54 protein-coding genes and 3 tRNA genes (1 of these 57 running past the window's edge) are annotated in these 56,699 nt (G+C 68.3%); 42 read left to right on the top strand and 15 right to left on the bottom strand.

Features of this window, described 5'->3' with window-relative positions; genetic code table 11:
- Positions 1-87: 87 nt before the first annotated feature.
- On the bottom strand, positions 88-687 hold the full coding sequence (locus QWU11_RS43425; RefSeq protein WP_290120444.1) for an aldo/keto reductase: 600 nt from the start codon (positions 685-687) through the stop codon (positions 88-90).
- Positions 688-800: 113 nt separating this feature from the next.
- On the opposite strand from QWU11_RS43425, the gene QWU11_RS43430 reads away from it, so the two are divergent.
- Both QWU11_RS43430 and QWU11_RS43435 read left to right on the top strand, forming a co-directional pair.
- A complete protein-coding gene (locus QWU11_RS43430) occupies positions 801-1,352 on the top strand; it encodes a TetR/AcrR family transcriptional regulator (RefSeq protein WP_290120445.1) in 552 nt (183 codons plus the stop codon).
- A 512-nt stretch (positions 1,353-1,864) separates the two neighbouring features.
- Positions 1,865-2,764, top strand: coding sequence for a hypothetical protein (locus QWU11_RS43435; protein WP_290120446.1), 900 nt, complete (start codon positions 1,865-1,867; stop codon positions 2,762-2,764).
- Between the two features lie 91 nt (positions 2,765-2,855).
- Here QWU11_RS43435 and QWU11_RS43440 read toward each other — a convergent pair whose 3' ends face one another.
- A complete protein-coding gene (locus QWU11_RS43440; RefSeq protein ID WP_290120447.1) occupies positions 2,856-3,605 on the bottom strand; it encodes a glucose 1-dehydrogenase in 750 nt (249 codons plus the stop codon).
- Between the two features lie 251 nt (positions 3,606-3,856).
- On the opposite strand from QWU11_RS43440, the gene QWU11_RS43445 reads away from it, so the two are divergent.
- Positions 3,857-4,522 (top strand): TetR/AcrR family transcriptional regulator, encoded by a 666-nt coding sequence (locus QWU11_RS43445; RefSeq protein WP_290120448.1) that lies wholly within the window; start codon positions 3,857-3,859, stop codon positions 4,520-4,522.
- A gap of 321 nt (positions 4,523-4,843) precedes the next feature.
- Here QWU11_RS43445 and QWU11_RS43450 read toward each other — a convergent pair whose 3' ends face one another.
- On the bottom strand, positions 4,844-6,262 hold the full coding sequence (locus tag QWU11_RS43450; protein WP_290120449.1) for an FAD-dependent monooxygenase: 1,419 nt from the start codon (positions 6,260-6,262) through the stop codon (positions 4,844-4,846).
- A gap of 72 nt (positions 6,263-6,334) precedes the next feature.
- Between QWU11_RS43450 and QWU11_RS43455 the strand changes: the two genes are divergently transcribed.
- Positions 6,335-6,916, top strand: a complete 582-nt coding sequence (locus QWU11_RS43455; protein ID WP_290120450.1) for a TetR/AcrR family transcriptional regulator — start codon at positions 6,335-6,337, stop codon at positions 6,914-6,916.
- Positions 6,917-6,921: 5 nt separating this feature from the next.
- Here QWU11_RS43455 and QWU11_RS47575 read toward each other — a convergent pair whose 3' ends face one another.
- The gene (locus QWU11_RS47575; RefSeq protein ID WP_354670950.1) at positions 6,922-7,668 is read right to left on the bottom strand and encodes a cell division protein SepF; all 747 of its coding nucleotides are present in this window, start codon (positions 7,666-7,668) and stop codon (positions 6,922-6,924) included.
- Between QWU11_RS47575 and QWU11_RS43465 the strand changes: the two genes are divergently transcribed.
- Positions 7,594-8,307, top strand: a complete 714-nt coding sequence (locus QWU11_RS43465) for a hypothetical protein (protein WP_290120451.1) — start codon at positions 7,594-7,596, stop codon at positions 8,305-8,307. The genes QWU11_RS47575 and QWU11_RS43465 overlap by 75 nt on opposite strands.
- A 127-nt stretch (positions 8,308-8,434) precedes the next feature.
- On the opposite strand, the gene QWU11_RS43470 is transcribed toward QWU11_RS43465, so the two are convergent.
- The 3 genes from QWU11_RS43470 to QWU11_RS43480 all read right to left on the bottom strand — a co-directional run bounded on the left by QWU11_RS43470 (position 8,435) and on the right by QWU11_RS43480 (position 10,853).
- Positions 8,435-8,875 carry a hypothetical protein gene (locus QWU11_RS43470; protein WP_290120452.1) on the bottom strand — a complete coding sequence of 147 codons (441 nt, stop codon included), beginning with the start codon at positions 8,873-8,875 and terminating at the stop codon, positions 8,435-8,437.
- Between the two features lie 44 nt (positions 8,876-8,919).
- Entirely contained in the window at positions 8,920-9,492 is a 573-nt protein-coding gene (locus QWU11_RS43475; RefSeq protein ID WP_290120453.1) for a hypothetical protein, read from the bottom strand.
- Between the two features lie 464 nt (positions 9,493-9,956).
- Positions 9,957-10,853 (bottom strand): amidohydrolase family protein, encoded by an 897-nt coding sequence (locus QWU11_RS43480; protein WP_290120454.1) that lies wholly within the window; start codon positions 10,851-10,853, stop codon positions 9,957-9,959.
- 68 nt (positions 10,854-10,921) lie between these two features.
- Between QWU11_RS43480 and QWU11_RS43485 the strand changes: the two genes are divergently transcribed.
- Positions 10,922-11,614, top strand: coding sequence for a Clp protease N-terminal domain-containing protein (locus tag QWU11_RS43485; protein WP_290120455.1), 693 nt, complete (start codon positions 10,922-10,924; stop codon positions 11,612-11,614).
- Here the strand turns inward: QWU11_RS43485 and QWU11_RS43490 are convergent.
- Positions 11,611-11,991, bottom strand: coding sequence for a VOC family protein (locus QWU11_RS43490; RefSeq protein WP_290120456.1), 381 nt, complete (start codon positions 11,989-11,991; stop codon positions 11,611-11,613). The genes QWU11_RS43485 and QWU11_RS43490 overlap by 4 nt on opposite strands.
- Positions 11,992-12,047: 56 nt before the next feature.
- Here QWU11_RS43490 and QWU11_RS43495 point away from each other — a divergent pair, with 56 nt between their 5' ends.
- The 8 genes from QWU11_RS43495 to QWU11_RS43530 all read left to right on the top strand — a co-directional run bounded on the left by QWU11_RS43495 (position 12,048) and on the right by QWU11_RS43530 (position 16,378).
- On the top strand, positions 12,048-13,175 hold the full coding sequence (locus QWU11_RS43495; RefSeq protein WP_290120457.1) for an acyl-CoA dehydrogenase family protein: 1,128 nt from the start codon (positions 12,048-12,050) through the stop codon (positions 13,173-13,175).
- Positions 13,176-13,254: 79 nt separating this feature from the next.
- Positions 13,255-13,330: transfer RNA gene (locus QWU11_RS43500), tRNA-Thr, on the top strand.
- A gap of 95 nt (positions 13,331-13,425) precedes the next feature.
- Positions 13,426-13,499: transfer RNA gene (locus QWU11_RS43505), tRNA-Met, on the top strand.
- 79 nt (positions 13,500-13,578) lie between these two features.
- On the top strand, positions 13,579-13,743 hold the full coding sequence (gene rpmG / locus QWU11_RS43510; protein WP_285582773.1) for a 50S ribosomal protein L33: 165 nt from the start codon (positions 13,579-13,581) through the stop codon (positions 13,741-13,743).
- A 131-nt stretch (positions 13,744-13,874) separates the two neighbouring features.
- Complete coding sequence (locus QWU11_RS43515; protein ID WP_290120458.1) at positions 13,875-14,312, top strand: MaoC family dehydratase N-terminal domain-containing protein; 438 nt, start codon at positions 13,875-13,877, stop codon at positions 14,310-14,312.
- Between the two features lie 2 nt (positions 14,313-14,314).
- The gene (locus QWU11_RS43520) at positions 14,315-14,740 is read left to right on the top strand and encodes a MaoC family dehydratase (RefSeq protein ID WP_290120459.1); all 426 of its coding nucleotides are present in this window, start codon (positions 14,315-14,317) and stop codon (positions 14,738-14,740) included.
- Entirely contained in the window at positions 14,740-15,807 is a 1,068-nt protein-coding gene (locus QWU11_RS43525) for a UDP-N-acetylmuramate dehydrogenase (RefSeq protein WP_290120460.1), read from the top strand. The genes QWU11_RS43520 and QWU11_RS43525 overlap by 1 nt, the downstream gene beginning before the upstream one ends.
- Before the next feature lie 76 nt (positions 15,808-15,883).
- On the top strand, positions 15,884-16,378 hold the full coding sequence (locus QWU11_RS43530; RefSeq protein WP_290120461.1) for a VOC family protein: 495 nt from the start codon (positions 15,884-15,886) through the stop codon (positions 16,376-16,378).
- Here QWU11_RS43530 and QWU11_RS43535 read toward each other — a convergent pair.
- Together QWU11_RS43535 and QWU11_RS43540 are read right to left on the bottom strand one after the other, a co-directional pair.
- Positions 16,347-17,288 (bottom strand): GNAT family N-acetyltransferase, encoded by a 942-nt coding sequence (locus QWU11_RS43535; RefSeq protein ID WP_290120462.1) that lies wholly within the window; start codon positions 17,286-17,288, stop codon positions 16,347-16,349. The genes QWU11_RS43530 and QWU11_RS43535 overlap by 32 nt on opposite strands.
- Positions 17,289-17,310: 22 nt before the next feature.
- Entirely contained in the window at positions 17,311-18,333 is a 1,023-nt protein-coding gene (locus QWU11_RS43540) for an adenosine deaminase (protein ID WP_290120463.1), read from the bottom strand.
- Positions 18,334-18,507: 174 nt separating this feature from the next.
- Here QWU11_RS43540 and QWU11_RS43545 point away from each other — a divergent pair, with 174 nt between their 5' ends.
- The 3 genes from QWU11_RS43545 (at position 18,508) to QWU11_RS43555 (ending at position 20,729) form a co-directional block, all read left to right on the top strand.
- Positions 18,508-19,404 carry a hypothetical protein gene (locus QWU11_RS43545; RefSeq protein WP_290120464.1) on the top strand — a complete coding sequence of 299 codons (897 nt, stop codon included), beginning with the start codon at positions 18,508-18,510 and terminating at the stop codon, positions 19,402-19,404.
- Between the two features lie 77 nt (positions 19,405-19,481).
- Positions 19,482-19,997: a SigE family RNA polymerase sigma factor gene (locus QWU11_RS43550; RefSeq protein ID WP_290120465.1), complete on the top strand. Its 516-nt coding sequence runs from the start codon at positions 19,482-19,484 to the stop codon at positions 19,995-19,997.
- Between the two features lie 3 nt (positions 19,998-20,000).
- A complete protein-coding gene (locus QWU11_RS43555; protein ID WP_290120466.1) occupies positions 20,001-20,729 on the top strand; it encodes a hypothetical protein in 729 nt (242 codons plus the stop codon).
- A gap of 124 nt (positions 20,730-20,853) precedes the next feature.
- Here QWU11_RS43555 and QWU11_RS43560 read toward each other — a convergent pair whose 3' ends face one another.
- A complete protein-coding gene (locus QWU11_RS43560) occupies positions 20,854-22,056 on the bottom strand; it encodes a pyridoxal phosphate-dependent aminotransferase (protein ID WP_290120467.1) in 1,203 nt (400 codons plus the stop codon).
- A gap of 177 nt (positions 22,057-22,233) precedes the next feature.
- On the opposite strand from QWU11_RS43560, the gene QWU11_RS43565 reads away from it, so the two are divergent.
- The 11 genes from QWU11_RS43565 to rplL all read left to right on the top strand — a co-directional run bounded on the left by QWU11_RS43565 (position 22,234) and on the right by rplL (position 29,320).
- Positions 22,234-22,307 (top strand) — tRNA-Trp (locus QWU11_RS43565).
- Positions 22,308-22,420: 113 nt separating this feature from the next.
- Positions 22,421-22,663, top strand: a complete 243-nt coding sequence (gene secE, locus QWU11_RS43570) for a preprotein translocase subunit SecE (protein WP_290120468.1) — start codon at positions 22,421-22,423, stop codon at positions 22,661-22,663.
- A 52-nt stretch (positions 22,664-22,715) separates the two neighbouring features.
- Positions 22,716-23,483, top strand: coding sequence for a transcription termination/antitermination protein NusG (gene nusG, locus QWU11_RS43575; protein ID WP_290120469.1), 768 nt, complete (start codon positions 22,716-22,718; stop codon positions 23,481-23,483).
- Positions 23,484-23,608: 125 nt separating this feature from the next.
- Complete coding sequence (gene rplK, locus QWU11_RS43580; protein WP_290120470.1) at positions 23,609-24,043, top strand: 50S ribosomal protein L11; 435 nt, start codon at positions 23,609-23,611, stop codon at positions 24,041-24,043.
- Between the two features lie 62 nt (positions 24,044-24,105).
- On the top strand, positions 24,106-24,822 hold the full coding sequence (gene rplA, locus QWU11_RS43585) for a 50S ribosomal protein L1 (RefSeq protein WP_290120471.1): 717 nt from the start codon (positions 24,106-24,108) through the stop codon (positions 24,820-24,822).
- Between the two features lie 194 nt (positions 24,823-25,016).
- A complete protein-coding gene (locus tag QWU11_RS43590; protein WP_290120472.1) occupies positions 25,017-25,847 on the top strand; it encodes a helix-turn-helix transcriptional regulator in 831 nt (276 codons plus the stop codon).
- Positions 25,844-26,014 carry a DUF397 domain-containing protein gene (locus tag QWU11_RS43595; RefSeq protein ID WP_290120473.1) on the top strand — a complete coding sequence of 57 codons (171 nt, stop codon included), beginning with the start codon at positions 25,844-25,846 and terminating at the stop codon, positions 26,012-26,014. Before QWU11_RS43590 ends, QWU11_RS43595 begins: the two co-directional genes overlap by 4 nt.
- A gap of 148 nt (positions 26,015-26,162) precedes the next feature.
- Entirely contained in the window at positions 26,163-26,999 is an 837-nt protein-coding gene (locus QWU11_RS43600; RefSeq protein ID WP_290120474.1) for an LppX_LprAFG lipoprotein, read from the top strand.
- 185 nt (positions 27,000-27,184) lie between these two features.
- Positions 27,185-28,045: a hypothetical protein gene (locus QWU11_RS43605; protein WP_290120475.1), complete on the top strand. Its 861-nt coding sequence runs from the start codon at positions 27,185-27,187 to the stop codon at positions 28,043-28,045.
- Between the two features lie 250 nt (positions 28,046-28,295).
- Positions 28,296-28,865, top strand: coding sequence for a 50S ribosomal protein L10 (gene rplJ, locus QWU11_RS43610; protein WP_290120476.1), 570 nt, complete (start codon positions 28,296-28,298; stop codon positions 28,863-28,865).
- Positions 28,866-28,933: 68 nt separating this feature from the next.
- A complete protein-coding gene (gene rplL, locus QWU11_RS43615) occupies positions 28,934-29,320 on the top strand; it encodes a 50S ribosomal protein L7/L12 (protein ID WP_290120477.1) in 387 nt (128 codons plus the stop codon).
- Positions 29,321-29,337: 17 nt separating this feature from the next.
- Here rplL and QWU11_RS43620 read toward each other — a convergent pair whose 3' ends face one another.
- Positions 29,338-29,520, bottom strand: a complete 183-nt coding sequence (locus QWU11_RS43620; protein WP_290120478.1) for a hypothetical protein — start codon at positions 29,518-29,520, stop codon at positions 29,338-29,340.
- A 464-nt stretch (positions 29,521-29,984) separates the two neighbouring features.
- Between QWU11_RS43620 and QWU11_RS43625 the strand changes: the two genes are divergently transcribed.
- The 12 genes from QWU11_RS43625 (at position 29,985) to QWU11_RS43680 (ending at position 47,937) form a co-directional block, all read left to right on the top strand.
- Positions 29,985-31,004, top strand: a complete 1,020-nt coding sequence (locus tag QWU11_RS43625; RefSeq protein ID WP_290120479.1) for an ABC transporter ATP-binding protein — start codon at positions 29,985-29,987, stop codon at positions 31,002-31,004.
- A 113-nt stretch (positions 31,005-31,117) separates the two neighbouring features.
- A complete protein-coding gene (locus QWU11_RS43630; protein ID WP_354670951.1) occupies positions 31,118-31,840 on the top strand; it encodes an ABC transporter permease in 723 nt (240 codons plus the stop codon).
- 65 nt (positions 31,841-31,905) lie between these two features.
- Positions 31,906-32,700, top strand: a complete 795-nt coding sequence (locus QWU11_RS43635; RefSeq protein ID WP_354670952.1) for an ABC transporter permease — start codon at positions 31,906-31,908, stop codon at positions 32,698-32,700.
- 12 nt (positions 32,701-32,712) lie between these two features.
- Positions 32,713-34,017 carry an MCE family protein gene (locus tag QWU11_RS43640; RefSeq protein WP_290120482.1) on the top strand — a complete coding sequence of 435 codons (1,305 nt, stop codon included), beginning with the start codon at positions 32,713-32,715 and terminating at the stop codon, positions 34,015-34,017.
- On the top strand, positions 34,014-35,033 hold the full coding sequence (locus QWU11_RS43645; protein WP_290120483.1) for an MlaD family protein: 1,020 nt from the start codon (positions 34,014-34,016) through the stop codon (positions 35,031-35,033). Before QWU11_RS43640 ends, QWU11_RS43645 begins: the two co-directional genes overlap by 4 nt.
- A gap of 33 nt (positions 35,034-35,066) precedes the next feature.
- Positions 35,067-36,107 (top strand): MCE family protein, encoded by a 1,041-nt coding sequence (locus QWU11_RS43650; protein ID WP_290120484.1) that lies wholly within the window; start codon positions 35,067-35,069, stop codon positions 36,105-36,107.
- A gap of 91 nt (positions 36,108-36,198) precedes the next feature.
- Positions 36,199-37,449, top strand: a complete 1,251-nt coding sequence (locus QWU11_RS43655) for an MCE family protein (RefSeq protein WP_290120485.1) — start codon at positions 36,199-36,201, stop codon at positions 37,447-37,449.
- Entirely contained in the window at positions 37,446-38,882 is a 1,437-nt protein-coding gene (locus QWU11_RS43660) for an MlaD family protein (protein ID WP_290120486.1), read from the top strand. The genes QWU11_RS43655 and QWU11_RS43660 overlap by 4 nt, the downstream gene beginning before the upstream one ends.
- Positions 38,846-39,418, top strand: coding sequence for a hypothetical protein (locus tag QWU11_RS43665; RefSeq protein ID WP_290120487.1), 573 nt, complete (start codon positions 38,846-38,848; stop codon positions 39,416-39,418). Before QWU11_RS43660 ends, QWU11_RS43665 begins: the two co-directional genes overlap by 37 nt.
- On the top strand, positions 39,415-40,119 hold the full coding sequence (locus QWU11_RS43670; RefSeq protein WP_290120488.1) for a hypothetical protein: 705 nt from the start codon (positions 39,415-39,417) through the stop codon (positions 40,117-40,119). Before QWU11_RS43665 ends, QWU11_RS43670 begins: the two co-directional genes overlap by 4 nt.
- A gap of 382 nt (positions 40,120-40,501) precedes the next feature.
- A complete protein-coding gene (gene rpoB / locus QWU11_RS43675; protein WP_290120489.1) occupies positions 40,502-43,972 on the top strand; it encodes a DNA-directed RNA polymerase subunit beta in 3,471 nt (1,156 codons plus the stop codon).
- An 89-nt stretch (positions 43,973-44,061) separates the two neighbouring features.
- Positions 44,062-47,937 (top strand): DNA-directed RNA polymerase subunit beta', encoded by a 3,876-nt coding sequence (locus tag QWU11_RS43680; protein WP_290120490.1) that lies wholly within the window; start codon positions 44,062-44,064, stop codon positions 47,935-47,937.
- A gap of 424 nt (positions 47,938-48,361) precedes the next feature.
- On the opposite strand, the gene QWU11_RS43685 is transcribed toward QWU11_RS43680, so the two are convergent.
- The 3 genes from QWU11_RS43685 to QWU11_RS43695 form a co-directional block, all read right to left on the bottom strand.
- A complete protein-coding gene (locus QWU11_RS43685) occupies positions 48,362-49,339 on the bottom strand; it encodes a pentapeptide repeat-containing protein (protein WP_290120491.1) in 978 nt (325 codons plus the stop codon).
- 350 nt (positions 49,340-49,689) lie between these two features.
- Positions 49,690-52,233 carry a hypothetical protein gene (locus QWU11_RS43690; protein ID WP_290120492.1) on the bottom strand — a complete coding sequence of 848 codons (2,544 nt, stop codon included), beginning with the start codon at positions 52,231-52,233 and terminating at the stop codon, positions 49,690-49,692.
- A 329-nt stretch (positions 52,234-52,562) separates the two neighbouring features.
- Positions 52,563-53,462, bottom strand: coding sequence for a class I SAM-dependent methyltransferase (locus QWU11_RS43695; protein ID WP_290120493.1), 900 nt, complete (start codon positions 53,460-53,462; stop codon positions 52,563-52,565).
- Positions 53,463-53,774: 312 nt separating this feature from the next.
- Between QWU11_RS43695 and QWU11_RS43700 the strand changes: the two genes are divergently transcribed.
- The gene (locus QWU11_RS43700) at positions 53,775-55,940 is read left to right on the top strand and encodes a hypothetical protein (protein ID WP_290120494.1); all 2,166 of its coding nucleotides are present in this window, start codon (positions 53,775-53,777) and stop codon (positions 55,938-55,940) included.
- A 465-nt stretch (positions 55,941-56,405) separates the two neighbouring features.
- Positions 56,406-56,699, top strand: the 5' portion of a protein-coding gene (rpsL, locus tag QWU11_RS43705) for a 30S ribosomal protein S12 (RefSeq protein ID WP_019632621.1). The gene runs 81 nt beyond the window's last position; only the first 294 of its 375 coding nucleotides appear in the window; the start codon lies at positions 56,406-56,408; its stop codon lies beyond the right edge, outside the window.

Below are 56,699 nucleotides of genomic sequence, written 5' to 3' on the forward strand. Positions count from 1 at the left end.
CATCCATGATTACCCAGTCAAGATCGGAACCCAAACCATAAAAACGATCTTCGGGGCGAGTGTCACTCTCAGTGATCTATGCGACTCTCAGTTGGAGTTGCATGAAGTGAAGTACTTGTTGTAGTGGTCCTGCATGGTGACGAACCGGGCCCAGCCGTGGCGCTCCTGGAGGTGAAGAGCCTTGGCGAACTCCCAGGCGTGCATCGAGGAGGCGCCGAGATAGCGAGCCTTGCCGGACTTCACCACGTCATGCAGGGCCTCCAGGGTCTCCTCCAGCGGGGTGCCGCCGTCGAGGCGGTGGATCATGTAGACGTCGACGTGGTCGGTGCCGAGGCGGCGCAGGCTGCCCTCGATCTCGGTCATGATCGCCTTGCGGGACAGGCCGCCGCCGTTCGGGGCGCCGGGGCGCATGGCGTGGCGGATCTTGGTGGTGATGACGACGTCGTCGCGGTTCGCGAAGTCCTTCAGCGCGCGGCCGAGGATCTCCTCGCTGGAGCCGTACGAGTAGAGGTTGGCGGTGTCGAAGAAGTTGATGCCGGCTTCGAGGGCGTGCCGGATCAGGGGGCGGCTGGCCTTCTCGTCGAGGGACCAGACGGGGTGGCCGCGGTCGGGTTCGCCGTAGGTCATGGCGCCGATGGCGACGGGGGAGACGTCGAGGCCGGTACGGCCGAGCTTGATGTAACGCACGGGGGCTCCTAGAGTGGGATGACGTTAAACGGAGAACTATCCGCTTGACTCGTACGAAATTAACGGAGAACTCTCCGTTTGGCAACCGGGCGACCGCCCGCCAGGAGGAACCCGTGCCCGACGCCGCGCCGCAGCGCTCCGACGCGCTGAAGAACCGGGAGGCGATCCTCCAGGTCGCCCACGATGCGCTGGCCGAGTCCGCGGACGCCTCGCTCAACTCGATCGCCAAGCGCGCGGGCGTCGGCGCCGGGACGCTTTACCGGCACTTTCCGACCCGCGAGGCGCTGATCCTGGAGGTCTACCGGCACGACATCGGCCGCCTCGTGGACTCCGTACCGGACGTCCTCGCCGCCCACGCTCCGCTGGACGCGCTGCGGCGCTGGTTCACCACCCTCGCCGTCTACGTACGCCTCAAGCACGGCCTCGGCGAAGCGCTCCACACCGCCGCCGCGAAAGAGGTCGTCAGTGCCTCCTGGCCTCCGGTCACCGCCGCGGTCGGCCGGCTCCTCGACGCATGCGAACGCGCTGGCGAGGTACGGCCCGGCATCGACCCCGTCGACGTCATCATGCTCATGAGCTGCCTATGGCGTACCCCCGACAATTCCGACGGCGCCGCCCAAGCCGACCGCCTGCTCGAACTGGCCATCGACGGCTTCCGACCGTAGGACGTCTCCAGGGCCGGTATGCCCCCGCCCGGGGGCCCATGGCTCCACCGAATCCACCCGCCGTCGCCGGGTCGCGGGTTGGTGAGGGGGCCCCTCACCAGGCCGCGGGACGGCGACACGGTCAAGGTCCATGGACACGCTGAGCCGTCCTTGAACGGCCGGTCGTACCGTGAGGCCGGTCGGCGCGAAGGGGCATTACGAGGGCGCCCGAACACCGCAGCACGAATCGGGCACGCGACAGCCCGGCGGCGCGGGCGGGTCGACGACGGTCAGCTCCTCGAAGTACCGCGCGTCGGCCAGATCCCTGCGTGCTGTGCAGTTTCCTTTCTTATGGGGAAAAGCATGGGCTCGCGACTGAAAGAGTTTGTAAAGGCTGGTCAACAATGCCAAACAAGCGACGTGCGCATGGGCGGGATGCCTTAGTGGCGTGATCTCCTTATCGGCGGTGGAGTAGCGGCGAGGTCCTCAAGGTCTGCGCTGGCAAATGCTCTTTTACGCTTGGGAGAAACCTCATGAGGCGAAGTCCGATGATTTCGGGCGGCCTGGTCGCCGTCGCGTTCGCTGGGGTCGTGATGGTGGCTGCGGCGCCGGTGGCCGAGGCACAGACGATCATCGTGCCGTGCAGTACGCCCGCGCTCGTCAGTGCCATCAGCGCGGCCAACGCGAGCGGCAACGCCACCTTGAGGCTCTCCGCGAACTGCACGTACAACATCACCACACCCGCGACCGCCATAGACGGGCTGCCGGTGATCACCAGAACCACCACGATCGTCGGCGGGCCCGGAACGACCATCAGGCGTGACCCCACGGTCGCGACGGTCTTCCGCATCTTCGAGGTCGCCGCGGGCGCCCGGCTCAACGTGGCGGGGATCTCCATCCTGAACGGAGACGCCGGCGCGGCCAGCAGCGGCGGCGGAATCCTGACCAACACCAACAGCATCCTCGCACTGGACCGCGTCACCATGTCGGGCAATACCGCGAGCGCGGGCGGTGCGGTCGCCGTCGTGGCCGGCCGGGCGACCATCTCGCGGTCGGCCTTCACCGCGAATTCGGCCATCAATTTCGCCGGAGGTGCGATTTTCCTTATCGGACCCAGCTTCCTGGACCTGGCCACGAGTCGCGTGAATGCGAACATCGCACCCGGCGACGGAGGCGGCCTCAACGTCCAGCCGGGCGCAACGGCGAACATCACCCGGACCACATTCAGCACCAACCGTTCCGGGGGCGCCGGTGGCGGGATCGCCGGCCTCGGCCGCATCACACTCACCCGTACGCTCGTGGAGCGCAATCAGGCCACCGTCGGCGGCGGCATCGCCGGGAACTCCAGAACGACCCTGATCAAGTCGATCATCCGCGGCAACACCCCGGACAACTGCGCCCCACTGAACACGATCCCCGGATGCGTCAACTGACCCGGACTCGCCGTGCCCGGAAGAGGTGACGCGCCCGCTCATCACCTCTTCCGGGCCGGCCGGACCTTCACCGGATGGCGGCAGAGACGCGTCAGACCTGTGCGACGCCGCCGTCGACGCTGAGTTCGATGCCGGCGACGAAGCTGCTCTCGTCGGAGGCGAGGAAGACGGCGGCTGCGGCGACTTCGTCGGGCCGACCCATGCGCTTGAGCGGGATCATGGACGCGAAGCCGGCGCGGATGGCGTCGGCGGCCTCCTTCGAGTCGGCCTGGCTGTCGATGATGGGGGTGTCGACCGGGCCGGGGCTGAGGGTGTTCACACGGATACCGCGGTCAGCGAACTCCCGCGTCCAGGTACGGGCGTAGGAACGCAGCGCGGCCTTCGTGGCGCTGTAGGTGGTGTAGCCGGGAAGGCCCATGTAGCCGGCCACAGAGCCGAGAAGCACGATGGAGCCCCCGTCGGTCATCAGCCGGACCGCCTTCTGCGCGGTGAAGAGGCTGCCACGTGCGTTGAGGTCGAAGGTCCTGTCGAAGTGATCCTCAGTGACCTTCTCGAACTCGACCGGTTCGACGAGACCGGAGCTTGCGACGAGGATGTCCAGCTTGCCCTTCTCGTCGCGGACCGTCTCGAAGAGCTGCTCGAGGTCCGCGGCCTTGGTGACGTCTCCCGGTACGGCCCTCACGTTCTTCCCGATCAAGCCGACGGCCTTGTCGAGCTCGGCCCGGCGTCGGCCGGTGATGAAGACGTAGGCGCCTTCCTCGACGAACCGCTTCGCCGTCGCAAGGCCGATACCGCTGTTGCCGCCGGTGACAACCGCGATCTTGCCACTTAGTCGAGACATGTCAGACCTTCCAGGTTCTGTTCGGTGAAGCAGCTTTGGGGATCTTGGAAGCCCCTCCTGATTGGGATGCTCGTCCCACTGTGGTGGACAAAATTTGGGTTGTCTAATCCAAAAATTTGGGATGCCGCGACTCGTGAACATCGTCACTGACCGGCTTGAACGGCTATAACGTGGTCCGCAGCGGGAGGAAAGATCAAGGTTATTAGGGGACGTTCGAGCCATATTTTTGGACTGGATGCTACGGTTCGACCATGAGCACCGACAACGACTCCATGGCGCGCCCGGTGCGTGTGTTCACGGCCAAGGGCCTGGCGACCCGGGCCCGCATCATCGCCGCGGCGGCCGAGATCGTCTCCGAGCAGGGAGTCGCCGCCACGGCCATCGAGGACGTCCGGAAGGAGGCCGGCGTGTCGGGCTCTCAGCTGTACCACTACTTCAACGACAAGCGGGAGCTCATTCAGGCCGTCGTCGCCTACCAGGCACAGGCCGCGGTCGAGCTCCAGGCGCCGCTGGGTCGGCTGGACAGCATCGAAGCCTTCCGTGCCTGGGCCGACTTCCACATAGAGCTCCAAGAACAGCGCCAGTGTGCAGGGGGCTGCCGACTGGGATCGCTGGTCCCTCAGGTCGCCGAGGCCGACTCCCAGGCCCGAGCCGTCCTCGGCGCCGGTTTCACCTCTTGGGAACAACCCCTGATCGACGGCCTTCGCGCCATGCAGAACCGGGGAGAACTCCAGCCGCACGCCGACCCCGAACAACTCGGGACGGCCCTCCTGGCCGCTCTCCAAGGAGGCCTGCTCCTCACCCAGGCCCAGCGCTCGGTCGCACCACTCAAGATGGCCCTTGGTGCCGCCATCGACCACCTACGCTGCCTCGTTCCGTCCGGGGCATCGGCGAGGCGCGCTCCGAAACAACACTGACCCGCCACACATCGGCAGCAGGGCCGTGGGCATGCGCCTCGGCTCACCCGTGCCCGAGCCACCGGCTCCCCGTCGGAGGTGTTCGTCAGAACTCCGAGCCGGGCGGGGCGAGCCGTTCTCGCGCGGCGTCGAGTCGCTCGCCGTAGTCAGGACGGAAGATGGCGACGGATCGGGTCTCCAGACGCCGTGGAGTGCCCCCACGGCGACACGCTCGGCCGGCACCCGGTTCCAGCGAGCGCGTGGTGAGGGCCGCGATGTGCCGGTGGCCATCACCGGGCAGCGTTGTTCCTGCGGGCCCTCGCCGCGCTCTGGGGCAGTGAGTCACGCGGCGCCGAACCACGTCCGCAACGGCCCGGTGACGTCCTCGCCGGGAGCGGTCCAGCACACGTAGCCGTCCGGTCTGACCAGTACCGCCTCCACATTCTTCCAAGGCAGCGCGTCCACCAGCGTGGATGCGATCCGGTCGCGGTACGGCGGGGCGAGAGCCAGGTGCTTCTCGTCCGTGGCCAGCAGGACGCCGCGGCCGGCACGGAACAGTTCGCTCGCCCAGCCCTTCCCGATCTGGAAATCGGGAAGGCGGGTGCCCACGTGACCGGGGCCGCCGTAGTCGATGTCCAGGCCGCTGATCATGCCGGCCGCGACGCGGTTGGCGTCGGGGGCGGCGAGCAGTGTGGTCACGATGTCGTGCAACGCGCTGTGACCTGGGTCGGGGCCCCGTACGGCGGACTGTGCGAGGACGTTGGCCAGTACGCGCGCACCGACGGGGTGGCGTTCGGTCTCGTAGGTGTCGAGCAGGGCGTCGGGCGCCCGGCCGGTGAGGGCGGCGGCCAGTTTCCAGCCCAGGTTGAACGCGTCCTGGACGCCGGTGTTCAGCCCCTGACCGCCGACCGGCAGGTGGATGTGCGCGGCGTCGCCGGCCAGGAACACGCGGCCCACGCGGTACTTCTCGGCCTGGCGCGCGGCGTTGCTGAAGCGCGAGGCGTACGGGATGTCCAGCAACGTGTACTCATCGCCATAGAACAGACGGAACCGGTCGGCCACCTCAGCGCTCGTGGGCTCGTCGGCCTCCCCGCCGGAGTAGACGAACCGGTACAGGCCCGGCCGGCCGATGGGTACGACGCTGGCGAAGGTGCCGTCCGGCCGGCGGCGGCGCGCCTGGCCCATCGACGTCCATCCGGTCGGCGGCTGTGCCGTACCCGCGCCGAGGACGACATCGGCGACGGTGTTCCACCGCGTCGCCTCGGTGCCCGGGAAATCGACTCCGAGCAGCTTCCGTACGGTGCTGCGCCCGCCGTCGCATCCCACCAGACAGCGCGCCCGCAGCGTCTCGGGGCCCTGGACGGTGACGCCCTCGTCGTCCTGCTCGAATCCGGTCAACCGCCAGTCTCGGCGCATGTCGCCGCCGAGTTCGGCGAACCGGTTTTCCAGGATTTCCTCGACGCGTGCCTGGAGGACGCCCGCTTGGTACGGGTACCGGGTGTCGAGCGCGGAGTAGTCCAGGGAGATACCGGCGAAGTGACCTCCGTCGATCCGGCCGATCGCCTGTTCGCCGGCGTCCGCCAGCAGGCCGCGTAGATCGAGGAGCTCGGCGGTACGCGGCTGCAGGTTCATCGCCTTGCTCTGCCCGCTGCGCACCGTGAGCGCCTCAAGAACGATCGCCCGTACGCCGGCCAGGGCCAGCTCGGTCGCCACTGCGAGGCCTGTCGACCCGGCGCCGACGACGATCACATCCGTGTCCATGGAGCTCCTTCGATCGGCAAGACTGGTACCGTATCAATTATGGTACGGTACCACGAATGCTAATCTCGACTCATGGACGTGGCGCAGGGCCCCGTGGGCCGCCGGGAGCGGAAGAAGGCGGCGACTCGCGCGCATCTCGCGGATACCGCGCTGGCCCTGTTCCTGGAGAAGGGGTACGAGAACGTGACGGTCCGTGATGTCGCGGCCGCCGCCGACGTGTCTCCTACGACTCTGCTGAACCACTTCTCGACGAAAGAGGCCCTCGTCGTCGATCTCGGCGACGAGCTCGCGGAGGAGCTGAGAAGAGTCGTCGTGGACCGCGAAACGCGCATCCTCGACGCCCTACGCGAATACGCCCGCGACCGAGTCGACCGGTCCGCGGCCGCGAACGACCCGGACTCGAGGCGCTTCATGACGCTCGTACTCGAAAACCGGGACCTGTCGGATTACTGGCGCAAGACCTGGATGGGACACGAGAACGTCCTCGCCGCGGCAATCCGCGAGGCGATCGGCGCCGCAGCCGACGATCTGCGCCCGGAGGTCACCGCCCACTTCGTCCTGGACGCGATCGCCTTCGCCATCCGCTCGGCCGACCCGAGACGGGCCGTCGACACGGCCTTCGACGTCATCGTCAACGGCACCTCGATCGAGTGAAGCCGTCAGGCGTTCTCCGGTACGGGCTTGCTCAGGCCGGCCGGAACGAGCATGAAGACCTTCGGGCTTAGGCGTTCCATCTCGCCGCCGCGGGCGCAGATCAGGCCGGCGGCGAAATCCTCGAGTTGCCGGCCCTCGTCGTCCGGCATCGCGCTGAGATCCATCACGACCGGAACGCCCTCCCGGAAGTAGTGACCCACGTGCAAAACCTCGTTGTAGTCACGGGGGCTCAGTTTCTTCACGATGCCCGATACCGGCCCCGACCCGGCCGGGACCAGCATGAAGACCTTTGGGCTCAGGCGTTCCATGTCCCCGCCGCGGGCGCAGATCAGGCCGGCGGCGAAATCCACGAGTTGTCGCGCCTCGTCGTCGGGCATGGCGGTGAGATCCATGACGACCAGGACGTTCTTGCAGAAGTAGTGTCCAACGTGCCGGACGTCGTTGTAGTCCCGAGGGCGCACGGTCTCGACTATCACCACGCCAGTCTCCCCGCCCGCCCCGGATCCCGCACACGGCGACGCACGCCCGCCGCCCTGACCTTCATCACCATTCCGAGCAAAGCCGCGCGTTTCAGTTGATATCGCGCAGATTGCCTCGATATCGTTCGCTCGCCCTCCGGGCCTCCGGCGGGGCCGATTATGTCGGTTGTGTGGTCGTTTGAGGATGGGGACCCTGCGATGGGTTGGTTGGGCAAGATCTTCGGCAAAGAAAAGAAGCGGGCCGCGGCATCGCCGAAAAAGGCGCACGCTCACCCGAAGGCGGAGAAAGCCGTCTCCACGGTGAAGCGGAAGGTCAGCGAGGCTCACGAACACGCGTCCGACCTGAAGACCGGCATCGTCACCGCCGCCCACCAGCAGGCGCTGACGCTGCACATGCTCACCCACATTCCGAGTCACCACCCGCGTGAGGACGACCCGCACTACCACCTGTTCGAGCAGGCCAAGGCGCGGTTGAAGCGGCAGGGTCTCTGGAAGTGCATCATCGACGACGACCTCTGCGAGGGGCAGCCCGAGCTGCACCACACCCACGTCGAGTTCTCCCAGATCAACCAGGTCGACCCGAAGGTCATCGAGAAGCACCTCGGTCTGCACTTCGAGACCGACGAGGACTTCCAGGAGTGGGTCGAGTCTCCCGGGAACCTCGAGGTCCTCTGCGAGAACCACCACCGCGCGCACTACGGCATCCACGTGATCCCCGGACCGCTCTGGGAGGCGGTGCGCTACCGGAAGAAGGGCACCGAGGCGGCGGCGGAGTTCCTCTCCAACGACGAGGTCGAGGCCATGGCCAAGAAGGAGACCAAGGTCGAGACCACGGTCCAGGTCGGGGACAAGAAGGTCAAGCTCGAGACCAAGACCGAGACCAAGGCGACCGTCCGGAAGAAGGCCGACTAGACGACCCGGCGAAAGGCGCTAGGCGCTGCCGCGCGTAGTCGGCAGCGCCTGCCCGCCGGAGCACGTATGGGCGACGCCCAGGTCAGTGAGGCCGACCCGAGTCGTGAAGATCTGGCAGGACACGGCGTTAGGTCACCGGGCGGCGGCGTTCCGGGCGCGCCAGGGAAGCGGAGTCCAGGTACGCCGGGCCGTGCCGGCCCAGCGTCAGCCCGGCAGGGCGCAGGCCCGCCAACGCCGAGAAGACCTCGTCCGCCGGGTAACCGAAGAGGTCGAGGTCCTCCCAGACGACCGGAACGCGGCCGGGCGTCGTAGGAGCGGGATCGCCCAGCCGCGTGAAGCGGACCTCATCCAGGCTCGGCCCGCCGCAGACGCTGATCGTCAGGTCGCCGTACGTGGCGTGGAACGCCCACGCCACGCCGGTCGACCGGGTCCTGACGCAGAGCCACTCCTCGCGTACGTCGCTCAGTGTCGAGATCGGCCACTGGGCCTCCCGCTCGGTCATCCCGAACCGGAGGGTTCCCGCGCGGTGCGGCAGCGCGACTCCCACCGAGGGCAGCAGAACGAACATGAGGGGATTCTCCGCCGAAAGATGTCCACAGGCTGTGGACGACGTCAGTAGGTGCACCCCGGCGGGTCGGCCGGGGGCGAGACCTCACCGGAGGGGATCGGCAGCGGGGCGTCCCTCACCGTGTAGCCCTTCAGGAAACGCCCAGAAGGGCCGGCGCTCGCCGGGCTGAACGGCGCGGGCCCCGTGCCCATCTGCTGGCAGCGCGCGTCGACCACACCCCACGAGAAGCCCATCCGGTCGAAGCGGTGGCCCTGCGGGGACATGTAGAAGGTCAGCGTCGCCCGCCGCTGGTTGGCGGGTACGTCGTCCGAGCGGACCCCGGACACCACCGCGATCGGCCCGCCGGTCATCAGATAGTCGACCGTGATGGTGCCCCAGTGATCCACCGAAGGCCCGCCGGGCGTGTCCGGGGCGTAGTGATCGAACCGTACGGTCCCGTGCGCGTCGCCCATTACGAACCGGTTGTCGACGATCTTCCACGGGCCGCCGTGGGCGTCCACGACGAAGCGCCGGTACGGGTACTCCGGGTCGCCCGGATAACGCACCCACGCGTCCCCGGTGACAGAAGCAGCGGCCTCCGCATGTCGGGCGACGGCCTCCGCCGGCGGAACACCCATCGACGCCACCAACACGGACCCGAACGCCACGGTACGGACCAAGTTCAACACGGGCGAACCTCCGATAAGACCCTGCGCGGGCGGTGTTGCCCGCCTGCACAAGCACACCGGGCGCAGAGGCGGCACGCCTCCCTCGCGAGGGCCGGATGCCTCCCCCGGGGAGGTGAGGGCGCACGGACGGTCACCCAGGGGTGTACGGAGAAGTGTCATCCGGAGGCGGACGTCAGGTTTCCAGGGCCGCACGTAGCGTGTTCCTACAACCTAAGACCACCAAGGAGGCTCGGCGCATCGTCCTGAATTCGGGGGGATTCATGGGGGAGGCGATGCGAGGGCCGGTTTCCCGGGCCCTTGGATCTGTACCCGTCCAAGCCCAGGAAGGCGAGTGTTCGCGGGTGGGTTTCCTTTGGGGGAAGGAGCCCACCCGCGAACGTCGTAACAGGCGTCACCGCAGGGTGGCGCCTTTTTCACGTCACCCCGAAAAGCCGCGCCGCGTTGTCATGGCACACCCCGCGTAGCCACGCGTCCCCCAGCTCCAGCCGCGCCAGCGCCTCCAGCTGGGAGGCGTACGGGTACGGGATGTTCGGAAAGTCCGTCCCCAGCAACACCCGGTCGCCCAAGTCGGCCAGCCGAGGCGTCAGCGACGCGGGCCACGGACGAAGCTTCTCGGTGAACGACGTGAACGCCATCGTCGTGTCCAGCCGCACCGAAGGGTGACGCTCGGCGAGGGCGAGGAACTCCTCGTACTCCGGCATCCCCATGTGCGCGATGATCGCGACCAGCCGCGGATGCCGCGCGAGCACCTCGGCGAACGCCCCCGGCCCGGTGAAGGACCCCGCCTCCGGTCCGGACCCGCAGTGCACGACGACCGGCGTACCCGACTCCGCCAGCAGTCCCCACACCGGCGAGAGCAGCGGATCGCGCGGGTCATAGCCCCCCACCTGCACGTGCGCCTTGAACACCCGGGCCCCGCCGGCGATCGCCTCGGCCGCATAGCGCGGAGCCGACGGCTCGGGAAAGAACGTCGCCGTACGGAGACAGTCCGGCGTACGGGCGGCGAAGGAGGCGCCCCAGTCGTTCAGCCACGACGCCATGTCCGGCCGGTGCGGATAGAGGAGCGCGGTGAACCGCCGTACGCCGAACTCCCGCAACAGCTCCAGCCGCTCCGGCTCGTCCTGCTGGTAGTGCGCCGACCACGAGAGCCCCGCCTCGGTGAAGTGGTCGAAATACGCCCGCACCTTGCGAAGGACGTTGTCCGGCATGAAGTGCGTATGGACGTCGATCAGGCCGGGCAGCCCGAGGGCCTGCCAGAAGCCTGGAATGTCCAGGTCGTCCTGAAGGAGAGAGGGGGACATCTCCCGCATGATGCCAAACCGAGGCAGCGTCCACCCAAGGTTGACGACCCGAGAGCGTCCACCTAGGGTTGACGACCATGAGCGTACGGCTGGACGACCTCATCGACGAGGTCAGGACCCAGAGCACCGACGGCAGTCCCCTCGACCACCTCTCCGACGCCGTGCTGATCTCCCAGCGCCTCGGCGAGATCGCCGATCACCTGATCGGCCACTTCGTCGACCAGGCACGCCGCGCCGGCGCCTCCTGGACCGAGATCGGCAGCCACATGGGCGTCACGAAGCAGGCCGCCCAGAAACGGTTCGTCCCGAACGAGACCGTCAAGCGCGGCGGATGGGCGCGGTTCACCGAACCGGCCCGCCACGCACTCCTCCAGGCGCAGGAGGAGGCCCGTACGGCCGGGCACGCGCACATCGGCACCGAGCACATCCTCCTCGGCCTGCTGCACGAGCCGGACGCCCTCGCGGCCCGCGCGATCACCGCCCAGAGCGTCACGCTCGACCAGGTCCGTACGGCCGTCACCGCCGCCTTCGACCCGCCCGAGGCCGAGCCGCCGGGCGGCCACATCCCGTTCACCCGGCACGCCAAGAAGGTGCGGGAGCTGACCGTACGGGAGGCCCTGCGGCTCGACGACGAGCAGGTCGGCACCGAGCACGTCCTGCTGGGCCTGCTCGGCGAGGAGGAAGGGCGGGCGGCCGGGGTCCTGGCCGGCCTCAAAGTGACGAAGGCCGCGGCCGAGACCTGGATCGCCGCCGAGAAGACGAAGGCCTAAACGAGCCACTGCTGCAGCTCGATGAGGTTCCCCTCCGGGTCGCGCAGATGGACGATGCGCAGCCGCTCCCACATCACGGTGGGTTCCCCGAGCAGCGTCGCCCCACGCGCCGTGATCTCCGCCGCGTACGCGTCCACGTCGGCCACCTTGAGCACGACCAGCGCCCGGTCCCCGGCGGCCTCAGCCAGGGCGGGCACCGAGCGCAGAAGGTCCGCCCGGTCGTGCAGCGCGATCGCCGCCGACCCCTCGTCGGGACTGAGCTTCGCGTACGGCCCGCTGTCGTTGTCGAACTGCGGCTTCAATCCCAGAACGTCCCGGTAGAAGCGGAAGCAGCCTGCGAAGTCGGAAACGATCAGCCGTACCTGCGTGAGTTCCATCCAAAAATCCTCCCAGCTAGGATTCTGGAATCCGATTCGGTTGCAGGGAGGCCGGCATGGACACCCAGGACTTCGCGGACGTACTCGACGCCGTCCGCGACTTCGTACGCGAGAAGGTCGTCCCGCGCGAGGACGAGATCGAGGAGACCGACCGCATCCCGGACGACCTCCGGCAGGCCTCCGCGGAGATGGGACTGTTCGGCTACGCGCTGCCCGAGGAGTACGGCGGGCTCGGCCTGTCGATGAGCGAAGAGGTGCGCCTGGCCTTCGAGATCGGCTACGCGAGCCCGGCCTTCCGCTCGATGTTCGGCACCAGCAACGGCATCGCCGGCCAGGTGATCGTCAAGGCCGGCACCGACGAGCAGCGGCGTCATTGGCTGCCCAGGCTCGCGAGCGGCAGTGCGATCGGCGCGTTCGCGCTCACCGAGGCCGAGGCGGGATCGGACCCGAGCACGCTCACGACCAGGGCCACGAGAGACGGCGACGACTGGGTCATCGACGGCAGTAAGAGGTTCATCACCAACGCGCCAGAGGCCGACGTCTTCATGGTCTTCGCGCGCACCGGAGGCGAGGGCGGGCGCGGCATCTCCACCTTCATCGTCGAGGCCGGGACGGAGGGCCTCAAGGTCGGCGAACCGGACGCGAAGATGGGCCAGCGCGGCGCGCACACCGCCGAGGTCTTCTTCGACGGCGTACGGGTCGGGGCAGAGGCGATGGTCGGCGAGGAGGGCACCGGTTTCCGTACCGCGATGGCCTCGCTCGCGCACGGACGCGTGCACATCGCCGCCGTCTGCGTCGGCATCTCCCAGCGCATCCTGGACGAGACCGTCGCGTACGCGAAGGAGCGGAACCAGGGCGGCAAGCCGATCGCCGAGCACCAGCTGATCCAGGGCCTGCTCGCCGACTCCCAGACCGAGCTGTACGCGGGTCGTGCCATGGTCATCCAGGCCGCCCAGGCCTACGACGACGGAACGGACCGCAGGCTCGGACCGTCGTGCGCCAAGTACTTCTGCTCGGAGATGGCCGGGCGCGTGGCCGACCGCGCGGTGCAGGTCTTCGGCGGCATGGGGTACATGCGCGGGGTGGCCGTCGAGCGCCTCTACCGGGACGTCCGGTTGTTTCGAATCTATGAGGGAACGAGCCAGATCCAGCAGATCGTCATCGCCCGCGCCCTGGTCCGCTGACGGCGAGTTACGAAGGCCCGTTTTCGATTTCGTGTCGCCCTCGCGGACCGTGTATGGTTACGGAGCGCGGAAGCCGCACGCCCCCTTAGCTCAGTCGGCAGAGCGTCTCCATGGTAAGGAGAAGGTCTACGGTTCGATTCCGTAAGGGGGCTCCACCAGTCGATATCCCACCAAGAGTGAGATGTCGGCTGTTCCGGGTGCGGGCGGGGAGTCCTGTATTCTGTCCCCGGTCCCTCCCGGATTTGTTCGTGGCGGAGTAGCTCAGTCAGGCAGAGCAAGCGGCTCATAATCGCTGTGTCGCCGGTTCAAGTCCGGCCTCCGCTACTACCTCACCGATCGCCCGCACCGTGAGCGATCCGGTGAGGTGTCAGTCCGTTGTCCCTCGGAAGGAAGGCACTCCCTAGTGGCTGCCACCGACGTACGGCCAAAGATCACGCTGGCCTGCCAGGAGTGCAAGCACCGCAACTACATCACGCGGAAGAACCGGCGCAACGACCCGGACCGCATGGAGCTGAAGAAGTACTGCCCGAACTGCCGCAAGCACCAGGCGCACCGCGAGACCCGCTGAGTCACGCGACGCTCGTCCGCCGCAGTTCTTGAACGTTCACCGCCCGTCCCGGCGATCTGCCGGGGCGGGCTGAACCACGTTCTGTTACGGTCGCTTCATCGGCAGGCACGGCCCCGAAGGGATGGATTGCATTGGCGCTGAACCGCGATTTCATCGGGCGGGCGTTCCCGCCGTCGGAGCCGTACGAGCTCTCGCGGGTGAAGATCAAGGAGTTCGCCGACGCGATCGGTGACCCCAATCCGATCTACCGCGACCGTGAGGCGGCCAAGGCCGCCGGGCACCCCGATGTCATCGCGCCGCCGACCTTCCCGATCGTCATCGCGTTCAGCGGCGACCACCTGTTCGACCCGGAGCTGGGCCTGAACTTCGCGATGGTCGTCCACGGCGAGCAGCGCTTCGAGTACACCCGTCCCCTGTGCGCCGGCGACCTGCTGGTCACCGAGGCGAAGGTCGCGGGCATCCGCTCGATCGGGCGCAACGAACGGCTCGAGATCCAGACCGTCATCACGACGGTGGAGGGCGAGCTCGTCTGCACCGCACACAACGTGCTGATCGAGCGGGGGGCCTGACGATGACCGCCACGGTGAAGTACGACGAGGTCGAGGTCGGCCAGGAGATCCCGGCTCAGACCTATCCCGTCAAGCGCGTCGATCTGGTGAAGTACGCGGGCGCGTCCGGCGACTTCAACCCGATCCACTGGAACGAGACATTCGCCAAGTCCGTCGGCCTGCCCGACGTGATCGCGCACGGCATGTACACCATGGCCGAGGGCGGCCGGTTCGTCACCGACTGGGCCGGCGACCCGGGCGCGGTGGTCGACTACAGCGTCCGGTTCTCCTCGATGGTCGTCGTCCCGAACGACGAGGGCGCGGAGATCGTGATCTCCGGCAAGATCGAGGAAAAGCTCGACGACAACGCCGTCGTGATCGCGCTGACCGCCCGCTCGCTGGGGGAGAAGGTCCTCACCCGCGCCAAAGCCACGGTGCGCCTGGCCTGATGGCCGTTCTCTGCGAGCAGGTCAACCTCGCCGGCTACACCACGCTGCGCCTCGGCGGCCCGGCGCGCCGCTTCGTCGAGGCCACGACCGGCGACGAGCTGATCGGCGCCGTGCGCAAGGCCGACGAGGCGGGCGATGACGTCCTCGTCCTCGGCGGCGGCAGCAACCTCGTGGTCGCCGACGAGGGCTTCCCCGGCACGGTCGTGCACGTCGCCACCCGCGGGGTCACGGTCACGCCGGGCGAGCACGGCCAGGTGCTCGTACGCGCCCAGGCCGGCGAGGAGTGGGAGCCGTTCGTGGCGCGCTGCGTCGACGAGGGGCTCTCCGGCGTCGAGTGCCTGTCCGGCATCCCCGGGCGCCTCGGCGCCACCCCGATCCAGAACGTCGGGGCGTACGGCCAGGACGTCAGCGAGACGATCGTCGAGGTGCGGGCCTACGACCGCGAGCGCGGCGAGGTCGTCACCCTCGACCGTGACGCCTGCCGGTTCAGCTACCGCCACAGCGCCTTCAAGGGCTCCAGCCGACACGTCGTGCTGGAAGTGACGTTCGCCCTGGAGCCGACGGACGTGTCCACCCCGGTCCGCTACGCGGAGCTGGCCCGCAGCCTGGGCGTCGAGACCGGCGAACGCGTCCCTCTCAAGGACGCGCGCGAGGCCGTGCTCGCCCTGCGCCGCGGCAAGGGCATGGTCCTGGACGCCGACGACCCCGACACCCGCAGCGCCGGATCGTTCTTCACCAACCCGATCCTGGCCGCCGATCAAGCCGCCGACCTGGCAGAACGCGTCGCGGACCGGCTCGGGGCCGACGCCGTGTTCCCGCGCTATCCCGAGGCCGACGGGCACGTGAAGACCTCGGCCGCCTGGCTGATCGACAAGGCCGGCTTCGCCAAGGGCCACGCGCGCGGCCCCGTCCGCATCTCCTCCAAGCACACGCTCGCGCTCACCAACCCGGGCGGCGCGCGCACGGAAGACCTGCTGGGCCTGGCCCGCGAGGTCCGCGACGGCGTACGCGCCGCGTTCGGCGTGACCCTCGTCAACGAACCGGTCTTCGTCGGCGTACGGCTCTAAAAAGATTGAACTCTCAACAAGATTGGGGAATCGCCCCTTAAAGCCGGGCGTTTTACCGGTCATGCCGATCCGGGGTTTGAACCACGCGGTCCTCTTCGTACGCGACGCGCAGCGCAGTGCGGCCTTCTACCGCGACGTGCTGGGCTTCCGGGAGATCGTCAGCATGCCGAACGCGGTCTTCATGCGGGCTCCCGACTCCGACAACGACCACGACCTGGGCCTGTTCGGGATCGGAGACGCCGCGACGGCCTCTCCGGCCGGCCGATCCTCGGTCGGCCTCTACCACCTGGCCTGGGAGGTGCCGACCCTCGCGGACCTGGCCGACCACCGGGCGCGGCTCGCCGAGGCCGGCGCGCTGGTCGGGGCGAGCGACCACGGCACCACCAAGGCGCTGTACGCCAAGGACCCCGACGGCCTGGAGTTCGAGGTGTCCTGGCTCGTGCCGCACGAGCTGATCGGCGACGACATGGAGATGGCCACGCTGCCGCTCGACCTCGACGCCGAGATCACGAGGTACGGCGGCGACCGGGTGGGCGCGCTCAGCCGGGTTCCGGGAACAACACGTGCGTGATGTCGTCCTCGCGGTCGCCGTTCGCGCCGACATAGCGTGACCGCTGGATCCCCTCGCGTACGAAACCCGCCTTCTCCAGCACCCGCTGGGACGCCACGTTGTCGCGTACGGTGCCGGCCACGAGCCGCCCGATGCCGATCTCGAACGCCCACGCGCTGAGCAGCCGTACGCCGCGCGTGGTGGCGCCGCGCCCGCGAAACCGCGGGTCCATGCTGTAACCGATCATCGCCTGGCCGCTGAACGCCTCGTTGTACAGGCCGAGGTCGCCGGCGAACTCCCCGTCCACCCGGATGACCAGGTCGGCGCGCTCGCCGGCGAGCCACTCGCTCGCCGCGCCCAGGCAGCGCCGCTCGACCTCCGTACGGGAGCGCTCGTGCCGGGACAGCGACCGCGCGCGTACGTCGGGCAGGTTCAGCAGGGCGAGAAGGTCGTCCACGTCTGAGGGGGCCAGCGGGCTCAGGGACACCTCGCCGTCGCGCAGACCGCCCGGGGGAAAGTCGGGCAGCGGACGCGCGGCCGGGCCGGAAGGGTCGCCGGGCAGCCACGCCCAGACCACCTCGTCGCGCCGCCCTCCGTCTCGCAGGAGGCTCCCGCGGCGCACCGCCTCCCGGGTGAACCCGGCGTTCAGCGCGACGCGCTGGGCGATCGTGTCCGTGACGGGGGTGACGAGCTCCAGCCGCTCACCGGACGCCCCGCACAGCGCGCGTACGGCCCGGGTGGCCACGCCACGGCGGCGTTCCTCGGGTACCACCCAGCAGGCCAGGCCGGAGGTGCCGGGGCGGACGGCCGACAGGGCGAGGCCGCCGACCAGCCGCTCGCCGTCCAGGACCGCGTGGATCACCGCGGGCCCGGCGGGCAGGTGCGGTGTGAGGAGCGCGATCTGAGCCGGGGTCGGGGTCCGCAGGTGCATGACGAACGATCCTCTCACCGCGTCACGCGGGTGTACGCAGCCAGCCGTCGACGTCGTCGAGGAGCCGCTTCTGCAGGTCCGCAGGCGCTGCCGAGCCGCGGATCGAGCAGCGCGCCAGCTCGGCCAGCTCCGCGTCGGAGAAGCCGTGGTACTCCCGCACCAGTTCGTACTGGCGCGTCAGCCGCGAGCCGAACAGCAGCGGGTCGTCCGCGCCCAGGGCGATCGGCACGCCCGCCTCGAAGATCTGCCGGACCGGGACCTGCTCCGGCGTCGCGAACACACCGAGGCTGACGTTCGAGGCCGGGCAGACCTCCAGCGTCACGCCGCGGGCGGCCAGGGTGTCCAGCAGCGCCGGATCGTCGGCCGCGCGTACCCCGTGGCCGATCCGGTTCGCGCCCAGCGCGTCCAGGCAGGCCCGTACGCTCGCCGGGCCCAGCAGCTCGCCGCCGTGAGGGGTCGACAGCAGCCCGGCGCGCCGGGCGATGCGGAACGCCGCGTCGAAGTCGTACGCCCGCCCCCGCCGCTCGTCATTGGACAGCCCGAACCCCACGACGCCGTTGCCGGCGTACTGGGCCGCGAGCCGGGCCAGCGTCCGCGCGTCGAGCGGATGCCGCGTGCGGTTGGCCGCGATGATCACTCCGACGCCCACTCCGGAGGCCTCGGAGGCCTCGCGCGCCGCGTCCATCACCAGGTCGGTGAAGGGCGTGAGCCCCCCGAACCGCGCGCCGTACCCGCTCGGGTCCACCTGGATCTCCAGCCAGCCGGAACCCTCCGCGGCCTCGTCCTCGGCCGTCTCGCGGACCAGCCGGCGGACGTCCTCCTCCTCGCGCAGCACCGAGCGGGCGATGTCGTAGAGCCGCTGGAACCGGAACCAGCCCCGCTCGTCGGTCGCGCGCAGGCGCGGCGGCCACTCCTCGACCAGTGCCTCGGGCAGATGCACGCGGTGCCGACGGGCCAGCTCGACGAGCGTGGCGTGCCGCATCGAGCCGGTGAAGTGCACGTGCAGGTGGGTCTTGGGCAGTGCGGCGATCGGACGGGCCTCCATGCGGAGATATTGCCGTACGCCGCCGGCAGGCGCGTGACCTCCCCCTCCAACCGCCCATACGGGCCATGCGGGACCCCCCCGGAAAAAAGTTTTGAGAAGGCGTGCAACCCCCCATGGGACTCACGCGTATATGAGGGGCGCGAGAGACCAACCAGGCTGAAAGGCATTCGAATGATGACGCTCAAGGTAGCTCTGCTGGTGACCACGGCCGCTGGTGCCGTCGCTGCGGGCGGTGTGACGTACGCGACCGTGGGCAACAGCAGCCACGCCCCGAGCGCGCAGGCCGCGAATGACGCCGCCGCCTCGGGCGGCAAGCAGGCGGCCCCCGCCGCCAAGGCGCCCGCCGTCCCCGCCGTCCCCGCCGTGCCGACCTGCCTGCCGAACCTGCCGAAGGGCCAGAAGCTCGAGGCGGCCAAGGCCAAGGTCGCACAGGAGATCAAGGCGCTGGCCGCGAAGGCCCCGCAGACCCCGGTGACCCTGCCGGCGCTGCCCACCGGCAAGCTGCCGAAGGGCATCAAGCTCGACAAGGTGCACAAGGTTCTCCAGGCCGGAGAGCTCGCCAAGCTGCCGGTGAGCAAGCTGCCCACCTGCAAGGCCGGCGAGCAGGGCACCGCCGCCACGCCGAAGCTGCCGGCCAAGCCGGGCCTGCCCGCGCTGCCGACCAAGGTCTCCTGCGACTCCGTGCCGAAGACCATCAAGAACGAGCAGGCGCGGGCCAAGGAGTTCACGCTGCCGAACGGCGCGCAGTTCGCCGTCGCCCACGCGCACAAGGTCGTGATCCAGAGCCGCGCGGCATGTGTCTACACCCAGGAGCTCGTCGCCGGCAGCCGTGAGCTGCTGACGGTCGACCGGATCCAGACCCCGCCGCAGGTCACCCTGCGCGAGCTGGCCGCCGGCCTGAAGATGCCCGGCGACTTCGTCAGCGTCGACGGTGTCGACACGTGGCGCACCCCGGCCAACGACGGCATGCTGTGGTACTCCAGCAAGGGCTACGCGATCCGCGTGACGAGTGTCAGCCCCGCGGCGACCGCGCTGGTTCCGGGCCTCGCCTCGCAGCTGCGCGGCAAGTGAGCACGGCGCGGGTGACCCCGCGCGGAGGGTCACCCGCGCTCGGACGGCACCAATCTGCCTTCATCGGACGGAGCACCTTGGCGCGTCGGGATGACGAGTCATTCGTCAAGTTCGTGACGGAGCGGGGTACGGCCTTGCTCCGTACGGCGAGTCTGCTGTGCGGAGCCCGCTCCGACGCGGAGGACCTCCTCCAGACGGCACTGGAGAAGGCCTACCGGCACTGGGGAAAGCTCGACGCCGAGACGAATCCGGAGCCGTACGTGCGCCGGATCCTCGTGAATCTCACGGTGAGCAGGGCGCGCCGCTGGCGGGTGCTGCGAGAGGTGCAGATGCCCAGCCCACCGGAGATGCCCTCGGCGTCGGAGACAGCGACCGTTGAGCTCCGTGGGGTGCTCATCGAGGAGCTGCGCCGTCTGGGTCCGAGGCAGCGGGCCGTCCTGGTCCTCCGTTACTGGGAGGACATGTCCGAGGCCGACACCGCGAAAATGCTCGGGTGTTCGGTCGGCACAGTGAAAAGTCAGGCCGCGCGGGGGCTCGCGCGGCTGCGTGAGCGGATGGCCTCATCCGCCCACACGGCATCGTCAAGGGGGTGAACCATGGATCTGGAGAATGAGCTGCGGCAGGCCATGGCGGAGCATGTCACGGAGGTGTCGGCCCCGAGGTCGCTGGCCTCGGACGCCAAGCGCCGTCATCACCGTACGGTCCGGCGCCGGACGGCGCTGGCCGTCGGTGTGGCCGGTGTGGCGGTGGGAGTCGCGATGGTCCCGGCCTATCAGTCCTTTCGCCCGCAGACCGTCGGTGCGGACGGTCAGGGCGGGGGAAAGCACGGCGGAGGCGTGACCGGCTCGCTGCCGGCGACGCCGGCGCCGTCCGTGACTCCACGCTCGGGCTCGCCCAAGGCCGGATCGAATGGCGCACACCCCCCGGCGAAGCCGAGACACTCCCCGAGCCCGCGTGGTTCCGGCCTCGCGATGGCCGAGCGACTGCTCGGCTACCTTCCCCAGGGCCTCACCGCGAAGCCCTGCGAGACGGACCACGTCGGCTCGAAGGAGACCACGGTCTGCCGCTGGACGGGTTCCGGCGGCTGGATCGAGGTACGCCTCGTACGCGGCGGAGGGCTCACGGCTCCGACTGATCTCGGGTTGACCCCGCCGATGGCGAAGCAGTCCACCGTGCACGACCATCCCGCGCTGCGCAGCGCCGGGCCGCCCATTCCGAGTCAGGTCATGTGGATCGAACGCCACGGTCTCGGAGTCTGGGTGAGCGTCAGCCCTTCACTGGGTGACCGGCTTCTGCGCGTCGCGGACGGTGTGAACGTCTCCTGAGGGGTGCCGGGACGCATCCGCCTCCCAAGGCGTCCCGGCACCCGCCCCTCAGGCCCTCGGACACGACACGGGCCGTTCCGTCATCGACGGGGCGGCCCGTGTCGTTGGTCTGGCAGTGGATCGTTCAGTGGGCTTCGGAGAGCAGCTTGGCGACGCGGCCGACGCCCTCGGCGAGGTCCTCGTCGCCGAGGGCGTACGAGAGGCGGAAGTAGCCCGGCGTCCCGAAGGCCTCACCGGGTACGAGCGCGACCTCGGCCTCCTCCAGGATCAGCGCGGCCAGCTCGACGGAGGTCTGCGGGCGCTTGCCGCGCAGCTCCTTACCGAGCAGCGCCTTGACCGAGGGGTAGGCGTAGAAGGCGCCCTCCGGCTCCGGGCACACCACTCCGGGGATGTCGTTGAGCAGCCGGACCATCGTCTGGCGGCGCCGGTCGAAGGCCTCGCGCATGCGGGCGACGGCCGACAGGTCGCCGCTCACGGCCGCCAGCGCGGCGGCCTGGGAGACGTTGGCGACGTTGGACGTCGCGTGCGACTGGAGGTTCGTGGCGGCCTTCACGACGTCCTTGGGGCCGATCATCCAGCCCACGCGCCAGCCGGTCATGGCGTAGGTCTTGGCCACGCCGTTGAGCACGAGCGTACGGTCGGCCAGCTCGGGCACCACGACGGGCATGGAGGAGAACTCCGCGCTGCCGTACACCAGGTGCTCGTAGATCTCGTCCGTGACCACCCACAGGCCGTGGTCGGCCGCCCAGCGGCCGATCTCGGCGACCTGGGCGCGGCTGTAGACCGCGCCGGTCGGGTTGGAGGGCGAGACGAACAACAGCACCTTCGTACGGTCGGTGCGGGCCGCCTCGAGCTGGTCCACGCCCACGAGGTAGCCCGTGGTCTCGTCGGCGACCACGTCGACCGGCACGCCGCCGGCCAGCTTGATCGACTCGGGGTACGTCGTCCAGTACGGCGTGGGCACGATGACCTCGTCGCCCGGGTCGAGCAGCGCCGCGAAGGCCTCGTACACCGCCTGCTTGCCGCCATTGGTGATGAGCACCTGCGACGCCTCGACCTCATACCCGGAGTCGCGCCGGGTCTTCTCCGCGACCGCGGCCTTGAGCTCCGGCAGCCCGCCGGCCGGCGTGTACTTGTGGAAGCGAGGGGTGCGGCACGCCTCGACGGCGGCCTCGACGATGTAGTCCGGGGTCGGGAAGTCCGGCTCGCCCGCGCCGAATCCGATGACCGGGCGTCCCGCGGCCTTCAGCGCCTTGGCCTTGGCGTCCACGGCCAGGGTGGCGGATTCGGAGATCGCGGCGATCCGGGCGGAGATTCGAGTGCTCATACGCTCCATCGTCGCAGACAGGGTGTCTCGATCTCAGCCGGATATCGGCCCGAGTGAGGCCGAACCGGGCGCGCCTGCGGCGTTTGGTTCGACGCGGGGGTGGTTTGACACGTAGACTGCGGGACCTAGTGACGTCGCTGATGGCTCTCGCACGCCATGAAGTGATGCCACTGGCGAAGGGCAGTAGCTCAATTGGCCAGAGTCCCGGTCTCCAAAACCGGTGGTTGGGGGTTCGAGTCCCTCCTGCCCTGCGGAATGCGGTTCACGTATACATGAAGACGTATGCATTAAGTACGTGGACGTATGATGCGCACGCCCACAGCGGAGTTCAATACACGACCGACGAGGGGATGCGTCGACATCGATGGCGACTGACACACGCGACGACGCCGCGACCAAGGACAAGGGGAAGCCCGGCAAGAAGCGGACTTCGCCCCTCCTGTTCTACCGCCAGGTGGTCGCCGAGCTTCGCAAGGTCATCTGGCCGACGCGCCATGAGCTCGTCACCTACACGACCGTCTCGCTGATCTTCGTGGTCATCGTCGTGGGGATCGTCTTCGGGCTCGACAACCTGTTCTCGTGGACGGTTCTGAAGCTGTTCGGCTGATCGCGTCACAGTTCTTGTCAGCGACACCCAACGAACGAGAGAAAGAGTGAACGTGTCCGAGTCCCCAGAGCTCCACGACGAGGCCGTCAAGGAGGCCGAGTCTGTGGAGACGGCGGCTGCGACCGAGGCTGAGGAAGTCACCGCGGAGTCCGGAGAGACGGCGGAAGACGTCTCGGCCGAGGACACCGCCGAGTCTGCCGAAGAGGCGGAGGACGAGGCTCCCGAGGAGCCCTCCGACCCGCTCGGCGACTTCACGGCCCAGCTGCGGCGCCTACCGGGCGAGTGGTACGTCGTTCACTCGTACGCGGGGTATGAGAACCGCGTCAAGACCAACATCGAGCAGCGCACCCAGTCGCTCAACATGGAGGACTTCATCTTCCAGGTCGAGGTGCCGCAGCACGAGGTCACCGAGGTCAAGGGCGGCAAGCGCCAGAAGGTCAGCGAAAAGGTCCTGCCGGGCTACATCCTGGTGCGCATGGACCTCACCGACGAGTCGTGGGCCGCGGTCCGCAACACGCCGGGCGTGACCGGTTTCGTCGGTCTGTCCAACACGCCGTCGCCGCTGCACCTCAGCGAGGTCGCCACTCTGCTGGCGCCCGAGCCGGAGGAGCAGGCCAAGGCCAAGGAGACCGCCAAGGCCGCGGCCACCGTGGACTTCGAGGTCGGCGAGTCCGTCACCGTCATGGACGGCCCGTTCGCCACGCTGCCCGCCACGGTCAACGAGATCAACGCCGAGGCGCAGAAGCTCAAGGTGCTCGTCTCGATCTTCGGTCGCGAGACCCCGGTCGAGCTGTCGTTCAACCAGGTCTCCAAGATCTGAAAACGTCCCCCGCGAGAGCGGGGGAGCAAGCGGTTCCAACGCGGCGGCGCGACGTTCCAGCCGCCGCGTTGCTCGCGTCACGCGGGAGTCGGGGCCGAAATCATCACGGAACGAAGGGGTGAGGCATGCCTCCCAGGAAAAAGAAGCTCGCCGCGGTCGTCAAGGTCCAGCTGAACGCCGGAGCGGCGACGCCCGCGCCGCCGGTCGGTACCGCTCTCGGTCCGCACGGCGTCAACATCATGGACTTCTGCAAGCAGTACAACGCTGCCACGGAGTCCCAGCGCGGCAACGTGATCCCCGTAGAGATCAGCATCTACGAGGACCGCTCGTTCACGTTCATCACCAAGACCCCGCCGGCCGCGCAGCTGATCAAGAAGGCCGCCGGTGTCGACAAGGGCAGCGGCGAGCCGCACAAGAACAAGGTCGGCAGCATCAGCCGCGACCAGCTTCGCGACATCGCCCAGACCAAGATGCCCGACCTCAACGCCGGCTCGATCGAGCAGGCCGAGAAGATCATCGCCGGCACCGCCCGTTCCATGGGCATCACGGTCGCCCGCTAAGACCATCCCTCGTGGGAGGGCCATGCGCGGCCCGCACCACGCACTCCAGCAAGGAGACGCACATGAAGCGCAGCAAGGGGTACCGCAACGCGGACGCCAAGATCGACAAGGCCGCTCTCTACAACCCGGTCGAGGCCGTCAAGCTGGCCAAGGAGACCTCGCCCACCAAGTTCGACGCGACCGTCGAGGTCGGGTTCCGGCTCGGTGTGGACCCGCGCAAGGCGGACCAGATGGTCCGTGGCACGGTCAACCTGCCGCACGGCACCGGTAAGACGGCGCGCGTGCTGGTCATCGCCGGTGGTGCGAAGGCCGACGAGGCCCGCGAGGCCGGCGCCGACTACGTCGGCACCGACGACATGATCGAGCGCATCCAGGGCGGCTTCCTGGACTTCGACGCGGTCGTCGCCTCGCCGGACATGATGGGCAAGGTCGGCCGGCTGGGCCGGGTGCTCGGCCCGCGCGGTCTCATGCCGAACCCCAAGACCGGCACCGTCACCACCGACGTGGCCAAGGCGGTCTCCGAGATCAAGGGCGGCAAGATCGAGTTCCGTGTCGACCGGCACGGCAACCTTCACTTCATCATCGGCAAGACGTCGTTCGGCGAGCAGCAGCTCGTGGAGAACTACGCCGCCGCGCTGGAGGAGATCCTGCGGCTCAAGCCGTCGGCGGCCAAGGGGCGCTACATCAAGAAGGGCACCCTGAGCACCACGATGGGGCCGGGCATCCCGCTCGACACGAGCGTCACCCGCAACCTCACCGCGGAGTACGAGGACGCGTAGGCCTGACCTTCGCTTCACACGAGAGGCGTCTCCCTTCGGGGAGGCGCCTCTCGTCGTTTCCGGTGGTTAGGCGGTGGTTGAAACGGGTGTCCGGTACGGCCTGGTGACGCGCTGTTACGCTCTGCATTACTCCGGTGACGATCTGACAGTACGGCGGACGCAGCGCGTCCCCTAGACCACCAGGGACTCCCCCCATGCAACCTGATCCAGGCGATTTCACTCGTGACCCGCTCGTCCGTGCCTTCGCGGCGCTCCTCCGCGCCTACCGCGAGGCGGCCGAGCTCTCCCGCACCCAGCTCGCCGAGGCGCTCGGCTGCACCGCGCAGTGGATCGCCATCGTGGAGAACGCCGAGAAACCCCCGTCCGAGGCGTTCGCCTACGACCTCGACACCTTCTTCAAACCGCCGGTGGAGACGTTCCACCGCATGTGGGAGGAGATCAAACGCGCCGGCCGCCACCGCGTCCTCCCACCCGGCTTCGAGGCCTACCTCCAACTGGAGGCAGAGGCGACCTCGATCCGGGAGTATGAAGCTCTGCTGGTCACAGGCCTGCTGCAGACCACGCCGTATGCCCAGGACGTGTTGAAGTCCGGGCAGAAGGTCGATGCCCTGGATCAGCTGGTCGCGTCCCGGATGGACAGGCAAGCGATCTTGGAGCGCGACGACCCACCGCGACTGTGGTTGTTGACGGATGAGACGGTGATCCGTCGCAAGATCGGCGATCCGGCGGTCAGGCGCGACCAACTGCGGCGGTTGCTGCTCGCTGCACAGCAACCTCATGTCACCGTTCAGGTCGTCCGCGATGACGTGGGCTCCTACCCAGGGCTCGAAGGCTCTTTCATGGTCCTCTCCTTCAAGAATGCTCCGGACGTCGCCTACATCGAGGGTTCCGGTGGGCATGGCATCTTGATACAAAAGCCCAGTGAGGTAGAGGAGATGGTGGTCCGCTTCGACCTCATCCGTGCAGCTGCCCTACCGGAGATCGAGTCGCTGAAGTTGATCGCGGCGGTGATGGAGAGCACATGAATTCGGTGGATTCTTGGCGCAAGAGCAGTCACAGCGGTGGGAGCACCGGTGACTGTGTCGAGGTCACTCCTGTCTGGCGCAAGGCCAGCCGCAGCGGCGGTCAGACCGGCGACTGCGTCGAGCTCGCCCTGGTGACCAGCGAGTTCGCCGGGCAGGGCATGCGCTAGTACGACTTGGGGGGCATAGAGCGACAAATCATTTGGTCCCTGCGGGGGATGCTCGACGGAGCGTCGGGCAAGAGACTCGTGATTGGCGGGACAAGAGCGGTTCGCGGCCAGCGAGCCGATAGCCATACGCGAGACCGCAGGAGGAACCATGGTTCGTCGATACGCCGTAGGCGCCGCGGCAGGTGCAGCGCTCATCGTCTCCCTCTCGGCGTGCAATGACGCCACGGGTGACGGTAAACAGGCCGACGCGGTTCCGGCCGCGCAGGCCATCGCCCTGACGTCGCAGAAGACGGCCACCGTCGACACGTACAAGGTCGCCATCACCGCCGCGGGTACCGGCGAGGCGTCCGCGAAGGTGCACGGGACCGTTCAGGTCCGGCTCAAGCCCGAGCTCCAGGCCACGGGCACCCTCGACAACGCCACCCTGCACGGCCAGTCGGTGCCGGGCGGCGAGCGGGCGATCCTGCTCGGCGACGCCTTCTACGCCAAGGTGCCGCAGCAGCTGTCCCAGTTCACCGGCGGAAAGCCGTGGGTGAAGTTCTCGATCTCCCAGGCGAGCCGGCAGTCCGGCGTCAACCTCGACAGCGTCATCAAGCGGGCCGACCCGGCCCAGCAGACGAAGATCCTCACCGGGTCCAAGGACGCGCACCGGGTCGGCAGCGAGAGCATCAACGGCGTGAAGACGACGCACTACGCGGGCACGGTCACGCCGGAGGAGGCGGGCAAGCTCGAACCCAAGGCCCAGCAGGCGTTCAAGGAGTTCTACGCCAAGTCCGGCGCCCACAAGGTGACCTTCGACCTGTGGGTGGGCAAGGACAGCCTGCCCCGCAAGCTCGTCACCAAGGTGACGGCGGACAAGGGCACGGCGTCCTCCACGCTGATCTTCAGCGACTTCAACAAGTCGTTCTCGGTGAGCGCCCCCCCGGCGTCCGAGGTGACCGACGGCAACCAGCTCAAAAACGTTTTCGGCGGCCAGTCGAACTAGCTGACCAGCCCCTTTATCCGAACATCGAGGACCCCGTGACTCATGTCACGGGGTCCTCCGTTTGAAGAGCTCTTGTAAAGGTACGAACCGAACACCTCGAAGAGGTGTCCAAAAGAAAAGAACCGGTGTCCATCTGAGCCGCTACCTGGAGGAAACTCACTATGACAGCAAGGGCCAGTCGATATGTGGCAGGCGCCGCCGCGGGGCTGGCGCTCACGGCGTCGCTGACAGGGTGCAAGGCGGACTCCGGCCAGGACGCCAAGCCGTCCGGCAGCGCGACTCCTGAAGGCCGGGTCCATCTCACGGCGGCGCAGGAGGCCCTCAGCAAGTCGGCGACCGAGACCGGCGACCTGAAGTCGTTCCGCGCGACGATGACCACGTCCACGGTCGTGTCGGGGAAGACGACCGACCTCAAGGGCGACCTGGCGTTCCAGCTCCAGCCGAAGCCGGCGATGAAGTTCGACGTTCCGGCGATCAAGACCGGTGACTCGTCGGCCGCGGGCTTCAACGAGGTGCTCGTCGACAACACGATCTACCTCAAGATCCCGGCCCTCGCGAAGACGGCGGGCAAGCCGTGGGTGAGCTTCTCCCTCGACCAGCTGGGCAAGGCCACCGGCGTCGACGTCAAGGCCATGGAGGACCAGGGGCACCAGGCCGACCCGGCCCTGAACGCCAAGATGCTCACGGCCTCCAAGGACGTGCACAAGGTCGGCAAGGAGACCGTCGACGGCGTCTCCACGACCCACTACAAGGGCACGATCGCGCTCAGCGAGGGGCTCAGCAAGCTGAACGCCGAGCAGAAGACGCAGGCGCAGAAGATCTTCAGCCAGACCGGTCTCGACAAGCTGAAGTTCGACACCTGGATCGACGGGAAGCAGCTGCCGCGCAAGCTCACGCTGGCCACTCCCGCCGATGCGAAGCTGAAGTTCAAGACGGCCATGAACTACAAGGGCTTCAACGAGCCGGTGTCGATCACCGCTCCGCCGCAGAGCGAGGTGGCGGACGGCATGCAGCTCAAGGGCCTCCCCAGCGCCTCGCCCAGCTGATCCGGCCTCCGCGCCCGTCGTCCGCGCCGAAGTGATTTGGCATGCGGACGGCGGGCGCGTACTCTTTGAATCGCCGAAGACCGCCGGTCGTCACCCGCATGGGTGACCGAAGGTCCCGCACAGCGGGTGGCCAGCGCAGGTGATGACGAGAGCAGCGCGACGCCTTCCCGCGTCGCCGCCCCGTGCGCCTGCGCCGGGGCTTTCCTGTTTTCTGGGCCTTCCTTACCGGCGTACATCTGGAAGGAGGCCCATGGCGAGGGCGGACAAGGCGGCAGCGGTCGCCGAGCTCAAGGACGCGTTCGAGAGCTCGAGCGGTGCCATGCTGACCGAGTACCGCGGGCTCACCGTGGCACAGCTCTCCGAGCTGCGCCGGACCCTCGGTGACAATGCACGGTTCGCCGTGGTGAAGAACACACTGACCAAGATCGCCGCTCGTGAGGCCGGGGTCGCCGACGAACTCGAGCAGCTGCTCCAGGGTCCGTCCGCGATCGCGTTCGTCAGTGGTGACGTGGTCGAGGCCGCCAAGGGCCTGCGTGACTTCGCCAAGGCCAACCCGGATCTCGTGATCAAGGGTGGTGTCGTCGACGGCAAGTCGATGACGCCCGAGGAGATCACCAAGCTCGCTTCCCTCGAGTCGCGTGAGGTCCTCCTCGCGAAGCTCGCGGGCGCGATGAAGGCGTCGATGGGCAATGCCGCCGCCGTCTTCAACGCCCTGCCGGTCAAGGCCGCTCAGCTGGCCGAGGCCCTGCGGGTCAAGCGCGAGGGCGAGGGTGGCGAGGCGCCGGCAGAGGCGCCCGCCGAGGCATCCGACGAGGGTTGATCCCGCGGTCGTAGAAGACCTTTGTATGTGGCCCGGACAGCGACCGGGCCGATGAGACAGGAGACATCATGGCGAAGCTCAGCACCGACGAGCTGCTCGACACCTTCAAGGAGATGACCCTCCTCGAGCTGTCGGAGTTCGTGAAGCAGTTCGAAGAGACCTTCGACGTCAAGGCCGCCGCCCCCGTCGCGGTCGCCGCCGCCGGCCCCGCCGGTGGCGCCCCGGCCGAAGAGGCCGAGGTCAAGGACGAGTTCGACGTCATCCTCGAGGGTGCCGGCGACAAGAAGATCCAGGTCATCAAGGAGGTGCGCGCCCTCACGAGCCTCGGCCTGAAGGAGGCCAAGGACCTCGTCGACGGCGCGCCGAAGCCGCTGCTGGAGAAGGTCAACAAGGAGCAGGCCGACAAGGCCAAGGAGGCCCTCGAGAAGGCCGGCGCCTCGGTGACCGTCAAGTAGTCATCCGCTTCACCGCTTCACGGGGGGCGGCCGTCCGTACGGACGGCCGCCCCTTTCGCGTCGCCGACCACCACCTGCACCGGCGGGTCGATGATCTGCCACTCCGCGTCGCCGAGACGGCGGTGACCGGCGCATCCACCCCGGCCGGAGCACCGGCCGCGGTCACCATCCCGCACTCGGGCGGCCGGGACGTCGAACATCTGCCACCGCTCCAACCCGACTTGGGCGCAGGCTCGGCCGACCGTCGAACGCGTGAAGACAACTCCGGATCCTCGCTCTTCTCCCGGCCCTATCCGGCGCCCTCAACGCCGGGCCGGCGTCCGAGACGACCCCGGCCCTCGTGGGGGCGTGGGGGCGGAGCCCCCCTCATCGGGGGTTCCAGGGGGGCGCCCCCTGGGCCGGCACAGTGGACCTGGGCCTTCACAAGTCACTTGTTGGACCGCTAGTCTCATAAGGATCAAGTAACGATCCGCTTACGAGGCCATCGCCGGGCCACGGTGTTGGCGTGATCCCCTTCCATTAGGGGACAGGACGACTACGGTAGTTGCACGCTTACACGGAGCCGCGCAGTCACCTTGCGGTGGCACTGCGCGATAGGGCAACGTGACTCAGCGGTAACTCGCTCGTTGGACCGGATACCCCCCGGCCGGACGAAAGGTGACGAGTGGGCGTCGAAATCAGAGTCGATGGGCTGACCAAGTCGTTTGGGCGTCAGGTCATCTGGGAGGACGTGACGCTGACCTTGCCTGCCGGCGAGATCTCGGTCCTCCTCGGGCCCTCCGGCACCGGCAAGTCCGTCTTCCTCAAGACGCTCGTCGGGCTGCTCAGGCCCGACCGCGGTCACTGCTGGATCGGTGACCGCGACATGCCGCACCTGCGCGAGAACGACCTCTACGAGACCCGCAAGCTGTTCGGCGTCCTGTTCCAGGACGGCGCGCTCTTCGGCTCGATGAACCTCTTCGACAACATCGCCTTCCCGCTGCGGGAGCACACGAAGAAGTCCGAGTCGGCGGTCAAGAAGATCGTCATGGAGAAGATGGAGATGGTCGGCCTGATCGGGGCCGAGCGCAAGCTCCCCGGTGAGATCTCCGGCGGCATGCGCAAGCGCGCCGGTCTCGCCCGCGCGCTCGTGCTCGAGCCGGAGATCATCCTGTGCGACGAGCCCGACTCGGGCCTCGACCCGGTGCGCACGGCGTACCTCAACCAGCTCATCGTCGACCTCAACGCCGAGACCAGCGCGACGTTCCTGATCGTCACCCACGACATCAACACGGCCCGTACGGTCCCGGACAACATCGGCCTGCTGTTCCGCCGCGAGCTGGTGATGTTCGGCCCGCGCGAGATGCTGCTGTCCAGCAACGAGCCGGTCGTCCGGCAGTTCCTCAACGCCCGCAAGGTCGGCCCGATCGGGATGTCGGAGGAGAAGGACGTCTCCGAGCTGGAGGCCGAGGCGCGGATGGGCTCGGACCCGGGCGGCCTGCCGCCCATCCCGCCCCAGCTGATGACCGCCGACGGCCGCATCCGCCCCGCCCAGCGCGCGCCGGGCGAGTGGCTGCGCGAGCACGGCGTCACCCCGCCGCCCGGATCGTTCGTCGACGAGCAGGGCCGTGACTGGCTCGAGGAGTGGCCGCGCTACGTCGCCGAACGCACGCCCGTCGCGGGAGCGGGAGGTGGCCGCCCATGACCCAGGCGCCCGAGCGCCCCGACGAAGACACCAGGCCGCCGCCGAGCCGTCTCGCCCCGGTCGCCGAAGGTGCGGTCAACGTCATCCTGCGCGAGCCCGGCCGGTTCTTCGCGATGTCGCTCGACACCATCCGGGCGATGTTCCAGTGGCCGTTCCAGTGGCGTGAGTTCCTGCAGCAGGCCTGGTTCATCGTCAGCGTGACGGTGGCGCCCACGATCATGGTCGCCATCCCGTTCGGCGCGATCCTGTCGCTGCAGGTCGGCAACCTCATCCGGCAGCTCGGCGCGCAGTCACAGACCGGCTCGACCGCGGTGCTCGCGATCGTCCGCGAGGCCAGCCCGATCGTGACGGCCCTGCTCATCGCGGCCGCGGCCGGCTCGGCGATCTGCGCCGACCTCGGCGCCCGCAAGATCAGGGAGGAGATCGACGCGATGGAGGTGCTCGGCATCAACCCGCTGCACCGCCTCGTGGTGCCGCGGGTGTTCGCCTGCGCCTTCGTCGGGCTCTTCCTCAACGGCATCGTCTCGGTGGTCGGCATCGCCGGCGGCTACATCTTCAACGTCATGCTGCAGGGCGGCACCCCGGGCGCGTACATGTCCTCCTTCAGCGGGCTGGCCCAGCTGCCCGACCTCTACCAGGCCGAGGTCAAGGCGCTGGTCTTCGGCGTCACCGCCGCGCTGGTCGCCTCCTACAAGGGCCTGACCGCGTCCGGCGGCCCCAAGGGCGTCGGCGACGCGGTGAACCAGACCGTCGTGATCGCGGCCATGGCCCTGTTCGTGGAGAACTTCGTGCTCAGCGCGCTCTACTTCCAGCTCGTACCGCAGAAGGGGATGTGATGGGCGCGGTCGGCGCGGGTACGCGCGGCGGGCTCCGTACGGCGAAGCGGGTCATCGACGCGCCGATGGAGAAGCTGGAGGACTTCGGCCACCAGATGGCCTTCTACGTCCGCGCCTTCGCGTGGACCTGGCGGGTCCTGGTCCGCTACAAGAAAGAGGTCATCCGGCTGCTCGCCGAGGTGAGCCTGGGCACCGGCGGCCTGGCCGTCATGGGGGGCAGCGTCGCGATCGTCGCCTTCATGACGTTCTTCACCGGCACCGAGGTCGGCCTGCAGGGCTACAACGCGCTCAACCAGATCGGCAGCGCGGCCTTCGCCGGTTTCGTCTCGGCGTACTTCAACACGCGTGAGCTGGCGCCCACGGTCTCGGCGCTGGCGCTGTCCGCGACGGTCGGCTGCGGCTTCACCGCCCAGCTCGGCGCGATGCGGATCAGCGACGAGATCGACGCGCTGGAGGTCATGGGCGTGCCGTCGCTGCCGTTCCTGGTGACCACCCGCCTGGTGGCCGGCATGCTCGCGGTCATCCCGCTGTACGTCATCGGCCTGCTGGCCTCGTTCTTCGCCACGCGGCTCATCGTGACGCTGGCGTTCGGCCAGTCCAGCGGCACGTACGACCACTACTTCTATTTGTTCCTACCGCCCCACGACGTGCTGTGGTCCTTCGGCAAGGTGCTGGTCTTCGCCACGCTCGTCATGCTCATTCACTGTTACTACGGCTACAACGCGAGCGGCGGACCGGCGGGTGTCGGCGTGGCCGTCGGCCGCGCGGTGCGTACGAGTCTCGTCGTCGTCAACGTCGTCGACCTGCTGATGGGGATGGCGATCTGGGGCACCACGACGACGGTCCGGATCGCCGGCTGAGGAGGAGAGCGCATGAGTTCGACGGTCTCCGGCGGCTCCTTGTCCGAGCGCGTCCGCTATCGCCTGTACGGGCTGGCGTTCGTGCTCGTCGTCATCCTGCTCGTGGTGCTGATGCTCGCGCAGTACAACAAGGCGTTCACGCCGGTCTACAAGGTCACGGTCAACAGCGACCGGGCCGGCCTGCAGCTCGTACCGCACTCCGACGTCAAGGTGCGCGGCCTGATCGTCGGCGAGGTCCGTAAGATCCGCTCGACCCCGACCGGCGCCGCGATCGACCTCGCGCTCGACCCGGGCAAGGCGACGCTGATCCCGGACAACTCCTCGGCCCGGATGCTGCCCAAGACGGTGTTCGGCGAGAAGTACGTCGACCTGGTGCCGCCGGCCGGCCAGCGCGGGCCGCACCTGAAGAACGGCGACGTCATCGCCCAGGACAAGTCGACCACCGCGGTGGAGGTCAACCAGCTCCTGGACGACATCATGCCGCTGCTCAACGCGGTGAAGCCCGAAAAGCTCAACGCCACCCTCAACGCCCTCGCCACCGCGCTGCAGGGCCGGGGCGAGGAGATCGGGCAGACGATCGACCTGGCCGACGGCTACCTCAAGAAGATCAACCCGCACCTGCCGACGATCGTGCACGACCTGCGCCAGCTCTCCACGGTCACCGACAACCTCAACGCCGCGGCGCCCGACCTGCTCACGATCATGCAGAACCTCCAGACCACCAACGGCACGATCGTCGACAAGGAGCCGCAGCTGGTGTCCATTCTCGACAAGGGCATCAACCTGACCGGCAAGCTGACGCCGTTCGCCGAGGACAACGAGCCCCGCATCGTCGGCGCGCAGCTCGCCAACCGCCGCGCGCTCGCGCTGGTGGCCAAGGCGTCCCCGTCCATCCCGTGCGTCTTCCAGGGCATGGCCAAGGCACAGCCCCGGCTCGTCCAGGCGATGGGCGGCGGTCAGCCGGGCGTGCACGTGACGATCGAGCTGAGCAAGCCGCGCCCCGCGTACAAGCCGGGTCTCGACCTCCCCGAGAACAAGGACCAGCGCAACCCGCGCTGTTACGGCCTGCCGAACCCCAAGGTGCCGTTCCCGCAGTACCAGACCCTGGACGGCACCCAGGACGACACCTGGTGGAAGGGGCCGACCGGCCGCTCCCTGTCCAGCGTCCTGATCAAGCCCGGCACCTCCACCGACGACGACTCGATGCTCAAGAGCCTGATGGCCCCGGCCATGGGGACCTCGGCGAGCCAGGTCTCCGACCTCGCCTCCCTGCTGTACGCCCCGGCCACCAGCGGAATGATGGTGACGGTCAAGTGAAGACGACCTCCGCGGCCATCAAGCTGATCATCTTCGCGGTGATCGCGACGCTCTTCACCGGCGTGCTCGCGGTGACGATCTCCAACACGCAGTTCGTCGACACCACGAAGTACCGCCTGATCTTCACCGATGCCGCCGGCGTGATCCCGGGCGACGAGGTCCGCATCGCGGGCGTCAACGTCGGCCACGTCGACTCGGTCAAGCTCTACCAGGGGAACCTGGCGCAGGTGACGGTGTCGGTCTTCAAGTCCGAGCGCCTGCCGCGCAGCGCGCAGGCCCAGCTCCGCTACCGCAACCTCATGGGCCAGCGCTACGTCTCGCTGACCCAGGGCTCGGGCCAGGGCGGCGACCTGCCGCCGAACGGCCTCATCCCCAAGGAGCAGACGCAGCCGGCGCTCGACCTGACCGCGCTGTTCAACGGTTTCCGGCCGCTGCTGCGCGCGATCCGGCCGCAAGACGTCAACCAGCTCTCGTACGAGATCATCCAGGTGCTCCAGGGCGAGGGCGGCACCGTCAACGGGCTGCTCGCGCACGTCGCGTCGCTGACCCAGACGCTCGGCGACCGCGACCAGGTCATCGGCCGGGTGATCGACAACCTCGACAAGGTCATCGGCACGATCGACTCGCGCGACCAGGAGGTCTCCTCGCTGATCGTCGACCTGCGGAGCCTGGTCTCAGGCCTGTCGGGCGACCGCAAGTCGATCGGCGACTCACTGGTCAGCGTCAACCAGCTCATCGGCACCACCAACGGCCTGCTCACGCAGGTACGGCCCCCGCTCAAGCAGGACATCGCGACCCTGGGCCAGCTGTCGGCGGTCCTCGCCAAGAACGGCAACCAGCTCGACAAGGCGTTCGCCGCGCTGCCCACCAACTTCACGCTGCTCGACCGGGTGGCGTCCTACGGATCCTTCTTCAACTTCTACCTCTGCAGTCTGGACGCCCAGATCGGGCTGCCCGGAAAGGTCTCCTTCAACACGCCACAGATCGTGAACGAGAACGCCCGGTGCAAAGGATGACGCATCTCTTCGGGCGAAGAGGGGAGCACGGCCATGAAACGGTCGTTCCGAGAGCGGGATCCTCTGCGGATGGGCGTGCTGGGCATGGCCACCGTGGCGCTTTTAGTGCTCCTGTCGTTCAATCTGACGCGCTTCGAGACGGGCACCCGCTATTCCGCGGCGTTCACCGAGGCGAGCGGGCTGAAGTCCTCCGAGGACGTACGCGTCGCGGGGGTCAAGGTCGGCAAGGTCAAGAAGGTGAGCCTGGAGGGCGACCACGTGAAGGTCGTCTTCACAGTGGACGGCAAGGTGCGGTTCGGCGCGAGCTCACGGGCGCAGATCAAGATCGCCACGCTTCTGGGCGCGCACTATCTGGAGCTGCAGCCCAGCGGTGGGCCGCGGCAGTCGCCGCACTCGGAGATCCCGACCTCACGCACGACGCCCGCGTACGACGTGGTGCCCGCGCTGCAGGACCTGAGCGGGCAACTGCAGAAGATCGACATTCCCCAGCTCGGGAAGGCCTTCGACACGCTGTCGGACACCTTGCAGGGTTCGTCGGCCAACGTACGCGGGACGCTCGACGGGCTGCGCAAGGTCTCGCGGGCGATCGCCTCGCGCGACGACGAGCTGTCCCGGCTGCTGACCCACTCGCGCAACGTCACCAAGCTGCTGGCGGACCGCAGCGGCGACCTGGCCGCGCTGGTCTCCGACGGGTCCAAGCTGCTGCAGGAGGTCGACGACCGGCGTGCGGTGGTGCGCTCGCTGCTCTCCGGCACGGTCACCCTGTCGCAGCAGATCACCGGGACCGTCGAGGAGAACCGCGCCACGCTCAATCCGGCGCTGACGCAGTTGCACAAGGTCGTCGGCATCCTGCTGCGCAACCAGGACAACCTGACCCGCGCGGTGCACACGCTCGGGCCGTTCGTCACCACCGCGGCGGACGCGACCTCCACCGGCCGTTTCTTCGACGGCTACCTGCAGAACCTCATCCCGCTGCCCGTGTCGGTGGCGCCGCCGGCCTCGACACCTCCGGCCGGCGGCAAACCCACTCCGGCGGCGACGCCCGGCGGCGACACGCTGCCGATCTTCCATTGAGCATGAGAGGTACGAAGTGTCTCGACCGCCGAGTCGGAAGGGAGCCGCGGCCATGAGCGCGAGGCGGCCTGCCGCCGGGCGAGGACGGCGGGTGATCCCCCGGGCCCTCGCGACGGTGCTCGCGCTCGGCGTCGCGGTGTCGGGATGCCGGTTCACGGGCGTGTCCTCGCTGCCGCTGCCCGGCGGCGTGGACACCGGGGCCCACCCGCTCGAAGTCAAGATGGTCTTCGAGAACGTCCTGGACCTCGTCCCGCAGTCGCAGTGCCGCGTGAACGACGTGCCGGTCGGCATGGTCACCAAGATCAGTTTGGTGGACTGGAAGGCCGTGGTGACCTGCAAGCTCCGCAGTTCGGTCGACCTGCCGGCCAACGCGGTCGCCGCCATCTCCCAGACCAGCCTCCTGGGGGAGAAGTACGTCGCGCTGTCGGCCCCCCAGGGCCAGACGCCGCAGGGCAGGCTCGCCCAGGGCGCCGAGATCCCGCTCGACCGCACCTCGCGCAACACCGAGGTCGAAGAGGTCCTGTCGGCGATGTCGATGCTCGTCACCGGCGGCGGCCTGGAGCAGGTCTCGACGATCACTCATGAGCTCAACGCCGCCCTGCAGGGGCACACGGAGCAACTGCGCGACGTGCTGGGCCGGCTCAACACGTTCGTCGGCACGCTCGACCGGCAGAAAGGCCAGATCGTCACGACGATCGACAAGGTCGACAAGCTGTCCGCGACGCTCGCCAAGCACAACAAGACGATCGCCGACACGATCGACAGCACCGGCCCGGCGGTGAAGGTCCTCGCCTCACAGCGTAAGGACCTCACCAAGCTGCTGGTCAACATGGACAAGCTGGGCACGGTGGCGACGCGGATCATCAACCGCTCGCAGGGTGACACGGTGGCCAACCTCAAGGCGCTGCAGCAGATCCTGGACAACACCAACAAGGCCAGCAACGTCATCCCCAAGATCCTCGGCGGCCTGTTCACCTTCCCGTTCCCGCAGACGGTCTCCCAGGCGCTCAAGGGCGACTACGGCAACCTCTTCATCTCGCTCGACCTCAACGTCGGCGACATCGCGCACAACTTCCTGGCCGGCACGCCCCTCGAAGGGGTTTCCAAGGCCGCCGACAAGCTGCAGAACCTCCTGCCACCGCCGCGTACGAGCGTCCCGGACACGCCGCTCGGCGTGCTGCCCTCGCTCACCGGAAAGGGCGGCGCCGGCACGGGCGGCACCGGAGGGACGGGCGGCAGCGGCGGTAGTGGCGGCGGGCTCGGCGGGATCCTTCCGCCGCTCGGCATGAGCGGGCCGCCCGGCGACGATCTCGGCGCGCTGCTCAAGGGAGGCACCGCGTGATCATCAAACGGGGCGTCAAGATCCAGCTGTTGATTTTCGCGGTCATCACGGCGTTGACCATGGCTTACACCGCGGTCAACATCATCGGTCTCGGCCAGGGCGTGCTCGACCTGCGCTACAAGGTCTACCTCGACCTCGCCGACTCCGGCGGCATCTTCCAGAACGCCGAGGTGACCTACCGCGGCGTCACGGTCGGCCGCGTCGGGCCGCTCCACCTGACCCGGAACGGCGTCCGCGTCGAGCTGCGCATCGACCGCGGCAAGAAGGTGCCCGCCAATGGCGTCCAGGCCTACGTCCTCAACCGGTCCGGCGTCGGCGAGCAGTACGTCGACCTGCGTCCCGCCGGCAACGGGCCCTCGCTGAAGAACGGCGACACGATCCAGCGCGACCACACCCACCTGCCGGTGCCGACCTATGAGCTCCTGCAGAACGTCGACGCGCTGGTCCGTACGGTCGATCCCAAGGACCTCGGCACGGTCATCGACGAGCTTGACAAGGGCCTGTCGGGCACCGGTCCTGACCTGCAGTCACTGCTCGACTCCAACAAGCGCATCCTCGCCGCGCTGGACGCGACCTACCCCGAGACGATCCAGCTGCTGAACAACGGGCGTACGGTCCTGGACACCCAGGCCGACCTGGGACCGACCTTCAAGGGCTTCTCCCACGACCTCGCCTCGCTCACCAGCGAGCTGAAGAACGACGACAGCGACGTACGGTCGGTGCTGGACACCACGCCCGGCACTCTCGACCAGGCCAACGACCTGTTCGAGCGGCTGGAGCCCACGCTGCCCACGCTGCTGGCCAACGGGTCGGTGATCGGGCAGGTGCTGAGCTCGCGCTACACCCAGCTCCGGCAGATGCTGGTGACCTATCCGCTGATCGTCGGGGGCACCTTCACCGCGGCGCCGGGCGATGGCACCGTCCACTTCGGCGTCGAGCTCAACCTCAACGCCCCGCCCGTCTGCACCAAGGGCTACGAGAGCACCAAGGTGCGCTATCCGCAGGACACGCGGCCGGCGAGCATCAACCCCAAGGCCTCGTGCAAGCTGCCCAAGAACTCCCCGAGCGCCGTACGCGGCTCGCGCAACGCCGCTCCGGCTTCGCCGTACCCCACGCTTCCGCCCGGGGCCACCGACGGCGCCGGCTTCCCGTACGAGCGCAGCTACTCCGGCGGGTCGCAGGACCAGTCCGGCGACCGGTCCGATGACCAGGGCTCTTCCGGCGACGCCGCGAAGCAGGCGTCGTCGAAGCAGAGCGCGAGCGGGCAGCAGGCGCCGGCGCCCGGGCTTCAGACACTCTTCATCACCGGCTACGATCCCCGGACCCGCGTCTATGTGGGGCCGGACGGCAAGCGGTACCGCTTGGGCAAGGTCAGTCAACTAACGGGAGACGCTTCATGGCAGACGCTTCTGCTGAGCCCGATCGTCGGCTGAGCGCCGGCCGTGGCGGCCGGTTGGGGGCGATGCTCGACCGGCGGTTCCGCGGCGGGCGGCTGGGCGCGGCGTTCGCCGCGCTCGCGCTGGTCTTCGTCGCGTTGACGGTGTGGGCCGGCTTCCTCGCCGACAAGACGTACGCGGCGGACACCCGCAAGTCCGACATCGCCGCGGTCCAGAAGGTCGCCAACCGGGTCGTCACGAACTTCTACGGGATCAGCTACCAGAGCTTCGACCAGGACACCCAGCGCGTCTACGCCGACCTCGACAGCGCGTTCAAGGCCCAGGCCGTACAACAGCTCGGCTCGACCTGGAAGCAGACCGTGGTGGGCAACCAGCTCGTCTCCAGCGCGGTCGTGTACGCCTCCGGCGTGGTGAACATCAGCGCCAGGTCGGCCGAGGTGATGGTCACCGTGAAGCGCACCTCGCGGTCCAGCCAGGTCAAGACGCCGGTGTCGTCCTGGGCGAGCGCCCAGGTGCAGCTGGCCAAGCGCGGCGGCGACTGGAAGGTCTCGGGGATGGGCGGGCTGCAGTGACACCGGCGACCGGAAGCAAGAGCCAGGAGACCGACGTGCCGGCCAAGGACGCCAAACCCACCAAGGCCACCGAGGGCAAGGCGACCGGGGGAGTGGAGAGCACCACGGCCGCGGAGGCGGAGCGGCATTCGCCGGCGACGCCGCTGCTGGCGCTGCTGGCGTCCGCGTGCCTCGTCATGGCCGTCGGGTGTCTCTACCTGTGGCACCAGACCGTCCACGACCGCGCGGTCGAACGTGCGCGCGACGACGCCCGCGCCGCAGCGCAGTCGGAGGCCAAGGACCTGCTGTCCTACAACTTCCGCACGCTCGACTACGACCTGAGCAAGGCCAAGTCGGAGATGACGCCGGGCATGGCCAAGTCCTTCGGCGACTACTGGCAGATCTTCCGGCCCTCCGTGCTCAAGAGCCAGACGCAGGCACTGACGCAGATCCAGGTCACGGGCGTCACGGACGCCACGCCGACGCGCGTCGAGGTCGTCCTGTTCGTGAAGATGATCTCGGTCAACGCGGCGCACAAGGAGCCCCAGGTCGACACGTCCTGGCCGCGGCTGCAGATGCGGAAGATCGGCGAGAAGTGGTTGATCGACGGGCCGCGGATGACCACCCCGCCGCCGGCGTCCTCGACGCCGAGCACCCCGGCCCCCTCGTCGTCCGCCAAGCCGTCCGGCAAGGGGTCGAGTAAACCTTCGGCCAAGCCGTGAGCGAAGGCCCTCCCAGGTCACCGAATCGCCTTGCCCAGCAGGGGTATCCGGACATGTAGCAGGGTGTCCGGATACTGAGATTTGGAGGCTGGGCGGTCATCGCTTAAACTATGGCCTTCGTCACGCCTGATGAGCGGGCGAAATGTCCATGTCTAGTCTTGACGTGGGGCCGCTGACGAGCGATGCTGCGGAGCAACTGTGATGCATACTGCGGCGGTCGGCTTGCCAGCGGTGTAGCCCTCGGCTACACTGCCCCTTTGCGCTGCCCTCTGATTATCCACAACCTGCGAGACCGTCGAGAGTCCTTCTTGCACGGCTTTGGGACGTGGGTCATCTGGCGTGCGCGTCGTCAGTCCGCCGCGAGCCCTCGGAAGGACCACTCTTGGCAGCCTCGCGCAACGCCTCGACTACCGCAACCGGTCCGAACCGCGTTTCTTTTGCGCGAATCAAGGAGCCTCTGGGTGTCCCGGACCTCCTCGCGCTGCAAACCGAGTCCTTTGACTGGTTGCTCGGTAACGAGAGGTGGAAGGCCCGGGTCGATGCGGCCCAGCAGGCCGGTCGTAAGGATGTCCCGACTCAGTCGGGACTTGAGGAGATCTTCGAAGAGATAAGTCCCATCGAAGACTTCTCCGGCACCATGTCCCTCTCGTTCCGGGATCACCGGTTCGAGCCGCCGAAGTACTCCGTTGAGGAGTGCAAAGACAAGGACATGACCTTCTCCGCCCCGATGTTCGTCACGGCGGAGTTCATCAACAACTCCACGGGGGAGATCAAGAGCCAGACGGTGTTCATGGGGGACTTCCCGCTCATGACGCCGCGCGGCACTTTCATCATCAACGGCACCGAGCGTGTCGTCGTCTCGCAGCTCGTCCGCTCGTCCGGCGTCTACTTCGACCGGGCCCTGGACAAGACGTCCGACAAGGACATCTTCGGCTGCAAGGTGATCCCCTCCCGGGGTGCATGGCTCGAGTTCGAGGTCGACAAGCGTGACAATGTCGGCGTCCGGATCGACCGCAAGCGCAAGCAGAGCGTCACCGTTCTGCTCAAGGCGCTCGGCTGGAACGACGCCCGCATCCTTGAGCGCTGGGGCGACTACGAGTCGATGCGCATCACCCTGGAGAAGGACCACACGACGGGGCAGGATGACGCCCTCCTCGACATCTACCGCAAGCTGCGTCCGGGCGAGCCTCCGACCAAGGAGTCCGCGCAGACGCTGCTTGAGAACCTCTATTTCAACCCGAAGCGCTACGACCTCGCGAAGGTCGGCCGCTACAAGGTCAACAAGAAGCTCGGAGTCGACCTCGAGCTCACGCAGGGCACGCTGACCGAGGACGACATCGTCACGACCATCGACTACCTCGTCCGGCTGCACGCCGGCGAGGAGGAGATGACCGCCCCGGCGGGGCGCGACGTGCCCGTCGAGACCGACGACATCGACCACTTCGGCAACCGCCGCATCCGTTCGGTCGGCGAGCTCATCCAGAACCAGGTCCGCCTGGGCCTGGCCCGCATGGAGCGCGTCGTCCGCGAGCGCATGACCACGCAGGACGTCGAGGCCATCACGCCGCAGACCCTGATCAACATTCGCCCGGTCGTGGCGTCGATCAAGGAGTTCTTCGGCACCTCGCAGCTGTCGCAGTTCATGGACCAGACCAACCCGCTCGCGGGCCTGACGCACAAGCGGCGTCTCAACGCCCTCGGCCCGGGTGGTCTGTCCCGTGAGCGCGCCGGCATGGAGGTCCGTGACGTCCACCCGTCGCACTACGGCCGCATGTGCCCGATCGAGACGCCTGAAGGCCCGAACATCGGCCTGATCGGCTCGCTGAGCTCGTACGGCCGGGTCAACTCCTTCGGCTTCATCGAGACGCCGTACCGCAAGGTCGTCGACGGCCGGGTCACCGAGCAGATCGACTACCTCACCGCGGACGAGGAGGACCGGCACGTCGTCGCCCAGGCCAACACGCCGATCGACGACGACGGCAACTTCCAGGAGAACCGCGTTCTGGTCCGCCGGAAGGGCGGCGAGATCGAGTTCATCCCGCCGGCCGACGTCGACTACATGGACGTCTCGCCGCGCCAGATGGTGTCGGTCGCGACGGCCATGATCCCGTTCCTCGAGCACGACGACGCGAACCGCGCGCTCATGGGCTCCAACATGCAGCGCCAGTCGGTGCCACTGCTCCGCAGTGAGGCACCGCTGGTGGGCACCGGCATGGAGTACCGCGCGGCCACCGACGCCGGCGACGTCATCGCGGCTGAGAAGCCCGGTGTCGTCGAGGAGGTCTCGGCCGACTACATCACGGTGATGAACGACGACGGCACGCGCACGACCTACCGTGTCGCCAAGTTCAAGCGCTCCAACCAGGGTACGTGCTTCAACCAGAAGCCCATCGTGAACGAGGGCCAGCGGGTCGAGGTCGGCACGGTCGTCGCCGACGGCCCGTGCACCGACAACGGTGAGATGGCGCTCGGCAAGAACCTCCTGGTCGCGTTCATGCCCTGGGAGGGCCACAACTACGAAGACGCGATCATCCTGTCGCAGCGTCTGGTGCAGGACGACGTCCTCTCCTCGATCCACATCGAGGAGCACGAGGTCGACGCCCGTGACACCAAGCTGGGTCCGGAGGAGATCACCCGGGACATCCCGAACGTCTCCGAAGAGGTCCTGTCCGACCTGGACGAGCGCGGCATCATCCGCATCGGCGCCGAGGTCACCACGGGCGACATCCTGGTCGGCAAGGTCACGCCCAAGGGCGAGACCGAGCTGACCCCGGAGGAGCGCCTCCTGCGCGCGATCTTCGGCGAGAAGGCCCGTGAGGTCCGCGACACCTCGCTGAAGGTTCCGCACGGTGAGTCCGGCAAGGTCATCGGTGTCCGCGTGTTCAGCCGCGAAGAGGGCGACGAGCTCCCTCCGGGCGTGAACGAGCTGGTCCGCGTCTACGTGGCCCAGAAGCGCAAGATCACCGACGGCGACAAGCTGGCGGGACGCCACGGCAACAAGGGCGTCATCTCCAAGGTGCTGCCGGTCGAGGACATGCCCTTCCTTGAGGACGGCACCCCGGTCGACATCGTCCTCAACCCGCTCGGTGTGCCCGGCCGAATGAACGTCGGCCAGGTCCTGGAGACCCACCTCGGGTGGGTGGCCAGCCGTGGCTGGAAGGTCGACGGGGACGACGCCGAGTGGAAGCGCCAGCTCAAGGCCATCGGGGCGGACAGTGCCGATCCGGGCACCAACGTCGCCACGCCGGTGTTCGACGGCGCCCGCGAGGAAGAGATCACCGAGCTGCTCGACAGCACCATGCCGAACCGTGACGGCGAGCGCATGGTGCAGAAGACCGGCAAGGCACGGATGTTCGACGGCCGTACCGGTGAGCCCTTCAAGGACCCGATCGCGGTCGGCTACATCTACATTCTGAAGCTGCTCCACCTGGTCGACGACAAGATCCATGCCCGTTCGACCGGCCCGTACTCCATGATCACCCAGCAACCGCTCGGCGGTAAGGCCCAGTTCGGTGGCCAGCGCTTCGGTGAGATGGAGGTCTGGGCGCTGGAGGCGTACGGCGCCGCCTATGCCCTCCAGGAGCTGCTCACCATCAAGTCCGATGACGTTCTTGGCCGCGTGAAGGTCTACGAGGCCATCGTCAAGGGCGAGAACATCCCTGAGCCGGGCATCCCTGAGTCCTTCAAGGTGCTGATCAAGGAGATGCAGTCGCTGTGCCTCAACGTCGAGGTGTTGTCCAGCGACGGCATGTCCATCGAGATGCGTGACACCGACGAGGACGTCTTCCGCGCAGCGGAGGAGCTCGGCATCGACCTGTCCCGGCGTGAGCCGAGCAGTGTCGAAGAGGTCTAGCGAGCGGACGACCGGGCCGGCGCGCGAGCGCCCGGCCCGGCGGCCGCGACCTGGGAACGGCATACGACAGCAGGGGACTGGTTAACAAAGTGCTCGACGTCAACTTCTTCGACGAGCTGCGGATCGGCCTGGCGACGGCAGACGACATCCGGCAGTGGTCACACGGCGAGGTTAAGAAGCCAGAGACCATCAACTACCGGACGCTCAAGCCTGAGAAGGACGGACTCTTCTGCGAGAAGATCTTCGGTCCGACCCGCGACTGGGAATGCTATTGCGGTAAGTACAAGCGCGTCCGCTTCAAGGGCATCATCTGTGAGCGCTGTGGCGTCGAGGTGACCCGCGCCAAGGTGCGTCGTGAGCGGATGGGCCACATTGAGCTGGCCGCGCCGGTCACGCACATTTGGTACTTCAAGGGCGTGCCCAGCCGTCTGGGATACCTCCTGGACCTGGCGCCCAAGGACCTCGAAAAGATCATCTATTTCGCGGCCTACATGATCACCTGGGTCGACACCGACTCGCGTGAGCGCGACCTGCCTTCGCTCGAGGCGAAGATCTCCGTTGAGCGGCAGCAGATCGAGCAGCGGCGCGACGCCGAGATCGAGGCCCGGCAGAAGAAGCTTGAGCAGGACCTTGCCGAGCTGGAGGCCGCGGGTGCGAAGGGCGACCAGCGCCGCAAGGTGCGTGAGGCCGCCGAGCGCGAGCTCAAGCAGATCCGCGACCGCGCCCAGCGTGAGCTGGACCGTCTCGACGAGGTGTGGAACCGCTTCCGCAACCTCAAGGTTCAAGACCTTGAGGGCGACGAGCTGCTCTACCGCGAGATGCGCGACCGCTTCGGCCGTTACTTCGAGGGCGGCATGGGCGCCGCCGCGATCCAGCGGCGCCTGCAGAACTTCGACCTCGACGAGGAGGCCGAGCGGCTGCGGGAGATCATCCGCAGCGGCAAGGGCCAGAAGAAGGCCCGCGCGCTCAAGCGCCTCAAGGTCGTCTCCGCGTTCCTCAACACCCGCAACAGCCCGCAGGGCATGGTGCTGGACTGCATTCCGGTCATCCCGCCGGACCTGCGCCCGATGGTGCAGCTCGACGGTGGCCGGTTCGCCACGAGCGACCTCAACGACCTGTACCGCCGGGTCATCAACCGGAACAACCGGCTGAAGAGGCTGCTCGACCTCGGCGCGCCCGAGATCATCGTCAACAACGAGAAGCGGATGCTGCAGGAGGCCGTCGACGCGCTGTTCGACAACGGCCGCCGCGGCCGGCCCGTCACCGGGCCCGGCAACCGTCCGCTCAAGTCGCTGTCCGACATGCTCAAGGGCAAGCAGGGCCGGTTCCGTCAGAACCTGCTGGGCAAGCGCGTCGACTACTCCGGCCGTTCGGTCATCGTCGTCGGCCCGCAGCTCCGCCTCCACCAGTGCGGCCTGCCCAAGCAGATGGCGCTGGAGCTGTTCAAGCCCTTCGTCATGAAGCGGCTGGTCGACCTCAACCACGCCCAGAACATCAAGAGCGCCAAGCGCATGGTCGAGCGGGCCCGCCCGGCCGTGTGGGACGTGCTCGAAGAGGTCATCACCGAGCACCCGGTGCTGCTCAACCGGGCGCCGACGCTGCACCGCCTGGGCATCCAGGCCTTCGAGCCGCAGCTCGTCGAGGGCAAGGCCATCCAGATCCACCCGCTCGTCTGCACCGCGTTCAACGCGGACTTCGACGGTGACCAGATGGCCGTGCACCTCCCGCTGTCGGCCGAGGCCCAGGCCGAGGCGCGCATCCTGATGCTCTCGACCAACAACATCCTCAAGCCCTCGGACGGCAAGCCGGTCACGATGCCGACCCAGGACATGGTCATCGGCCTGTTCTGGCTGACCACGGAGAAGGAGAACGCGGACGGCGAAGCCCGCGCGTTCAGCAGCCTCTCCGAGGCGATCATGGCCTACGACCGGGGCGAGCTGGACCTCCAGGCCAAGGTCCAGGTCCGGGTCAAGGACGTCCCGCCGCCGCGCGGCTGGGTCGCGCCGGAGGGGTACGAGGAGGGTCAGCCGTACCGCCTCGAGACCACGCTCGGCCGCCTGCTGTTCAACGAGGCACTGCCCGCCGACTACCCGTTCGTCAACTACGAGGTCGGCAAGAAGCAGCTCTCGGTGATCGTCAACGAGCTGGCCGAGACATACCCGAAGGTCGACGTCGCCAACGCGCTCGACGCGCTGAAGGACACCGGCTTCCGGTGGGCGACCCGGTCCGGTGTGACCATCGCCATCGACGACGTCATCGCCCCGCCGAACAAGGCGGAGATCATGACCACGTACGAGCGGCGCGCCGACAAGGTGCAGCGTGAGTACGACCGCGGTCTGATCACCGACGACGAGCGTCGTCAGGAGCTCATCGAGATCTGGACCCACGCGACGGCCGACGTCGCGAAGGACATGGAGGCGGCCTTCCCCGCCACCAACCCGATCTGGATGATGATCAACTCCGGCGCCCGTGGTAACCCGCTGCAGCTCCGGCAGATCGCCGGTATGCGTGGTCTGGTCTCCAACCCCAAGGGTGAGACCATCCCGCGGCCGATCAAGTCGTCCTTCCGCGAGGGCCTGTCCGTGGTCGAGTACTTCATCGCCACGCACGGTGCCCGTAAGGGTCTGGCCGACACCGCTCTGCGTACCGCCGACTCGGGCTACCTCACCCGTCGTCTGGTCGACGTCGCGCAGGACGTCATCGTTCGTGAGGACGACTGCGGCACCGAGCGCACGATCAAGTTCGCGATCGCGACCAAGGGGTCCGACGGCTCCCTGATCAAGGTGGCGAACTCCGAGAACAGCCTCGTCGGACGTAACCTCGCCGATGACTTCGTGGTCGATGGCTCGCTCATCTACCCGGCCGGCACCGACCTCACCGATATCGTCCTCAACCGCCTCATCGAGGCGGGCGTCGCCGAGGTCCGCACCCGGAGCGCGCTGGTCTGCGAGTCCAAGATCGGCGTCTGCGCGATGTGCTACGGCCGTTCGCTGGCCACCGGCAAGCTCGTGGACGTCGGCGAGGCGGTCGGCATCATCGCCGCCCAGTCGATCGGCGAGCCCGGCACCCAGCTGACGATGCGTACCTTTCACACCGGTGGTGTGGCCGGTATCGACATCACGCACGGTCTGCCGCGTGTCCAGGAGCTGTTCGAGGCGCGCATCCCCAAGGGTGTCGCCCCGATCAGCGAGATGGCCGGCCGGATCCGCATCGACGAGACCGAGAAGACCCGCAAGATCGTGGTCATCCCGGACGACGGTGGCGAGGAGATCGCCTACCCGGTGCCGATGCGGTCGCGGCTGCGGGTCAAGGACGAGGACCGGGTCTATGTCGGTCAGCAGCTCATCGAGGGTGCCATCAACCCGCACGAGGTGCTGCGCATCCTCGGCCCGCGCGCGGTCCAGCTGCACCTGGTCGACCAGGTGCAGGAGGTCTACCGGTCCCAGGGCGTGTCGATCCACGACAAGCACATCGAGATCATCGTTCGGCAGATGCTGAAGCGGGTCCAGGTGCTGGAGTCCGGTGACACCGACATGCTGCCCGGTGTCGAGCTGATCGAGCGGCCGCGGTTCGAGGAACTCAACCGTGCCGTGGTCTCCGAGGGAGGCCAGCCCGCGGTCGGCCGTCCGCAGCTCATGGGCATCACGAAGGCGTCGCTGGCCACCGAGTCGTGGCTGTCGGCGGCCTCCTTCCAGGAGACGACGAGGGTCCTGACGGACGCGGCGATCCACGCCAAGTCCGACCCCCTGGTCGGCCTGAAGGAGAACGTCATCATCGGAAAGCTCATCCCGGCCGGTACGGGCATGCCCCAGTACCGCAACATCCGGGTCGAGCCGACCGAGGAAGCGAAGGCGGCCGTCTACTCGGTCGGTTCCTACGACGAGGGCGCCGAGTACGCCTTCGGCCAGGGCTCCGGCGAGGCAGTGCCGCTGGAGGAGTACGACTTCGGCCAGTACAACCGCTAGGCGGTAGTCGCGGGCGCCACCTGCGATCGCCATTGATTCACGCAGCTCAGAGGCCGCTCCCGATGTGATCGGGAGCGGCCTCTGAACTTTCAGGAGTCCGGCGGTCGCGAGTACGGGTCCCACCGTTCAATCACCGCGCCGCACCCACTCCACGCCACGATCGTGGGCACGACGTCTGACCCCCGAAGTCACGAGCCGATGAAGGGGGGGCCAGGAGCGCCTTCGCCACCGCTGAGCACACCTGACGGCAGCGTCTGCGGATGCTGTCGAACAGTTGCTGGAGCACATGCAGGCCGCTCCGGCGCGCATGCTCGATGTGAGGTGCGGGCAGGGGACCCAGGCGCTTCCCTGCTGGTGCGCAACGCGGACGCGTTGGCCATGCATCCGAGTCTGAAGGGTGACTGGGAAGGCGTGCGGGAGGCGGTCAGCGAGACGGCGTACACGAACCGGGCGGGTGTCGAAGCCAGCGCCGACCGGATATCCGACTCTTCCTTTCCCTAAAGACGGTCCAGTCCTGGGGCACGTGCAACCCGGCTGGCAGGTTCTTCGCGCCGATCAGGTGCGCGCTGCGCAGGTTCGCGTTGCTCAGGTCCGCGCCCTCTATGTCCGCTCCGCGCAGGTCCGTGCTGATCACGTGAGCGCCGCCCAGGTGAGCGCCGCACAGGTCCGCGCCGCGCAGGTCTGTGCCACTCAGGTCCGCGCCGCCCAGATTGGTGCCGATCAGGTGAGTGCCGCCCAGGTCCGCGCCACCCAGATACGCGACGAGCAGGTTGGCGTTGCTCAGGTTGGCGTTGCTCAGGTTCGCGTCGCTCAGGTTCGCGTTGCGGAGGTCTGCGTCGCGCAGGTCCGCGCTGACCAGGTTCACGTTGCGCAGGTCCGCGTTGCGCAGGTCCGCGTTGCGCAGGTCTGCGTAGCGCAGGTCCGCATCATGCAGGTCCGCGTAGCGCAGGACCACACCCTGCAGGTTTGCGCCGTGCAGGACCAGACCGGCCAGGCGGGCGCCGGTCAATTGCCGGCCGCTGAGGTCTAGCCGGCGGCGTTCGGGGCGGTGTGGGCGGCTAGCGAGGGCGGTGAGGGCAGCCTGTACGTCGGTTGCGGGTCGGTCGGGCAGGGGCGGATCGTGTGGCCACAGGCGGCTGGGCTGAGCAGTTGGGGTTCGGTGGCAGATGAACGCCTCCAGCACTTCCACCACGTCGTTGTGGTGCGGTCGGGAGTCATCGGCGACGTGCGCGAGGGTGTAAATGCCGCCCAGGCGTGCGTCGATGCCGGATGACGAAAGCCGCTCCAAGGCTTTGGTGAATCGGTCGGTGACCTGTCCGCGGTGCGACAGCCGGTACGTGCGGGCGGTGTAGAGGAGGCCGACCGCCACCACCACCGCGCCGGCGACCGAGACCACCAGCACCCGTACGTCGTGCCGGTCACCCGAACCATGAGCATGCGCCCAGTCCGGTGCCTGTCATAACGCCAGCGCGTACGCTCCGGCCGCGGTCATCAACCCGAGCGCGGTCAGCCCGACCAGCGCTCCCCGTGCCACCGGGTGGGCCGACAGGTACGACACCTCACGCTGTGCCCGAACTAATCGTCTTTGCACCCTCCGAAGTAAATGCCACCGCACCACCGCCGCACCATCGAAACGATGAGTTCGCCGAGATCACGGCTCGTGAACACGGCACCTTGGTCGTCCCTCGGCTTCGGGTGCGGCGGCACTGGGTGAGCCCGATGTTGACGGCCAGAAGGGGGCTCCTGAACGTTTTACGCTGAGTGGTCTCGTGTTCGGCCGCCCGACCGGACAGCGGCGACGCTGACACAGTCGCCTTGGCTGAGTGACGAGCTTCCCCAGACCACACCGTCGGAATCGGTTGTCGTTCTCAGCCGGTGGACCTCGCGATTGTTGCCGGGCGGGAGCTCGGTCTGCTCCCGTACCTGGGGTGTGGCCACCGCCAGGCTGGATCCTCCGATCTCCGCCGGCGTTCCTACGCTACGACGCCTCGTCCCGAGGGCGTCCGCCAGGTCTGACGATGTGATCCGGGCGCTGTCCTCGCCGGCCGTGTGCAGGTCCGCGGCGACGGTTTGAAGAATGCCGTGCTGCATCTTCCGCCGGTGAGCCGGCACCGACCCCAGGTCCGCGGGCAGCGGCTCGTGGTCGAACCCGATGATGACTCCCGCCTGCGCCAGCAGGTCGTCTTTGTCCGGCAATGGGGCAAGAACCCTGCGGGCTCCTTCCACCCATTCGGGGAACTCGTCGAAGGCGAACAGGCTCCGCTCGGGGACGGCGCCGGAGAGAAGCGCCGTCACAGCCTCGATCGCGTGGCGGGCATCCGGATCGGCGTCGAGTACCAGCTCTACGCGAGTACGAAGCCTGGACAACGCGTCGACCGCTTCGGTCATGGCCTCCTCGGCGGCCGGGTCCTCACGACCCACGGCGTCGAGGCCCAGCAGAACGGCCGTCACGTCGGCTGCGGGGAACAGCTCGGGTTCAGCGTGCCGCAGGTTCCAGACGGGCTTCAGGCTTTCCAGGCGCCTGTGGAGCTCGTCGAAGGCCGCCGCCTCCGCGTCGATCTCGGGATCGCTGAGCAGGCGGACCGCGCGCAGCAGCCGTGCGGTACGCCGCTGGTTGGGCGCGTTGTACCGCTCGTGTTTCTCCCGGGCACGGCCCGCCCGGTCCGCGAGCATTCCGCTGAGCGGCTCGATGACGTCCGGAACCTGGCTGATGCCGATCGGGTACGGGCCCCACCCCCGGAACTCCACGACGGCCTGACCACCGTTGGCCGTCATGAAGTGGGTGAAGATTCCGAGCCCTTCATTCTGGTCAATGATTTTTCCCGGTTCGGCGAGAAGAGCGTTTTCCAGATAATCCGCGATAATGGCCGCCGGGCGTGACGTGGCAAGTGTCAATCCGAACAAGTTGTTCTTGTGTAGACCATTTCCCGCGTTCTCAAGGGCTTGTACGAAGTCCGGAGAGCCGGCCAAGAAAAAGTCCTGCAGAGTATCGGCGATGGCCTGCGCATTCTCTTCGAGGAAGATTTGGGCACCCTTAGGCAGAGTCCCCCGCAATGCGGTGAACGCCGTACGAGAAGCGGCCAGCACCCAGTTCTTCACATAGTTGTCCGCGACGTGCTTCATGAAGCCGGCGGCGATATGGGGATACACCAGCGCCATGAAGCCGCGGACGGCCGCCACCGACTCCATCTCATCGAGGACGTCGACGGCCAGCGCGGGAACCGGCGTGCCGACGACCCGGCCCGCGTACCTTCTGGCGATCTCCGTGCCGAACTCCAGGCCCTGGGCCAAGAACCGGGCCGCGTTCGTACCCGGCCGGCCGTTCGCCAGGACGTCCTGGAGCGTGCCGTAAAGCTCCGCCGGAGCGATGTCGGCGGTGTACTGCGCGAAAAGCGCGAGTTCTTCACCTGGCCCGGCGAAGAAGGGAAGAACGTCGACCTTGACGTCACCCGGGTCGTGAAGATGGTGAACCCATCCGTCTTCCGTCAGCCAGTGATCGATCGCAACCGGCCCGTCTTTCGCCTTCTCGGCCAGTAGGTGAATGGCCGAGCTGACCGACTGGGTGAGCTGCTGGATCGTCCACTGCTTGTTCTCGCCCGGCACCGCTCCCGGCCGGGTGACGAATTCTATGATGGGCGTATGGAACAAGGTCTCCTTCAGTTGCTTACCAGAGGCTTCGAACGATGCCCTGGTGAGGTGATAGGTGCCCTCTGTGTCCACCCAGAATTTGCGGTGGTCGACCACGAGCTTGTAGCCCAACCGTTCGTTGTCGGCCAGAACCGCCCTGTACGGCAGTTTCTCCTTGCTCGCCGTCAACCTGATGACGGTCTCGAACTCCGCTCCCAGCGCACCGCCGGGCACGACGGCCGGTCCTCCGGTCATGAGCTGCTGGGCGACCGCCTCCGCGACGTTCGGCATCACGTCGCGGCGCTTCCAGTCGGGCAGGCGGTAGTACGCCGCCACGATCCGCCGGTGGTCGAACCGCCGTGCTCGCCGGCCGTAGTCCCGGGTGAGCGCATGATCGACCAGGTGCGTCATGTTCCCTGCCCACCGGGAGGGCGCGGACGCGGCCACGGCACTCAGCAAGGACCTCGCGAACTCCTCGGCGCTCTCCGCCCCCGGCTCGCCGCCGCGGGCCAGCCGCGCCGCCACCAGGATCCGGACGACGTCGATGTCGGAGACACGCTCGCCGAGATCCCGCGCGGAAGGCCGATGACCGCTCAACGTCCGGACGATCGTCCCGGCCCGGTCCATGGCGGCCTCGTACCGGTCCGAGGACTCCTTCCCCAGCGTCACCCGCGCCTTGTGAAGCGCTGTCTCACTGATGCCGCCGGCGGGAAGAGCCCGGCCACCAGGCCTGGTCCGGTGCCCGACAGCGGCGCGAGGCACCGTGACAAGGAGGGCCTGCACACATGCGGAGTCCGTCCCCGTCCCGCTCCGGCTCGACGTACGCCATCGGGAGGTGTCCACCATGCTCCCCTTATCCCGGCGCTCTAGGCCGACGCACGCCGCTGACCACGATAGAGCGAGGAAATGGTACGAGACGGACGTCAAGGCGCGCCGTCACCGGTCCGTTCGACCGGCGGCGCAGGCGGGCGAAGAGCCCCCGCCCGAGCGATCACGTTTCAGGGACGGCCGTCGAGCTGGAAGTGCCAGATGATCGCGATGGGCGAGCCGTCGAGAGCGGCGGCCGCCGCGGCGGGGCACCAGTCCATGACGTCCCAGGAGCCCTGCGCGGGAAGGGAGTCCGGGGCGGGCGCGTCAGGGGTGACGGTCCTCGGCGGGCGGCGGGGTTCTTCGCAGTGGCGGACCTGAAAGCCGGCAGGGAGGGCGGCCGCGAGGTAGTCCGCGGCCGGGTGACCGTGGCTGGTCCAGATCGCGGGGCCGTCCGGACCCGGGCGGGCGCTGATCGGGCTGAGGTAGGTCGCGATCAGGTGTGAGTCGGAGATGACCAGGTGTCCACCGGGGCGCAGGACGCGGGCGAACTCGGCCAGCACCGGTGTCAGGTCGGGTACGTGCGTCAGCGCGAGCGCGCAGACGACGGTGTCGACCGCGTCATCGGGAAGAGGAAGCCGGTGCAGGTCCGCCTGGCGGAGATCGACCTCGGGCAGGCGCCGGCGGGCCTGGGCGAGCATCTCGGCGGAGCCGTCGCAGCCGATCACACGGTGACCGAGCTCGTTCAGACGGGCCGCGTGCCGGCCGGTCCCGCACGCGGCGTCGAGGGCGGTGCCGACCGGCAGGCCGTCCAGGATGCGCCAGACGATGGGCTGCTCGATGTCGATGAGCTGGTTGCCGTCCGCGTCGTAGTGCGGCGCCCACGACCGGTACACCTCGGCCGTACTGATCGCGCCCGGCGTGGCCGTGACGCCCTCCGTCTGCGTCAGGACCGGGGTGTCGAGCAGCGCGCGGATCTCGGCGATACGCGCCTCGACGAACGCCCGGTCGGCGCGTCCCTCCTTGAGCCCGCGCAGCAGTGCGGCGCCCTCCAGCCCCAGGAGATATCCCAGTGGACTCAGATACGTCATGAGCGCTGTGAGACCTTCCCCGTCGCCGACGATGGAGCCGCACGACACGACCGCCGAAGGTGGTAATCGCCACACTCGCCGCTCACAGGCCCCTACGGAGAGCGGTCCGCCGCCACGTCCAGGGCAGATTGATTTGCTCTAAGCCCGGTCATCACGGCAGGCTGGGGCGAAGGGTATACCGGCGGAAAATACCACCGGCTGGTGTTCGATGACAGACTCGGAGGTCCCCCATATGCGCCACGCACCTTCGAGTGAAGTTATGCACTGCCGACGGCGCGCCGTCGGCGGCATCGGCGCTGAAGGAGCCCGACGATGACCGAGCAGAACGGCAGCCAGGGATCGCACTGGCCGTTGCCGGACGAGCAAGGTTCGTCCGAACCGTCCCCCACGTCCGAAGCGTCCGACCGTACCAGGGAAGAGGCGTCGGCAGGCCAGGAGACGGCTCCGGGCGCGTCGTCGCAGGAGCCGGAGGCCGCGGACATCCCGCCGGACGCACTGCAGTCCGGCCGTACGGTGGTGTTCGGCGCGCACCGCCGGCCGAACAAACCCACCCCGACCTCCGACCCCGGCACTCCCGTCGCGGGCGCACCGACGTCCCCTTCGGAGCCGGAGTCGGCACCGCCGCCGTACGGGCAGCAGCCGCCGGGCTATCCCGCCCCCGGCAGCCCGCCGCCGTACGGCACGCCGGGTGAGCAGCCTCCGGCGTACGGCCAGCAGCCCTACGGCCAGCAGCCGGGCCCGCCCCCGTACGGTCAGCAGCCTTATGGCCAGCCCGGTCAGCAGCCGGGGTACGGCCAGCAGCCCTACGAGCAGCAGGCGCCCTACGGCCAGCAGCCGTACGGTCAGCAGCCCTCGTACGGCACGCCGTCCGAGCAGTCTCCGCCGCCCTACGGCCAGCAGCCCGGCGGCCCGCCTTCCTACCCGCAATCGGGCGAGGCACCGTCGTACGGACAGCCTCCCGAGCCCTCAGCGGGGTCTCCGTCCTACGGACAGGACGCCTACTCCCAGCAGCAGCCGGGCCAGCCGCCGTACGGCCGGCAGCCGTCCTACGGAGACCCGGCGTCCCCGTACGGCCAGCAGCCCTACAACCAGCAGCCGGGTCAGCAGCCCGGTTACCCGCAGCAGTCCTACGGCGAGCCGGGCCCGTACGGCCAGCCGGGCTACGCCGCGCCACAGTACGGCGCGGCACCGTCCTACGGTCAGCCGGGCGGGCCTGCGTACGGCGAGACCCCGCCGGCCGAGGAGGACGCCGCCGAGCGCACCACGTTCGCGCCGCCGCCGCCCGGCGAGGCTTCCAAGGACGACGGGCTCCCGCCCGCGACGACCGCCTTCCCGACGGGCGGCCACGACGCCACCGACCAGCAGCCGCCGTCATTCGGCTCCCGGCCGGGCGGCGATGACTCCCAGCCGCTCCCGACCATGCTCGACGCCTCGCTGCCGCAGGGCCCGCCGACCGGTGAATACGCCAAGCCGGCCGACTCCCCGTACGGCGCCTCGCCCGTCGAGGACGTCGTGCCGGGATTCGGCCCGCCGCAGGACGACGCGCCGCGCGAGGGCGAGCCGGGAGGCGCGGAGCGGACCGTGCTCGTGCCGCCGCCCGACGAGCCCGGGTCCGGCGGTCCGGGGCGGTACGACGAACCGGTCGCCCCGCAGCGTCCGGAAGGCGGCCTGACGGGTGGTGAGACGACCTCGTTCGAGCAGGCGTCGTCGCCGATCTCGCCGGCCGAGCCCGCATCACCGTACGAGTCGTCGTCCTCCTACGAGCCCTCCGCGCCGTACGAGCCCGCTTCGCCCTACGACTCCTCCTCGCCGTACGCGGTGCCGCCGTCCGGCGCCGAGCAGTCGCCGTACTCCTCGCAGCCGGGCGCCGACCCGGGCCAGCAGGCCTGGGCGCCGCCGAGCGGCGAGCAGGGCGGCTACCCGGCGTACGGCCAGCCCGGCCAGCCCGGCCAGCCCGGCCAGCCCGGCCAGCCCGGCCAGCCCGGCCAGCCCGGCCAGGCGAGTCAGCCGGGCCAGGCCGGCCAGTCGGGCCCGCAGCAGGTCCAGCCGGGCCAGGACGCCGGGCAGCAGGGCCAGCAGGGCCAGCAGGGTTACGGTCAGCAGCAGGGTTACGGCCAGGGCTACGGCCAGCAGGGTCAGGCCTACGGTCAGCAGCAGGGCTACGGCCAGCAGGCGTACGGCCAGGGTCAGGAAGGCCAGGCCCAGCAGGGCTACGGCCAGCAGGCGTACGGGCAACAGGCCTACGGGCAGCAGGGCCAGCAGGCCCCGGGCTACGGTCAGCAGGGTTATGGCCAGCAGCCGTCGCCCTACGGTCAGCAGCAGCCCTACGGCCAGGAGCACGGCGGCCAGGCCGGTTACCCCGGTTACGGCCAGAGCCCGGCCGAAGGCGGCGACTCGAAGCAGAAGCTGTGGATCGCCCTCGGCGCCGGCGCGGTGGTGCTGGTCATCCTGTTCATCATTCTCTTCCTGGCGCTGTGAGCACCGGCGGCTGAGACGCGGGCGCGCCTGCTTCCCAACCGAGAACGACTAGGACAGAATGCCGACGGAACAAACCGTCGGCATTCTGTCGTTGTACACCTAGCATCGCCGCGCCACGCCGATGTGGTACAGCCCTTGTTTTGACCCATGCGCGGGTGTTGGGTAGTCTCTCCCTTCGTGCCCGCGGTTCGCGGGTTCAACGTGCGTGCACACCGATCTCGGTGCCTCGCCCTCAGGGTGACCGGCCTGAAGTCAGCGTGCGGCGCGGATTCGACTCCCTGAGTTCACCTGGCCCTTCTGGGCTGAGTGCAGGCGGGTGTGTGCGACACGCCCGACCTCGGGGGTCGGAGACAGAAGCAAAACGGCAGGTCATGGCCGCTAGTAGGTCGTGATCGGCTGACCGCGCGAACACGCGGTAGACCCAGCAATGGCTTAACGGCTTGGTACGAGGAAGACGGAGACGCGGTGCCCACGATCCAGCAGCTGGTCCGCAAGGGCCGCCAGGACAAGGTGACCAAGAACAAGACGCCGGCGCTCAAAGGAAGCCCGCAGCGCCGCGGCGTCTGCACGCGCGTCTACACGACGACGCCTAAGAAGCCGAACTCCGCGCTTCGGAAGGTCGCCCGTGTTCGGCTGACGAGCGGCATCGAGGTCACGGCCTACATTCCCGGCGTCGGACACAACCTGCAGGAGCACTCGATCGTGCTCGTGCGCGGCGGCCGTGTGAAGGACCTTCCGGGTGTTCGGTACAAGATCATC

Origin of the sequence: Actinomadura sp. DC4 (assembly GCF_030406325.1) — a bacterium.
In the GTDB taxonomy this organism is placed as follows: Bacteria; Actinomycetota; Actinomycetes; order Streptosporangiales; family Streptosporangiaceae; genus Actinoallomurus.

Bases quoted from the DNA above. Each gene is read 5' to 3' on its own strand.
- QWU11_RS43435 (WP_290120446.1), top strand. From the start codon at position 1,865: ATGAGGCGAAGTCCGATGATTTCGGGCGGCCTGGTCGCCGTCGCGTTC.
- QWU11_RS43440 (WP_290120447.1), bottom strand. From the start codon at position 3,605: ATGTCTCGACTAAGTGGCAAGATCGCGGTTGTCACCGGCGGCAACAGC.
- QWU11_RS43445 (WP_290120448.1), top strand. From the start codon at position 3,857: ATGAGCACCGACAACGACTCCATGGCGCGCCCGGTGCGTGTGTTCACG.
- QWU11_RS43450 (WP_290120449.1), bottom strand. From the start codon at position 6,262: ATGGACACGGATGTGATCGTCGTCGGCGCCGGGTCGACAGGCCTCGCA.
- QWU11_RS43455 (WP_290120450.1), top strand. From the start codon at position 6,335: ATGGACGTGGCGCAGGGCCCCGTGGGCCGCCGGGAGCGGAAGAAGGCG.
- QWU11_RS43465 (WP_290120451.1), top strand. From the start codon at position 7,594: ATGGGTTGGTTGGGCAAGATCTTCGGCAAAGAAAAGAAGCGGGCCGCG.
- QWU11_RS43470 (WP_290120452.1), bottom strand. From the start codon at position 8,875: ATGTTCGTTCTGCTGCCCTCGGTGGGAGTCGCGCTGCCGCACCGCGCG.
- QWU11_RS43475 (WP_290120453.1), bottom strand. From the start codon at position 9,492: ATGGGTGTTCCGCCGGCGGAGGCCGTCGCCCGACATGCGGAGGCCGCT.
- QWU11_RS43480 (WP_290120454.1), bottom strand. From the start codon at position 10,853: ATGCGGGAGATGTCCCCCTCTCTCCTTCAGGACGACCTGGACATTCCA.
- QWU11_RS43485 (WP_290120455.1), top strand. From the start codon at position 10,922: ATGAGCGTACGGCTGGACGACCTCATCGACGAGGTCAGGACCCAGAGC.
- QWU11_RS43490 (WP_290120456.1), bottom strand. From the start codon at position 11,991: ATGGAACTCACGCAGGTACGGCTGATCGTTTCCGACTTCGCAGGCTGC.
- QWU11_RS43495 (WP_290120457.1), top strand. From the start codon at position 12,048: ATGGACACCCAGGACTTCGCGGACGTACTCGACGCCGTCCGCGACTTC.
- QWU11_RS43520 (WP_290120459.1), top strand. From the start codon at position 14,315: ATGACCGCCACGGTGAAGTACGACGAGGTCGAGGTCGGCCAGGAGATC.
- QWU11_RS43525 (WP_290120460.1), top strand. From the start codon at position 14,740: ATGGCCGTTCTCTGCGAGCAGGTCAACCTCGCCGGCTACACCACGCTG.
- QWU11_RS43535 (WP_290120462.1), bottom strand. From the start codon at position 17,288: ATGCACCTGCGGACCCCGACCCCGGCTCAGATCGCGCTCCTCACACCG.
- QWU11_RS43540 (WP_290120463.1), bottom strand. From the start codon at position 18,333: ATGGAGGCCCGTCCGATCGCCGCACTGCCCAAGACCCACCTGCACGTG.
- QWU11_RS43545 (WP_290120464.1), top strand. From the start codon at position 18,508: ATGACGCTCAAGGTAGCTCTGCTGGTGACCACGGCCGCTGGTGCCGTC.
- QWU11_RS43555 (WP_290120466.1), top strand. From the start codon at position 20,001: ATGGATCTGGAGAATGAGCTGCGGCAGGCCATGGCGGAGCATGTCACG.
- QWU11_RS43560 (WP_290120467.1), bottom strand. From the start codon at position 22,056: ATGAGCACTCGAATCTCCGCCCGGATCGCCGCGATCTCCGAATCCGCC.
- secE (WP_290120468.1), top strand. From the start codon at position 22,421: ATGGCGACTGACACACGCGACGACGCCGCGACCAAGGACAAGGGGAAG.
- rplK (WP_290120470.1), top strand. From the start codon at position 23,609: ATGCCTCCCAGGAAAAAGAAGCTCGCCGCGGTCGTCAAGGTCCAGCTG.
- rplA (WP_290120471.1), top strand. From the start codon at position 24,106: ATGAAGCGCAGCAAGGGGTACCGCAACGCGGACGCCAAGATCGACAAG.
- QWU11_RS43590 (WP_290120472.1), top strand. From the start codon at position 25,017: ATGCAACCTGATCCAGGCGATTTCACTCGTGACCCGCTCGTCCGTGCC.
- QWU11_RS43595 (WP_290120473.1), top strand. From the start codon at position 25,844: ATGAATTCGGTGGATTCTTGGCGCAAGAGCAGTCACAGCGGTGGGAGC.
- QWU11_RS43600 (WP_290120474.1), top strand. From the start codon at position 26,163: ATGGTTCGTCGATACGCCGTAGGCGCCGCGGCAGGTGCAGCGCTCATC.
- rplJ (WP_290120476.1), top strand. From the start codon at position 28,296: ATGGCGAGGGCGGACAAGGCGGCAGCGGTCGCCGAGCTCAAGGACGCG.
- rplL (WP_290120477.1), top strand. From the start codon at position 28,934: ATGGCGAAGCTCAGCACCGACGAGCTGCTCGACACCTTCAAGGAGATG.
- QWU11_RS43620 (WP_290120478.1), bottom strand. From the start codon at position 29,520: ATGTTCGACGTCCCGGCCGCCCGAGTGCGGGATGGTGACCGCGGCCGG.
- QWU11_RS43630 (WP_354670951.1), top strand. From the start codon at position 31,118: ATGTCGCTCGACACCATCCGGGCGATGTTCCAGTGGCCGTTCCAGTGG.
- QWU11_RS43635 (WP_354670952.1), top strand. From the start codon at position 31,906: ATGGAGAAGCTGGAGGACTTCGGCCACCAGATGGCCTTCTACGTCCGC.
- QWU11_RS43640 (WP_290120482.1), top strand. From the start codon at position 32,713: ATGAGTTCGACGGTCTCCGGCGGCTCCTTGTCCGAGCGCGTCCGCTAT.
- QWU11_RS43650 (WP_290120484.1), top strand. From the start codon at position 35,067: ATGAAACGGTCGTTCCGAGAGCGGGATCCTCTGCGGATGGGCGTGCTG.
- QWU11_RS43665 (WP_290120487.1), top strand. From the start codon at position 38,846: ATGGCAGACGCTTCTGCTGAGCCCGATCGTCGGCTGAGCGCCGGCCGT.
- QWU11_RS43695 (WP_290120493.1), bottom strand. From the start codon at position 53,462: ATGACGTATCTGAGTCCACTGGGATATCTCCTGGGGCTGGAGGGCGCC.
- QWU11_RS43700 (WP_290120494.1), top strand. From the start codon at position 53,775: ATGACCGAGCAGAACGGCAGCCAGGGATCGCACTGGCCGTTGCCGGAC.